This is a genomic window from Chitinophaga sancti, assembly GCF_034087045.1.
Taxonomy (GTDB): Bacteria; Bacteroidota; Bacteroidia; order Chitinophagales; family Chitinophagaceae; genus Chitinophaga; species Chitinophaga sancti_B.
The window spans coordinates 1,556,439-1,614,109 of sequence record NZ_CP139247.1 but is presented as its reverse complement, the minus strand read 5'-3'; the positions used below and the strand labels follow the sequence as shown (position 1 = coordinate 1,614,109).

Here is a 57,671-nt window from a genome sequence, read left to right as displayed (position 1 = left end):
AATTACCTACCGAACCAGCATTAATGGAGTCATTCGGAGTAGGTAGGTCTACTATCAGAGAAGCCGTACGCATACTGGCGAACAGTGGGGTACTCAGGGTACAACAGGGCCTTGGCACTTTTGTAGAAGAGCAGACAGGCATTGTAGAACCCCTCCCCCAACGGCTGAAACGCGCACAGTTCGAAGATCTGGACGAGGTAAGACAACTGCTGGAATTGAAAATAGCACAAAAAGCCGCCCTCAATAGAACGGAACAGGATATAGAGCGGATGACAGAGGCACTGAATAGGCGAAAAGAATATGGGGTGGCCAATGACGTAACAGCTTGTATACAGGCTGATATCGATTTTCACCTGGCCATTGCACAGGCTTCGGGCAATAGCATCCTTACAGATCTGTACAGAACTGTAGCCATGCACCTGAAAGCGAAGTTTATAGAACGGTTTAAAACAACTGAGACTTTTACAAATACACAGCAACTGCACAAAAGTCTTTTGAACAGTATTGTGGCGCAGGATGATCAGAAAGCATGGAAATGTGGGCAGCAGATCATCGACCACAACGATAGCAAGTAACTTTAAAATTTTCAACCAGTAAGTGGTACAGGATGATCAAAAGCTATAGCATTATGCCGGCAAAATCATCAACCACGATTTTAATTTTCTACCAGCAAGTGGTACAGGATGATCAAAAGCTATAGCAATATGTCTCCCAAATCATCAACCACGTTTATAATTTTCAACCAGTAATACCAATTTCTGCTGAAACCGCCTCCAATGCAGGGAAGCGTTACAGGGATTGTATTGCCTATTTTTTACTGATACATTTTATGGAAAAGATCGCCACTGCCAAAGCCCCTGTACAACAGGCCGCTGAGAGGACCGTATTCTCTGTATTATTGGCCCTCAGCTTCTCTCATCTGATCAATGATGCTATCCAGTCACTGATCCCCGCCATTTACCCGATTGTAAAAGATTCATTGAATCTTAATTTCAGCCAGGTAGGCTACATTACATTGACCTACCAGCTCACCGCCTCCCTGTTACAACCCCTGGTCGGTTTGTATACGGACAGGAAACCACAGCCTTATTCCCTGATTATAGGAATGGGCTTTACATTACTCGGACTCGTATGTTTATCACAGGCACATCACTTTTACTTCGTTCTTATCTCTGTAGGTCTGGTAGGTGTAGGTTCCTCTGTATTCCACCCTGAATCCAGCCGGCTGGCTCACATGGCTTCCGGCGGACAACATGGTTTGGCACAGTCCCTCTTCCAATTGGGTGGCAATGCAGGTAGTTCACTGGGCCCCCTGTTGGCAGCAATGATCATTGTACCTCATGGACAATCCAGTTTGAGCTGGTTCTCCATACTGGCTATTCTGGCCATCGTGGTGATGATCAATATCGGCTCCTGGTATAAGCAAAATACCCATCGCCTGAAACCTAAAAAGGTACAGGTGCATACAGACAATCACCTGTCTCAGGGAAAAGTGATTTTTGCCATGGGCATCCTGCTGGTACTGGTATTTTCTAAGTATTTTTACATGGCAGGCATGACCAGTTACTATACGTTCTATCTCATGCACAAGTTCAATGTAAGTGTACAGGCTTCGCAGATCTACCTGTTTGTATTTCTCTTTGCTGTGGCAGCAGGTACCTTCTTTGGCGGCCCCCTGGGCGACCGCATAGGCCGTAAGTATGTGATCTGGATCTCTATTCTTGGTGTGGCACCTTTCTCATTGTTACTGCCACATGCAAATCTGATGTGGACATGCATACTGAGTATATTCATAGGTGTTATACTCTCTTCAGCCTTCTCAGCAATATTAGTATATGCACAGGAGTTAGTACCGGGCAAGGTAGGCATGATAGCCGGCCTTTTCTTTGGTCTGGCCTTCGGTATGGGTGGTATAGGCTCCGCAGTATTGGGCAATATTGCGGATAGTAAGGGTATAGATTATGTGTTCCGGTTATGCGCCTATCTGCCATTGATAGGTTTATTAACAGGACTATTGCCGGATGTTGAGAAATCCCGAAAGTAGTTTGTGTAAAAACCAGCTCACCGGTCCTTGTTGATAAAGGATAAGTTTATCACCAGGGACTGGTGAGTGCATTATTAAACAAAACGCTCTGGGTTTCATCAATTAAATAACCATTAAGACACAATCTTTGAATATCGTTGCGTGTGATGAATCGTCAATAAGTTTGGGTGAATGCCGTGGAATGTCGTAATGCGCTGATCTGGTAGTTAAATATTGCTCGTAGTCTGTCTGTTAGGTTCTTAAAGCAAAATTAATCTATTCTGCTGAAATGATAATGCAGTAATTCCCCCCCCTCCGGATAATTCAGGAAAATTATCTATATTTAGATACGCGCCTATCTATTTAAACCACTAAACATATGGAAACTATACAACAACGGGATGAAAGGCTGTGGAAGATCGCAAAATCCAGAGCAGCTTTTAAGAATTCCCTGATTGTTTACCTCGTTATGAACCTCTTCTTCTGGGCGATCTGGTATATCACCACAGGTCGTTATTATGGAGGCACACCCTGGCCGGTATGGCCGGGTCTGGGATGGGGATTAGCCATCGCATTCCAGTACTTCAATGCTTTCCATCGCGACCCATTTGGGGATACACTAAGAGAATATGAGCGGTTACAAGCCGAGAAGGAACAAAGAGGCCTGTAATAAACTAAAAGCAACATGACTGATCAGCCACGGAGATTATTCGACATTATCGCATACCAGCTGGCCCACTTCCCAAAAGCTGACATGCTGGTAGGAAAAGAAAACAACGTCTGGAAACAATATAGCACACAGGATGTAGCCGATCTGACACTACGCTTCAGTGCAGGCTTGCTTAAATTAGGTATTGGCAACGGGGACCGCACCCCCGAAGGTGTAGATAAGATTGCGATCTTATCGCCCAACCGCCCTGAGTGGCTCATTACGGATCTGGCCTGCCAGCAGGCGGGCGCCGTACTTGCCCCCATTTACCCTACACTGAGCGAGCACGACCTGGAATACATTCTGAATGATGCTGCAGCCAGCATTCTCTTTGTCAGCGACAAAGACCTGTACGACAAGGTCTCGGCCTTCCGGAGCAAGCTGCCACACCTCAGGGAAGTGTTTACCTTTAACAAGGTCCCTGGTGCCAAACACTGGCTGGAAGTTCCAGCCATGGCCGATGAAGCGGACTTTCCAAAGATCGCCGCCATCAAAGACAGCATTGATCCGGAACAACTAGCTACTATAATTTATACCTCAGGAACAACGGGTACCCCCAAAGGTGTGATGCTCACCCACCACAATATCATGAGCAATGTACACGCCTGTACCCCCTGCCTGCCAGTAAACCCTACTGCCAAAGCACTTAGTTTCCTGCCCCTGAATCATATTTTCGAACGCACCGTATCGTATATCTATCTCACTGCCGGCGTACCTATTTACTACGCGGAAAGTCTGGATACGATTGCCGATAACCTGCGGGAGGTAAAACCCTCCATCTTCACGACCGTACCACGGTTGCTGGAAAAAGTGTATGAGCGGATCATGGGTAAGGGACTGGAACTAAAAGGCATCAAAAAAGGGCTTTTCTTCTGGGCAGTAGACCTGGGCAAAAAGTTCGATATCAATCAGGACCAGGGCTGGTGGTACAAAGTACAACTGGCCATTGCCAATAAACTTGTGTTCAGCAAATGGCGGGAAGCACTGGGTGGCAATATCGATGTGATTGTAACAGGCTCCGCCGCCTGCCAGGTAAGATTGCTGAAGATCTTTACAGCGGCCCAAATACCCATCCTGGAAGGCTATGGATTGACAGAAACCTCGCCTGTGATCAGCGTAAACCGCACGGAAGAAAAAGATCGCATGTTTGGCACTGTAGGCCCCCTGATCAATAATGTGGAAGTGAAGATTGCCGAAGATGGAGAGATCCTTGTAAAAGGACCCAACATCACTATCGGCTATTATAAACGTCCCGACCTCACGGCAGAAGCCATTAAAGATGGATGGTTCCATACCGGGGATATCGGGGTGCTGGTGAACAATAAATTCCTGAAGATCACAGATCGGAAGAAGGAGCTGTTCAAGACCTCAGGGGGTAAGTTTGTGGCCCCGCAGCCTATCGAAAACAAGTTCAAGGAATCCGTGTTTATTGAGCAGATGATGGTGGTAGGCGAAGACCGCAAATTCACCGGGGCATTGATAGTACCGTCTTTTCCTCAGCTGGAACGCTGGGCGCATAAAAAAGGAATACAGGTGAGTGACCATGCGGCATTGTGCAGGCTTCCGGAGATACAGATCCTGTTTCAGCAGATCGTGGAGAAGTACAATGCGTACTTTAGCCATATAGAGCAGGTGAAGAAGTTTGAGTTACTGCCACAAGAGTGGACAATTGCGAATGGGGAGCTGTCGGGAACGCTGAAAGTGAAGCGGAAAGTGATTGCCCAGAAATATGCTGAACAGATTGAGAAAATCTATAATTAATTAAATGTGTGAGGAATTTTGGAAAAATCCTTTACTTTTGCACTCCGCTAAAGGAGGATTTTTCCTAAAGTGACGGCCCGGTAGTTCAATGGATAGAATAGAAGTTTCCTAAACTTTAGATACAAGTTCGATTCTTGTCCGGGCTACAAAAAGTAAAAAGCCTTAAAATGTTTACATGTAGACATTTTAAGGCTTTTTACTTTTATATAATAGCAAAGTAATACAACATGATCTAAGGAATCGGATAAGTACTAAAAAATGCACGAAACATTCCGGCATACTGATGATCTTCATCTGTCTTTCTATCTCTCATTGCGTTTAACAAATCAATACTATCCCGAAGAACATCCCGGGGTAGTATGGCAGCCAAATCGGAAACGGTCAGGTACAATACCTCTATCGCGTCTAGCATTTCTGCTCTTGCTTGTGTTAATTCTGACCGATCAAGTTCTAAAAGTGCTATCGTCATTGTTCCCCTCTGATTGTTTCCAACCGCGTATATGTTTTCATGGTTAAAAGAGATGAAATCTTCAGGATTTTCATCAGCAGGATGTATAAATACGGGCTGCTCCAAGGCGATGTTATCACCATGAAAGAGGGCACGGTGACCAGGATTTAAAAGTGGGAAAAGACTTTTCTTATTCCGTTGGTTACATTTTGTACACGCCAGGAAAAGATTATTCCACTGATAGGCTGTCCAATAATAACCTGGATAAATATATGGAGTTCCGGCCGCCTGTTGTGATCGTTTTTTAGGGCGAAAATGTTCAACATCTCCATCATCTATATGACCAATTTTGGCTTCACAAAAACAGCATTTATAATTTTGGGCATCAATTAAAGCATTTTTCACCTCTTCATGAGCATAAATCGTAGCATCAAATGAAAACTCCCGTACGCCTGCATTATAATCTGCTTCTAATTGTGCCGTTGCAGTTGCACCAATGGTTTGCAATGCATTAGGCTCCGCTATAGTAGCCTTTTTAGAAATTTGAATCATTGCTGTAAGCCTTTATTATTGCTAAGATGAGCTGCAGCCCTCCTGATTATCTCTCTTGCTTTTCTATCCAGTTCGGATTCGGCATATGGCAATGAATCTGCAAATTTTTGAAGCTCGGCTAATTCCTGTTCTTCCGTCTGCGTTCTATCTGGCTTAGCCGTTAAAATCCGACGACGTTCCAATTTTGTTTCTACGTCCTTATTACGGATGGGAACATCAAATAATTCACTACTCAGAATTTGATCAATACGCCAATGCCGTACATTTTCGATATTTTGATCGATCAGTACACGATCTCCCTTACGTTTTAATAAGACCAGATTAGAATCTCCTGGAAGAGATTGAACTATAAGGGGGCTATGGGCAGTAACAATGAACTGTGTTTGAGGAAACGTAGCACTCAAATGTTCAAAAATCTGACGCTGCCACTTAGGATGCAGATGAAGATCGATTTCATCAATTAGCACGATAGCTGGTTCGGCTAAAGGATTGGCACTCTCAGCGTATCGTATGAACAACCTATACGCCAAGTCAACAGCCCATGTCACCATTGTTTTATATCCCAGACTTAAATCCTCTAATGAAACCCAGCCTGTGAAAGTTTTGAACTCGAGCCTGGGGGCATTATTCTCCTTGGTAGGAGCTACAAGTTGAATATCTTCAACATCTGGCAACAATTTAATCAATATGGTTTTAACCAGTTCTCTTCGACCCTCAAAAAAAGATCTATTATCTTCAGCCGATGCCTTTGCATTGTAATCTAATCTCATAAACCACTCTTCCGCGTTTATTAAGTATAGATAATCATAAAACAAAGTCGCAGAATTAATCGAAAGATCCTCTTCTGTCAGTGTAGGAGGCCCCATTATCCGGGAAGCACCATATCCATAACACTTAATCTCACCAAATATGGGGTCATCAAATACCGGTTGCCCAAATATATTAAAATTTGAAAATTGAAGTTTGATAGGTGGCAATAGCTCATGGTCATGCTGCATCAACTCAACCGTAACCTTGGCATTGGGTCCTGGCTTAGGATGACCATAGGAAAGGAAAGCCTCAGTAGAAGGCGAAAAATCGATTTTACCATCACTACGGTAGCTAATTATTTGCATTTCCATAGTAGCCAGGAGCTGCAATAATGTAGTCTTTCCTGTGCCGTTTTCACCCAGTATCACGGTCCATCTGGACCAATCACCTTGTTCGTTGATAAAAGATAATTGCTGTTGGGGATGGAAGCAGAAGGCATTATCGATGCTTACTTTTTTGAAGTAGATTCTCTGCATTGTATACGAAGAAAATAATGTTTATCAGCGCTCGGTTTGCTCTGAAATTGGTGCACCCGAACCAAATATCAGATATTTTGCACCCTCAAATTGGACAAAACGTCGCACTACAGGTAATTTAACCTTTTTTTTCAGTTTTGCTTTTGCGATAATCCTAAGCGCATCAATTTTTTTCAATTTTGAATGTGCGACCATATCCCAAATTTATACAAAAACAGCTAAGTGACCAATTTTAAGCATATCTGGCTTAGTTTGTTTCATTTTTTTAGACATCATCTAACACCTCTCCAGTCTCTACATTACTAATTTTAAATCCTCTCAGTCTGTTTATTAGGCATCTTCCCTCCACACCATCACCCGGGCTCCCCTATCATGCTATTTTAAATTCATATACGAACATTTCGTAAATAACCCGGTATCAAACCACTACAAGCGCCTGACAAATCAGCATCTTTCTATACAGAATATCGTCTCTCCTTTTAAAATAAAGAAATCAACCCCTTATATATCTCAATAAAGGCTTCAACCACCAGCACATCACAAATCAAAGTTCGATAACCCACCTGCTTTGGCTACAAAATGGAGTCAGCAGCGATGCTGGCTTTTTTATTTCCACCAACCATGAGTGGTATAATACGGTGAAACACTAAGTTCATTTTTCAGTTCGATAATATCTCCCCCCTGGGAATAATATGTTTTATTATCCCTGTTTTACCTCGGGAACCTGAATCTCACATAACGCTTAATACAGTAAGTGCCATTTCGTGTCGGTCTGAGAAATAGATATTTATCAAATCCAAGTCTTAGGTTAATTCCCGGAAATAGTAACACTATTCAACCAATTATACGCAAATAGACTATTACACGACCATACTTCCACAAGATCACCATAAGGTCATTAAAAGGGCACTTCAATATCCATTCGATATTGAAGTGCCCTTTTAATGACGTATTAGTACTCAATTAGCAGTATAGTAGCACTATGTAACCGAACTAATCCTTAATATTGACTTTATAACCCCAAAATCAATTTTTATGGCGCTTGTCAAAGACAATATCCTCCTGCAATGCATCCGCGGCTCCCTGGGCGATCAACTCACGATTTACGAACGAAACGGACAAATCATTATCGCCAAGAAACGCGGCCCATCAAAGAATAAGCCCACTATAAAACAGCTGGAAGCAAGGTATAAGATGAAAATAGCAGCAGCTTATGCACGGGCGATCATAGAGGATCCTGAGCTGAAAGCTTATTACAAATCCCTCGCAGGACCCGGCCAGAATGCCTATAATATGGCAGTAAAAGATGCTTACAAGTCACCAGAAGTGCAGAATATTCGTTTTGAAGAGGAGACTGTTATAGTAACCGCGAAAGACGAATTCAGGGTAGCAGCAGTGGAAATAAGAGTGGTAAATAAAGCAGGTAGCATTCAGGAAAGAGGTAATGCTGTGTTAAGCAGAAACGGCGTGGATTGGCATTATAAAGCTACCAGTTTGCCCCCAGGTGGTAAGGTAATAGTTGTCGCGGTCGATTTGCCAGGCAATGAAACGGTAAAAGAACTATCGATAGGCGAATAATAACGACGCTTTAACCTCCAATTTATATCTTTTCATTTCAGATCTGGCAGATTGCGCATCTGCCACACCGGCCTATTGTCATATATGTACGGTTGTGCAACCAAAGAAATATTCCATCAAAAGGAATTCCAAATCCGCTTATTAAAAAAGCAAGAGTTAGCGATACCGCTAGCTCTCGCCTAATTCCTTAAACTCACTGTTATCGATGACTGATCCGTCACCGTAAACTTTGTACTCGCATACGTCGGATAAGCCGGTACATTATTAGAAAGCCCATACGGCTCTACTGGCACTGACATCACCTTATCCAGCGTCTTGTTACTATTCAGATCCTGAAAGATAGTAACCGCATACTCCCCTGCCGGCAGTTTGGTAAAAATCACGCCATTCTTCACACGGCTGGCAGGCACTTTGATCTTTGAAAAAGGTACTTTCATAAAATCGCCTTCTTTGTTATAAAGCGCGAAATAGAAATCCCCTTTATTGATCAGTATATTTCTGACTTTGACCTTTATAGAACAATTTCTCTGGGCAAAACCCGCGAACGTTGTCAACAGCAACAAGGATGTAAATAATATTTTCATGATAGTTAGTTATGAATTAAGAATCTATTTTTATAAAGTAGGTGAACATCTGCCAATGGACGTTCTATAATTGCGTCCCGGTTTTTATTGTTAAACAAATGGAACACCTCTTCATCCAGTTCCATCAGTTTGTAATTTTCTTTATTCAATATATAGTACCTGCCATCGAGCATGAACAACCCAGCTTTATCATTGATCGCTATATTTGTAAGACTAGATGGAACACCCACATCAGGAGCTACTATAGTCAGGTACCGGTGTATAAACATCCACCCCTCCCACTGCATAGGATACGCTTGCACGGCATTTTCCAATATACTGTATAAGTAGCGGGTACTCTGTTCTACATAGGCCGCAGGATTCCTTTCTCCCTTAGGCGGTGCAATAGGATCATACACATTCCACCTGGGCTGTAAGCGCTCATCATAATATGACAACATCGGTATGATAGGCACTTTCAAATAGAATGACAATGTAGGCAAACCTGTTCTCACAAACATTTCCTGACCGAAGAATGGGATCTGCTGGCTGTTATCCCGGTTCAGATAACCATTAGATCCGGAATTGCCATCTAAATAAGCCAGTACCGAGTAGCCCTGTTTCATTTTCCCCATAATCTGCAAAGCGAGGTCTGCTCTATCAGCAGGAAATACGATGAATTCTGAAGTAGAATTGAATGCATCTTTCACCTGCTGAAACTGGTACATCATTTTCTCCAGGTTAAACTTGTACGCCAGCGGATCTGCTATCAGCACTACATTAATATTGTACTTCACCAAAAAAGCAATGGCTGATCTGTATGAACCTGTATGATAAGAAACAAACAGCGCTGGTAAATGCTTTTTAATTTCATCATAATTAAATTCATTAAAATCATCTATACCACTGAACTTTGAACTGAACTGTGTATCGATCCCTTGTAGCACCTTGTAAGACAGGATATCGAAATAGGCGCTTTTATGCTGGGATTCCGGCATTGCTGGCAGACACATGGAAAGGTTGGCAGACAGGAACTGAAACGTCTGCAGACTGTGGCTTTCCCACTTCTTTTCAAATGATACTTTCAACTCCTGCTTGCTTTCCTCGAATATTTCGAGCCTTAAATTTTTAGATTGCATATTCCTCTGTTTTTAGGAATTGATGAATGTGATGAAACATTTTCGTTGGATCAATGATGTGTGCTTCACCAATCAACTTTTTAAAACTCAGATTTTCTAAATATTCATGTAAACTATCCAATGTATCCATATCGATCATCTTATCTTCCGATCCATACAGCAGCATCGCCCTCGTAGACTGTGGCCGAATCTCGATCCGCGAGGTACGGATAATGTGATTCATCTGCTGGATAATAGGCACCTTATCAGGTATAGAGAGTTTCAGGTTTGAAAACTTCTGTAACCCGATCAATGGATTCTTGTTGAAGTCTTCGTAACCATGAGAGAAGAGACTCAGTACCCTACAGAAAAGATACATATCTACATCGCTCACTTTTTTCAGTACAGACAACAGCTCTTTATCTCTTGCCAGAATCCTGTTGGCACATGCTATCAGTACGGCAGACTTGATATTGTGACGGTTCAGGTTCAATAAGTGCTGTACCAGGAGACCTCCGTAACTATAACCGACCAGGTGAATGGGTTTATGTATGTGATCCAATACTTCTTTGTCGATATATTGGGCCAGTTCCTTAAAATTTTCCAGCTTGATAAATGGCCTGTTGTAGCCTGGATATTCATAAAAGATGACCTCAAAGCGCTCCAATAGATCCTTGGGAATATTGGTTGTCCAGAAGCGGCTGTCTGAACTCATGGGGTTAAAGAATATCAGGCATTCATCCGCATTTTTATTTATGCTCTGTACCATTTTACACGTTTTAATATGACGTTTGAAAATAGCTTCCTGTACTTCCGGGTAAACAGTGATATGATCACTATGGTCACTATGCGCTTGAGCACTTCAATGGCCGTCTCGAAATTAAAACTCAGGTAAGGTATATACCTGATCAGTGCAATTGTCTTCAATATGGAGGCATATATAAAGGCAAATGCCATAAAGGTGACGAATATGATAAACGATACGCGAATGATGGTATATACAACCAGTAAGATCTTTTTAAAGCTATAGTCACGGGGCTGCTCTTCTGCGAACGGGTCTTTCTTAGTGACCGCATTCAGGAGTAGTTCATTGGATGTCTTTATCAGGTTCGGTACACCGAGGAAGTCTGATAATACCCAATAGCCGTCGAGCTTTAAGAGTGGTACAAGGTTCGCCACCATGAGCACACTGTTGAACACATAGATCTTCCAGACAAAACTTTGCGCAAAATCGTTGCTAATAGTATGCAATGCTGCTACAAGACCCAGGTTGATGATCAATTGAATATAAATGCCTGCCAGGTTGATTTTTATCCTGTTGCTTTTGGACACCGTCCATACATCCGTCAGGTCAGTATACATGGCGGGCATAATGGTGTAGAATCCCAGGCCTATGCTTCTGGCATTGATACCTGATTTGTAGGCAGCGGCTGTGTGACCCAGTTCATGCACAAACATGATGAAGAAGAGGGAAAAGTAAGAGGCGACCCAGGTTAGTATCTCAGTTCCCAGTGGCAGGTCATCGTTGGCTACGATACTGTGTGTACGGGAATAGAGTGCAAAGTTTACACCTGTTAGTAACAGGAACAGGAAGTAGAATGATTTGCCAAACAGAAAAGACAATGGTTTGGCCAGTGTGGTGGATTGCCTGCTGGAAAGAACTTGCTTCTTATACCAGAATCCATCGTCGGACGCTTCACTGGCTTTGCTTTCTGTGGTTTTGAAGATGGGCAAAATCTTTGTGTCTATTATTTCTTTCAGGCCGGCCAGGCTGACGTTATCAAGTCGGGCTTGTAAGTCTTCCAGGTATTTGGCTTGCTGGCCTTCCCTTAAGATCTGATACATGAACTCGCCTATCTTAAAGTACTTGCCCTCGTAGGAAAGTACAAATTCATTGTTAGAAGCACTGGTGATTGAGTAATCATAGTTTAACAAGGAATTTTCTGTTTGTAGAGGATTCATATAAAATGATTTGAAGGGTTTTTAAATGATGGGCATTTGTATCAAATGCCCATCATTAGTGATCATATATTGCCGGGTAACATACACCAACACCAACTTTGGGTAATGACTTATAACAAGGATCTGATCTTTTCATGGGAATCGATTTTAGACTGTTATAAATTGGGGGTTCGCGTTCTCCTGCCGGTGGTTACAGGCTGCTGTGATTAGCAATTGATTGTGATAGAATCGATCACAGAAGCTGCTGCCAGTTCAACGCGAGATTCCAGTTCTACGATATTTAATTCCTGCATGTGATTATAATTTAATTGGTTTAAGAATATTTGTGAATTAGCAATTGATTGTGATGTCGATTGCTGCTGCAGCTGCCGCCAGTTCTACGCGGCTTTCCAGTTCTACGATGTTTAATTCCTGCATTTTGTTAAGTTTTAAAAGGTTTGAAAAAAGGTTGTTCAATGAGCTATTGCCTGAATAGCTGCTGAGCAATTAGCAATTGATGGTGATGTCGATTGCTGCCGCTGCTGCCGCCAGTTCTACGCGGTTTTCCAGTTCTACGATGTTTAATTCCTGCATTTTGTTAAGTTTTAAAAGGTTTGAAAAAAGGTTGTTCAATGAGCTATTGCCTGAATAGCTGCTGAGCAATTAGCAATTGATTGTGATGTCGATTGCTGCCGCTGCTGCCGCCAGTTCTACGCGGCTTTCCAGTTCTACGATGTTTAATTCCTGCATCTTGTTAAGTTTTAAAAGGTTTGAAAAAAGGTTGTTCAATGAGCTATTGCCTGAATAGCTGCTGAGCAATTAGCAATTGATTGTGATGTCGATTGCTGCTGCTGCTGCCGCCAGTTCTACGCGGCTTTCCAGTTCTACGATGTTTAATTCCTGCATCTTGTTAAGCTTTAAAAGGTTTGAAAAAAGGTTGTTCAATGAGCTATTGCCTGAATAGCTGCTGAGCAATTAGCAATTGATTGTGATGTCGATTGCTGCTGCTGCTGCCAGTTCTACGCGGCTTTCCAGTTCTACGATGTTTAATTCCTGCATCTTGTTAAGTTTTAAAAGGGTTGAAAAAAGGTTGTTCAATGAGCTATTGCCTGAATAGCTGCTGAGCAATTAGCAATTGATTGTGATGTCGATTGCTGCTGCTGCCGCCAGTTCTACGCGGTTTTCCAGTTCTACGATGTTTAATTCCTGCATTTTGTTAAGTTTTAAAAGGGTTGAAAAAAGGGGTTCAATAAGCTATTGCCTGAATAGCTGCTGAGCAATTAGCAATTGATTGTGATGTCGATTGCTGCTGCTGCTGCCGCCAGTTCTACGCGGTTTTCCAGTTCTACGATGTTTAATTCCTGCATTTTGTTAAGCTTTAAAAGGGTTGAAAAAAGGTTGTTCAATGAGCTATTGCCTGAATAGCTGCTGAGCAATTAGCAATTGATTGTGATGTCGATTGCTGCTGCTGCTGCCGCCAGTTCTACGCGGTTTTCCAGTTCTACGATGTTTAATTCCTGCATTTTGTTAAGCTTTAAAAGGGTTGAAAAAAGGTTGTTCAATGAGCTATTGCCTGAATAGCTGCTGAGCAATTAGCAATTGATTGTGATGTCGATTGCTGCTGCTGCTGCCGCCAGTTCTACGCGGCTTTCCAGTTCTACGATGTTTAACTCTTGCATTTTGTTAAGTTTTAAAAGGTTTAAGAATCTTAATTAGTCGCAATTGATAGTGATGTCAATTGCTGCTGCTGCCTGCTCTATGCGGCTTTCCAGTTCTACGATAGTTGTTTCCTGCATGTGTGTAAGTTTTAAATGGTTTATGAAAAAATGATTAACAGTTTACTTCGATAGAGTCGATCACAGTAGCACCAGCCAGTTCAAGACGGGTTTCCAGTTCTACTACGTTGAGTTCGAGCATGGACATGTTGATATAAATTTTGGTTGATGAGTGGGTTAAACCGGGGGTAGCTTACTTATTGATGCAAACCTGCCTGAAAGGCCTTCTGATGCTACGCACACCCTCCGGCGATACAATGTTAGAAAGACCGTTTTTGACTAGTTCTTTTTGCATGGATCTGGAATTATGGTTATACAACTGCCAGGTGCAATACATCGTAGATGCGCTGCGCAAGGGTACCCACTGTCTTGAAGCTTTCCTCGCCGAAGTCAGATGCTTCCAGTTCGAATTCTGCCATCAGTACAGAAGTCACTTCCAGTACTGCCAGGCTGTCGTCAAACAATCCCGGGTTTTCGTCATTGCCAAACAAGGCCTGATCGTTAGATAATTCATCAACTGATTTGTTCAGGTTCAGTACGCTGATGAGAACTTCTTTAGTTTTTTGTTCGATTACTTTGTGTTCCATAATTATAAGTTTTTAAAGGTTTTTAAATTTTTAGTTTTTATATTTTGTTAATAAAATGCTGGCCATGTTTCCGCCGAAGCCAAAGGAGTTGGACAATACTGTATCCAGCGGAATGTTATTTTTGTTTTGTGTGACGAATTCGATCTTTTCAGATTCAGGCAGATCGTCCGCCTCGTAGTTTGCATAGAGGGCATTGTGCTGCATGCTCAGGATGCTGATAATCGCCTCTATACTGCCTGCCGCACCCAGGGTATGCCCCGTGAGGCACTTGGTAGACCCTACATAGGTTTTACTGGTCTTTTCCTGTAGCAGGGCTTCACACCCTTTTAGTTCCGCACTATCATTCTTGCCTGTACCCGTACCGTGTGCATTGATGTAATCCACATCATCTGTACTCATACCACCATATGCAAGGGCACTCTTCATGCACTTCAATGCATAGATGCCATCCGGATGAGGCGCTGTAGCGTGATAGGCTTCGTTTAATATGTGATACCCTTTGATCTCTGCATAGATGGGTGCTCCCCTTTCTACCGCCGATTCCAGGCTTTCCAGGATCAGGATGGCACACCCATCACCCAGCGACATACCGTCTCTCGATTTGGTAAAGGGCTTACACTTCGTTTTGGAGATAGCCATCAGGCTATTGAACCCTGTATAGGTGAGCTCCGTAAAGATGTCCATTCCACCACTGATCATAATATCTGCCTTGCCGTTTTCGATCAGGTCAAAAGCCCTGCCTATCGAGTTTGTGCCGGATGCACAGGCGGTAGAGATGGCGGAAACGTATCCCTGTAGTTTGAATGCGCGGGCGATCTTGCCTAAGATCTTGGGAGTCGAATACAGCGCCAGCTCATAGTCATCCTCATTCTCCTGCACTGATTTCTTGATACGCTGCAGGATGGGAAAACTGGCTCCTACTGATGTACCGATGATAAGTCCTGCATTGTGCTCGTGCAGTTTTTCTTCTGACAGGTTTGCGCTATCTATCGCTTCCTGTATACACTTTACAGCTACTTCGCTCATGATGGATACATCTTTGTCCCAGGAGCTCTGATAGAGTTCATAATCCATCATAAATCCCCTGTTGTTGGCAAATAGCTTGTGGGCGGTGCTGAACCTGTCCGATGGAATTGCATTGTATTTGATGCGGCCATTTTCGAGGCTTTCTGTCATCTCAGCTATATTATTGCCTAGTGCTGATATGGCACCGATACCGGTAACAACGACTCTCTTTTTCATGTTACATAGTTTTTTTTAGTTCATACCACCATCGATCACGATTTCCTGGTTGATTAAAAATTCGGGACATTCAAGCGCCAGGTAAGAGATGAAGTTCGAAATTTCATCCGTGGTACCCATCCGCTTCAGCAGACTATTACCAACCCTGTTGCTTACATATTGATCAGGCAGATTGTCTACCATATCTGTTTCGATAAAACCAGGCGCCACACAGTTGATGATGATACCCATGCCCTTTACTTCCTTGCTCAATGACTTGGAGAAGCAATTGATGGCGGCTTTGGAGGCGGCATAAGCCGATTGCCCGGGGTTGCCTTTGATACCTGCCAGCGAGGTCACATTGATGATCCTGCCGTTCTTTCTTTTGATCATTGATGGCAGTACTGCACGACTGGTATTCATTACGCCATTGACGTTGTTGTGCATCACTTCCCACCACTCTGCGCTTGATGTCATGAGGAAAGGCTTGGGGTTTGCATTGAGCTTGCTGTCGCGGATACCTGCGTTGTTGATCAGTACATCCACATCTCTCAGGATCTCTTTGTTGGATTTGAACAGGGCTTTTACTTCTGCCTCATTGCCCATGTCGCACTTGAAGGTGTATACATTTGGGAAGCCTTCTGCATGGAGTTCATCCACTATTTTCTGTGCGCTTTCTGCTGAATACTGGTAAGTGAATACTACCTGATGACCCAGTCGGGCGAAGGTTTTTACCAGTTCTTTGCCGATTCCTTTGGAACCGCCTGTGATGAAAATATTCTTCATGATTAATGTGTTTTTCTAAGTAAGAGATGAGAACTACCGCCACCTTCGTGGCTTGTATTGACCAGGGCATAGCCGAACCCGGAAGGATATTCTCCCGCTGCATCCGGTTCAGGGAACCGGTCACTGTACAGGATCTGGCTGGCAATGCTTGCCCCCATAATGCTGCTGGCCGATTTCATATCACCAGTGTAGGCTTTGTGCCGCAGGCTGTATGTTTCGTGTTGTTTATTCAGGTCTTCTAACAGGTGCCGTTCGCTGTGTTCCAGTTGTTCGGCAGTGGTGTAGGCACTCAGGTAGACTAACTTACCACTGGCTGTTACGATAGGTTTGAGAGCATCGATCGCAGATTTCACGACTGCTGGTGAGCGACGGGTGGTATCTTCCACATTCTGGTAGTCAAAGCAGCTGTGGTATTCTACCAGTTCTGCATATCGTTTGGCTCCTCTACGTGCAGCGCTGGCTTCACTTTCCAGCACCAGGAAGGCGGCGCCATCTCCCAGTATATTGCGGCGGTCATCCGGCTCTTTTGTAGCAGCACTGAATGCATCCGTCCCTTCATTTACATTGACCAGGTGATTGCTTTCCTGCTCGCTCAGTACCCTGAACTCTGTGTAGTGATCCACTCCACCACAGATCACTATATCTGCAAGACCTTTTTTAATCAGGTCAAACCCATAGGTGATACTGTTGGAATTATAGATCAAAGAACTGGGACCATTTAGTTTGAAGACTCTTGATATGTCACCTAATACGGTATTGGCAACGGTCTTCGTAAACTTCACCGGGCTTATTTTTTGCAACCCGAACCGGTACAGGTCATACAGGTAATCTTCTACACTAGCCGTAGCACCGAGGCTGGTTTCTATGACCAAACCGATTTCGTTGTCAGCGGCTTCGAGTACGATGCCTGCATCATCGAGTGCTTTCTTACAGGCCAGCAGACCGAGTTTGGAGTATTGCTGGGGAGGGAACCGATCATCCCATTTTACTTCTCCGGCAAATTCTACTACAGGTGCTTCTCCATAATACTGGGGTTGAATACTTGTATTGGCCCAGTTGGTTTTTATTTTGATGCCATTCTCACCTGCGAGTATTTTCTCCCTTGCGGCGGCAGATCCATATCCCAGTGGGGAGATGCTGCCAAGGCCAGTGATCAGAATTTTGTTATTATTTTTCATATGCTTATAGATAAAGTGATTTCTGCTTTACATACTACTTCACCGTTTACTGTGGCTGTCGCCTTGTACTCGCTGAAGTTTAATATATTCTTGATGCGTTCAGATGTGATCACGAGCTTATCTCCGGGTAACACTTCCTTATAGAACACGGCAGATTTTACTTTCACCGCCTTGCCCAATTTCTTCTTCTGTTGTGCTTCACCATCTCTTTCCAGCGTAGCGACCCTGTTGAGTACACCAGAGGCCTGGAACATGGCTTCGATAATGATTACACCTGGTAGTAAGGGATAACCGGGGAAGTGTCCTTTCAGGAATATCATGTCCTCCCCTATTTCGGTTTCGGTGGTAATGGTATTTTTAAAATCTGTGTGCAGTACCTTATCCACCAGCAACATTGGCTCTCTGTGGGGTAGTAGCGCGGAAGGCTTCAGGGTATCAAATTCTGCCGTTGTCATATAGTCAATGTTTTTATTTGGTCAACAGTATCCAGGCATGTCAATGCAGACATGGATACGAGGTAATTGTGATTTAAAAGATATTGTCTGGTATAATGTTTTTCTGACAGCAGATTGCCGTAGAATATATCAGCAAGTCCCTTGTCGTCGTATAGCTTGGCGATCGATTCTATTTGGGTCCATAACATAAAGAAATCCATCTGGTCCTTTACCTTTCTGCCTGTCCACTTTTCCAGCAGGGTCATTGTTTTGCCAGTGGGAGGCGTACTTACGTCTTCTATGTCCACCCCTATTTTGTTTTCACTCACTACACATGCTACGATACTGTTGCTATAGGAGATAGATATATTGAGGCCCCCCTTATCCATCACTAACTTTCCATGCGGGTTGTAATGCAGTTCCCTGAGCAGCGTTGTGTCCAGTCCCAGTTCCTTGAAGATCTTTACAAGCATTAACCTGGAAGTCACCCTTTTTAACCAGTGTCCCGTACCCGGAGATTTCGTTAGCCTGTTTACTAATTCATCGCTGAAATGATGCCTGATCGTATCCATACAGCTGTCATCGGCAGCTGGTATTATTTCAGCAATGAATAGCCGGGTCATTTGTAATAGGTATTATTAAATTCTATCAATTTCAGGTCATAGTGATCCCCTGCGTGCAGGTCGTACTTATCTTTCAGCGCCTGTTCCACTTCGGGCACGTTGATCTTATTTCTGTGAAAGACGCCTATTTCCATTCTGTCTTCACTATCTTTCCGGATACTTACTTTCAGTACTTCGGGCGCATGATAGAGTTCATCGGAGAGACTATTGAACCAGATGATCCTGTCTTTGTATTCGATGAAATCTCCTTCCCTACCCAGTATGAAGTAGCGGTTATCTTTCTTCACCACAATATCTTTTGTCGTGAGTACCGCATTGGAAGAAGGTTTGTCCAGCACATTGCCCCTGATATAACCGAGGTAGATGGAAGGGCTTTCTATTTGCAGGTAGCCAATGGGCGTATCGTTGTACTTGTCCTGGTATTTTTCTGTGTGTGCTACCCGGAGGGTGATACCTGGATTGACAAGGCCAATGCAGGCTTCACTATCCTGTTCGGGTACCTCTGTATATTTGCAGGTTGCGACTCTGGGTCCCGCTTCAGCCAGGCCATAGGTGCTATAGATAGGGCAGCTGAACAGTCTGAATACATTCTGGAATGTAGGCAGGTGTGGCTTGTCTCCTCCCATGGTGATGAACCGCAGATTATTTTTGATCTTGGGTATCTTTTGATAATAGTACAAAATGAGTCTTGCCAACAGGGGCGTCATAAACACATTCGTGATCTGGTGTTTCTGAAAGAGCTGTGGTAGTTGTAAGATGCCCAGCAATCTTTCGCCCAGTACGATCTTTGCACCTGTAAAGAAGTGTGTAAGAAACTGTGCTATGAGGCCGTAGGAGTATGATACAGGTAGTAATACAAGCGTCACATCATCCTTTGTGATAGACATTGCTTCTCTGTTGGAGGCAATGTTTGCGATGGTTTGCTGTTTGCCCAGCAGTATCTTTTTAGGAGTGCCTGCGGTAGTGCCGGAACTGGATACTACCAGCAGATCATTTTCATCGCCTATATAAATATCATCGTGCAGGTTGTAATAAACGTATGCATCATTTACTTTTTGTGCAGTGGCGTTTTCTACGATACTATCTGTCACAGCTGCTTCTGCAATGAGCGCGTTGAACTTAAGATCTGTGATTTTACTCAATCCGCCAGTTTCTACCAGGAATGGGATCAGATCGCATTTCAGACAGGAGAAAAACAGCAGCAATGATTTGTATGCATTCTTGTAGCCATAGATCACTACGATAGAATGTTGTGCCAGTTGCAGCGCTTCGATGCCCGCAGCTATATCGTCAATCTGGTTATACACTTCTTCATAGGTATAACTCTTCGACTGTGTAGCATCTATTATGATCGAGTCGTGATGTTCTTTGAAAGGGATGAAAAATGAGTCCTTATACATTTGAAAGGGCTTTTAAGGTTACATGCTTTAAACAATCGTCCTGTATGGATTCGACATTGGTCGAGAGGAATGCTATATCTGTTTCTTTGTGACTTACAAAACCGACGTCAGACAATTTCTTTTCTACAATGAAACGCATCAGTCTTGCTTCGTAGCAGTCGTTGTTGATCACGATCGATTTGCCGATGAACTCACCGTACTGCTGAATATATTTTCCTTTCTGCAACATTCCGGAAGCTTCTCTCGCCATCATCGCATAACAGAACGCCTGGTACGCATACTTTTCAGATGCAGGCAGGCTGGTGGTTTTGATGGCTGTGATCAGTTCATCTATTTTTGCTCCGGCCTGCACCACCTTGTAGAAGGCATTCGATACTGTGCTGTAATTTTTAAGTTCCATGTTTTTATTTTCAGTTTTGATTGATGGTTTAAAATTGCTTCGAAACGTACACTTAGAAAATTTTTTTAGACAAGATGCTGTTTCTACACAACCAAAGTTCATTCTCTTCAAATCTTGTATCTGGTGGCGAACATTTTCGTTTTCATTTTGATCATGTTTGCTTCGATGATTCAAATGTCCAACAAAACGCTTCGCACAAAAACTCTTTTAGACGAAATTGAGAGTTTACCACACCAAATAAACCTTGGTTTAGATATCGTGCACAATGCGCTTAAATGCAGAAAGCCCGCTCCAACACTATGTTGAAGCGGGCTTTCCGCAATACTGGCGCGGGTTTAGCTATACTTTACCAGCTACATTCAATCGATCGATCAACATTTGTTTATGTTGTTTTGATATGATGATTGATTCATTATTTATCAATTCAATTGAATTTCCTACTACTGATTTAATAGCAGGCAGGTGGATAATATAAGACTTATGTATGCGTACAAACTGTGTTTCGGGCAGCACTTCTTCAATACTCTTCATACGCATGTAGGTCACTACATTCTTTTGTTTCGTGACTATTTTGATATAATCTTTCATGCCTTCGATATACAGGATATCTTCGAACAGGATCTTTGACAACTTGTGTCCGTCTTTTACAAACAGGTGTTGTGGCAGCTGTGTAGCGCTTGCAGGTGCAGGAGTGGATGCTGCTGCTTCTCCTGCTTTCTGATCAATATCTTTCTTTGCTTTATTGATCGCTTTTAAAAATCTTTCGAACGAAATAGGCTTTAATAAAAAGTCTACCGCATTCAGGTCATACCCTTCGATCGCATAGTTGGAATAGGCAGTGGCAAAGATCAGGAAGGGCGGATTAGACAATGATTTGATCAGTTCCAGGCCATTGATTCTCGGCATCTGGATATCTGTGATCAGGAGCTCAATGGTATCTGTCTGCAATATGTCTATCGCATCGAAAGCATCTGCGCAGGATTTGACAAGTTCTAAGAAGGGTATGCGCTCGATATGACTTTCTAACAATTCCCGGGATAACGGCTCATCATCTACGATGATACATTTGATTTTCTTCATGGCTAGATAAGAGTTATATTAAGGTTGATGCTATGGGAATCCGGACTATTGTTGATAGATAATGAGTACTTATTCTGATATAACAAGGATAGGCGCTTTTTCGTATTTGCAATCCCTATCCCCCCCGTTCCGGATTCTTTATGATGTTTAAATAATGATTCGTCCCCTTTACTATTTGCGATTTCAAAAAAGAGGGTATTGTCCGTCACCTCAAATGAAATCTTCAGCCATGGATTTTGGGTGGATGTATCCAGCCCGTGTTTAAATGAATTCTCGATAAACGGGAATGTCAGCAACGGTACGATCTTATATCCCTCCAGGGATTCAGCATCGTATACAAACTGAATATCTACATCCTTTCCATACCTGGCTTTTTCCAGTTGAACATAGTTATATAAAAAATCGGCTTCTTTTGACAACTCTACTTCTTCGCGGTTTGATTCGTACAGGGTATAACGCAGCATATCGGAGAGCTGCATAATTAATTCAGGTGCCCTGGGATTATTTCTGACAGACAGCGAATAGATATTATTGAGCGTGTTGAATAAAAAGTGTGGATTTAGCTGCGAACGTAGAAAACTCACTTCCAGGTTCAGGTTATCTCTTTCCAACCGGAGTGCCCTGTTCACTGACCGGGAGATCTCTTCCACAAGTTTAATGGTAATAGGCGGCGTTACGATCATGAGCACCCCGATGGAGGTCTGCAAAATGGTGTGCGGCGCCATGATCTGCCAGATAGATTTATCGGCGATCACCTTTACCGAAGCCAGTAGATCCCTGTCTGCTATTGTAAAATAGTTAATAAGCAGTGACATAAAAGAATAGTTGATCACTGCCCAGATCCAGAAGGGAACCAGGAGGCCTACAAAGAACAGGATCCGTTCCTTCCTGTTCAGGAAAACCGGTACCAGTACATAAAAGATGAAATAAAAGAAAAACATGGCCCCCAGCAGGTTCCTTAAACCAAACATGAGGGAAATAAGTCCGTTCGTCGAGTAAAGGAACATAATATTCAGGGTATACAGGATCAACATAATACACCAGAATACGATGTGCACATACTTTACATTCTCCGGGATAAGTAGTCGGGTAAAATCAAAGGGTTTTTTCATGTCCGCCTCTAAACAATTATAAATCAGTGCCTTCTCTTTGGGTCATTTTCTACAATACTTAATGAAGATATGTTTTTTTTGGCGGATTTCCTTATCTAAGGGGGTTTTACAGCCCAAATTTTGGTGAGTAATCTTCCAAAAACACCCCTTCTTCCCCCATTTTTCCTGTTTTTCAAAATCCTTGATGCCTACGGTGTGATCATTTCGTTGGGTAAGACATCACTTTGGTCTAAAAGAATTTTTGCCCGGCGGGAAAAGATGAAAGTTTGTATCGTAATCAACAACAAAAAACTACCACTATGAAACAAGTAAAAAACACTACCGGCAAACAATCAAATCTGAGCCTGAACAAAGAAATCATCAGCAAGCTCAACGCCTGCGGTTGCGGCAAAGGTGCTAATGGCCAGGGCAACAACTATTCTTCTATCAACACACTGCCTACCGGTGTATCCAGCTTAGCGACTGTAACCGCTTAATCCCTTTTTTCATTAATTATCTACCAGCAATGTATTTGACCTGCATTATAATAGACGAAGACCCGCTCAGTGTTGATATGCTGGAATACTATATCAGTCAGACGGATGGAATAAGGCTCATCGACAAATCGACCAAAGCCTCCGATATATTGACCACCATCAGAAAGTCCACTCCGGATATAGTTTTTATAGACGTCAGTATTTCAGGTATTGAGAACCTGGTGTTTGACGACATATTCCAGAAGAACATTGTATATGTTTTCGTCACCAAATATCCATATGACTATGTGCTGGATATATTGCCCAGACAATTAGCCAACGTAGGATATTTAAACAAACCCGTGAGTTTCCTGCTCTTTAAAAAAGAAATAGGGAGAATAAAGGACCTGCACGCATCCAAATTAAATTAACCCTTCATTGTATGCCTAAAAAGATACTTACCATCATGTTGTTCCTGCTTGTAACCACCGTGGCCTTTGGGCAGGCACAAATAACCGGTTCGGTTACTGACAACAAAAAGCAGGCAATACCTGGTGTATCTGTCGCTTTAAAAGACACCTACGATGGTGCCACCACTGACTCTACCGGGCGCTTCCGTATCAGTACCACAGAAAAAGGTACTTTCACGCTGATCGCCTCCGCCACAGGGTATGAGACCAAAGTACAAACCATCACCCTGGGTAGTGAACCTATACAAATAGACTTTGCCCTCAAGGAAAAGATAAGTGAACTCAATGCCGTCACGGTCACCGCCGGCGCATTTGGAGGAGGTATGGGCAAAAAAGGCCTTACCGTATTAAGTTCGCTGGACGTACAAACCACGGCCGGCGCCAACGCAGACATTTCCCGGGCGGTCAATACCCTACCCGGTGCACAACAGATCAGCAACCAGGAAGGCCTCTTTGTAAGAGGGGGTGATAGCTATGAAGCCAAACAGTTCATAGACGGATCGCTCGTGAACAGACCTTACTACCTGAGCGCCTCCAATATACCCAGCCGTGGCAGATACCCGGCTACCCTGTTCAAAGGCTTTGCTTTTAGTACCGGTGGCTATTCCGCACTGTATGGACAGGCCCTTAGCTCTGTATTGATCATGGAGACCATCGATCTGCCACAGCAATCAGAAGCCAATGCCTTCATCTCTCCTATCCAGAATAGCCTGGGTATACAAAAGCTTGCAAAGAACCAAAGATCTTCTTTTGGCTTTAACTATCAATATACCAACACCAGCCTGTATTATGCACTGGTGAAACAAACACCTGATTACTATATCCGTCCACGGTTTCATAATGCGGATGCTAACTTCCGCATCAGGACTAAGAACGGAATGATAAAATACTACACCACCTTTAGTTATAATAAACTGGGTGTACGCAATCCCAATATCGATTCGGTTAATATGAAAACGGCGATCACCCTTAGTAATTATAACTGGTTCAATGCCCTCAACTGGAAAGAAAACCTGGGAGACGGCTGGAAAATGACCCTCTCCGCCAGCTATAGCATTACCCACGACAGCATCAGCAGTCAGCTGCAGGATGCGAACAACGTACCTCAATACGTCTCTGAAAAATACTGGCTGGATACGGTGAATTTCAGGTTAGACAGAAGAGAAAGCCTGGTACAAGGCAAAGCTGTGATAGAGAAAAAATTCAGCAACCTGAATACCATTCGCTTTGGTAGTGAATACTGGTACTCTTCCTATAATTTCAAATATAATAAAATCAGTAAGGACCTTCCGGATCAACTGACCGCCGGCTTTGCTGAAACAGAACTATACTTTACGAATTCGCTCGTGGCTACTATCGGCATCAGGGCAGAATATTCTTCCATCCTCCAAAAGGCCAAAGTGGCACCCCGTGCCTCATTGGCCTATAGGATGGGCAATGGATCTACCTTCTCTGCAGCATACGGACAGTTCTGGCAAAAACCAGAAAATACATATCTGCAAGTGACCTCATCGCTCGGTTATACCAAAGCCACTCACTATATCGTCAACTATCAGCGACAGGTACGCGGTACCTTCCTGAGAGTGGAAGCATTCTACAAGCAATACGAAGACCTGATTAAAACAATGCCTACGTACAACAACAGCGGCAGTGGTTATGCCAAAGGAATCGAACTGTACTTCCGTGACAAGACCTCGTTCAAACACCTGGATTACAGCATCAGCTATTCCTACCTGGATACCAAACGTGATTACCTGAATTATCCAACGGCACTCATGCCTAATATTGCAGCCAATCACACCGCTACCGCTTCTGTAAAACGCTTCATTACTCAAATAGGAACCGGTGCCAGTCTGACGTACACATTTGCTACAGGAAGGCCTTATTATGCCATCATACCAGATAGTACAGGCAAAGCATACTACATCAAAGATCAGGGCAAAACAAATGGCTATCAAACACTGGACATGAGCGTTTATCACCTGACCACGATCGGCAAAGCATCGGCTATTTTATATGCTTCTGCTACCAATCTGCTTGGGCGTACGAACATCTCAGGATACAATTACTCTTATAATGCCCTGGTAAAACAACCTATTCTCCCCCCGGCACAACGCACCTTCTTTGTAGGTCTGATATTGAACTGGGGCATAGATAGAAGACAGGATACTATTGATAACCTTTAAAATATAAACATGAAAAAAATCATCTTCGCCCTTGCATTACTGGTCACCATTGGTGCCCAGGCACAGAGCACAAAGTATGTGGCAGCTATGCAGCATAACCTCGAATTGCTTGATTCTGCTAAAACCATCGAACAACTCGCTACCGTATCACAGGCATTTGAACGTATAGGAGATGCGGAAAAAACACAGTGGCTGCCTTACTACTATGCAGCGCTGGCACAGACCCGCATTGGGTTTGGCGATCCTAAAGCAGATAAAGACGCCATCGGTCAGAAAGCCAATGACCTGGCAGCAAAAGGAGAAGCAATTCAGAAAAATGCAGAGTTCTGCACCATCCGCAATATGGCAGCGACTATACAGATGCTGGTGAATCCCATGGAACGCTTTAAAACCTTTGGCATCAAAGCGTATACTTACCTGCAGGAAGGATACAAACTGGATCCGAACAACCCACGCCTGTACTTCCTGGATGGTGCTTCTACCTTTGGTAAACCTGAATACATTGGAGGTGGAAAAGAGAAAGCTAAACCGCTATTTGTAAAAGCAGAACAACTCTTTAAGGCAGAGAAACCAGCAGAGTTATATCCACACTGGGGACTGGCAGAGACTGAAAGATACCTGGCCAAATGTAATTAACCATTAATTGTTATTACCATGGAAACGCTCGTAAAAGTTCTTATTTATATACATGCCTTATGTGGTGGGCTGGGCCTTGTCAGTGGCATTGCCAGCATAGGTGTAAAAAAGGGCAGCAAGCTGCATAAAAACTGTGGCAAAACTTTTTCTTATTCAATGGTCATCAGCTCACTGGTATCGTTGGTGATCGCGCGAATGCCTGGCCATGAGAACCTGTTCTTATTCCTGATCGGGGTATTTACCATTTATCTGGTACTGGCAGGCAATCGCGCGCTCACATTCAGGTATGATACTAAAAGCAGTGCTGATACGATTGATAAAACGATATCGGGTACTATGCTGGGCGCTTCTGTTATCATGCTGCTGATCGGCATTTACCAGATCACTACGCACAAAGGTGGGAATGCCGTATTGTTTGCTTTCTTTGGTGGGTTTGGGTTGTATATGACATTAAAGGATTTTTACACTTTCAGGGTTTTTAAAGAGAAGAAAAATGCGTGGCTGAGTAGTCATATAGGCAGGATGGTGGCGGCGCTGATCGCTTCTATTACAGCTTTTATGGTGGCGGGTTTGCATATACAAACACTGGTTACGTGGATAATGCCTTCGATTATAGGGACTTTTTATATTACTTATTGGAATACGAAGATCAAAGGGTCTGCATTGTCATTAACGAAATAAAACATTCACGAAAGAGGAGAATTCATCAACGGGGAATGAAAACTATTTTCAAAAAACGAGGCCGTATCTTACTTAAGATACGGCCTCGTTTTATTCGGATACCTAATGGAGATAGGTAGTCCTTCCTTTAAGCACTTCTGAGGAGGTTTATTTATTTTTTATACACGCTCTTTATGATAGTGTTTTTCTTAGTTAAATAAATATCTGATACCAAACTGCATCTGCCATCTTGAAGTAATAGCGGTGTTATTGGCATAGCTATTCACATAAGACACCTGATTTTTTGAATCAGCATAAGGGAATGAGAATAAAGGCGTTTTACCATCAGCAGCCAACCCTTCAAACTTCAGGAAGTTATTGACTGTAGCGGCTTGCACAATACCCCAGTTCCTGTTCAGGAAGTTACCCACATTGATAATATCGAGAGACAATCTCAATGTATGCCTGTCTTTTCCTGTTTTTACTGAGATATCTTCTGTGATATTTACATCCAGTTTTTTGTAGTAAGGTAATACAGCAGCATTTGCTTTTGCTGTTTCGCCACGGTGGAAATTGAGGTATTTGTTCTGACCAATGAAGTTGTCCAGCTGTGTATAGATCTGTGAAGCAGTTCTTGGATCAGCAGCAGTACCTGTAGTAGAACCTGTATGTGTGGTAGCATTGTAAGAACCCACATTGATCAGGTTGATATCGGTCGCACTCTTTGGAATATAGATCAGGTCATTGTTAAAGCCATCGCCATTCAGGTCACCATTGTAAATATAAGAAACGGCACCAGCGGGTGCTGCTTCGAAAATAGCACCGAATGAAGTAGCGAAGTACTTTGCATAAGACACTTTGTAAGATGCCATTGCAATGACACGGTTAGGCAGTCTGTAAGAAGCATATGCCAGGTTAGCACCATTTGGATCACCACTTACTGCGCGTGCACTCCACATAGAAGATGCGGTGCTACCTGTTTCAGAAGTATTTCTTGCATCACCATGTGCGTAAGCCACGCTGGTGTACAGGTTACCAAAAGTACGCTCTATTCTTGCTGTAATATTGTATGTATAACCCTTGTTGGTATTCTTCATCAGAATAGCATTACCGATATTAGGGTTTTCAAGTGTGGTACCTGAATAATACTTATTGCTTGTATTCAGAGAAGTAGTCAGCGATGTGTTATATCGCATACGGTTATCACCACCATTATTCAATGCATAGCCATTCGTCTCATTCAGGTTGATGTTGGAGAAGTAAACTGCATTGATATCTTTGGAATACGTACCCTCTACTGTGAATACCCAGTCATTGATCTTTTTATCAACCGCCAGACTTGATTTCAGTACGGAAGGGTATTTGAAATTCTTGTCTGTCAGTGCTACACTGTAAGAAGTGTTAGCTGATGCACTTGTAGGACGGTATGCATTTGGATCTGCACTAAAGGCCACACCGGAAGTATTCGTGAAGGAACCCCACTGAATACCGTTGTTACTAGCCTGGTTGCTCAACCATACAAACGGAGGAGGACCTGAGAAGATACCGAAACCACCTCTTAACTGCAGGGTTCTGTCGCCCATTACATCATAGTTGAAACCGATGCGTGGAGAGATCAGCACTGCATTGCCCGGCGCTTTACCAATGTTGTAAGACTGGCCATCTTTGAAAATCAGTTTGTCGAAATTAGGGTTGTCAGTGAAGGATTGCTTGTAGATCGTCATGTCAAACCTTACACCATAGGTGAAGGTAAAACGATCAGAGACTCTCCATTTATCCTGTGCAAACACACCCAGTTCTGTAGAACCTGCATATGCCCATGGAAAGGAACCATCTTTCAGTGCAGAGTACTGCAGGTAATAGCTTTTTGCATTGGCAGTGCCATTGGTTACACTGTTGTAGAAGTCTGTCAGACTATTGAACTGGTAAGCGCCCTGATAGCCGGGAGCAAAAGCGTTCTGGTACTTCCTGTAATAGTCCTGTGTACCCACTGTGATCTCGTGTGCACTGGCATAGTACGTGAAGATGTCTGAGATCTGGAATACGTCTGTATTCAGTACGTTGTTGTAAGTGTATGGTTCGTATCCGAAGGTGGTATAAATATTACCGTTGTTCAGGATATCTACCAGCGGGAAGGTATTTGAAGTAGAGTTAGGTGTACGATAGTCGCGCAGTGCGGTATAGCCCACCTGGAATTTATTGGACACCTTATTGCTGAAGCGTGAATTCAACTCAGCGATAAAGATGTTGAAGTTGTTATTGATCACATAACCGCTACCAAAAAAAGGCATGGAGTTCGTGCCTGGCTGGCCCGTGGTAACACCGGCAGGACGGCTGTTGCTCGCAAACTGGTCAGTGAATGATTTCAGGTAGTTGTACTTCACCGTCAATGAATGTTTTTCATTGATGTTCCAGTCGAATTTAAGGGTAGCCTTATCACTGTTTGTTCTGAAAGAATAACCGGTGAATGCACCTGGGTCATAGCCGAAGTTAGACTTCAGGAAAGCGGCGAGTGCATTGAGTGTATCGGCATTGGCCTGTGACACGCCAGCACTGGCATTAGCAGGGTGATTAGCATCAGAAGGTACCCAGCTGGTAGCAGGCGCCGTTTGACGGGAAGACTCTAAGCTCAGGAAGAAGAACACTTTGTTCTTAATGATCGGCCCACCGATAGAGAGACCACGGATATTGAAGGACAGCGGTGTTTTGTTCACCTGGCTGTTGCCTACTTTATACCCTTGTGTACCTGCACCTTTGATGTAGGTGTATACAGATGCTTTCAGGGTATTGGTACCACTCCTGGTTACAGCATTTACACCGGCACCGGAGAAACCACCCTGACGTACATCGTAAGGCGATACGTTTACCTGTACCTGCTCAATCGCATCCAGGCTGATAGGTTGTGCACTTGTTTGACCACCCAGGGTACCGGACAGGCCAAAAGAGTTGTTGAAGTTTGCACCATCTACAGTAAAGTTGTTGTACTGGGGGCTTCTACCACCAAAGCTCTGACCAGCGGCTACAGTACTGCTGGTAGGTTCAAGACGGGTAAAATCCTGTGCAGAGCGGCTGATGGTTGGCAGTTTTTCCAACTGATCCCTGCTGATGATCTCCTGGGAACCGGTGCGGCTGTTGTTGAAGGTTTTATCCTGCTTTCCTTTCACCACTATTTCGCCCAGTTGTTTGGTACTCGGGGCGAGGGTGAAGTTGCCGGTAAATTCCTGGCCCAGTGACAGATTGATATTGTCCAGGTGCTGATCACCATACCCGATAAAGGTCACGGAAATGGTGTAAGGACCACCTACACGTACGTTGGCAAAATTGTAGCGACCATCCGCACGGCTGGTGGTTATATAGCGGGTGCCGGTAGGGGTGTGTACAGCTGTGATAACGGCGCCTGGTACTCCAGTCTGGCCGTCGGTAACTATACCGTGAATTTCTGAGGTTGTTTCCTGCGCCAGGAGGAACATAGGTAAATTAAGTATTAACACGAGTGTTAATAGACAATTTCGGATCGACATGATTTGCCTGATTTTGATTTTGGTTGTTAAATTATATGAATTACAAGCTACTTATTATGAGATGTGTGTTAAGTGATGGTTACATTTCCAGTTTGTGTTTTACAGCATCCTGATACAATTCCAGTACATACTTATAGGCCAATCTTTCTTTAGTGCAAACAGAGAATCTATTTCGTATTGCCAATTTCTACATTACTTATCTCATCTGCCCCTTCTTTTGTTGTACCTGTTATCGTTCTTGTTGTGTCGTTGGTTGATTTTGCCTGTTTAGGATACTGATGGCACGAGAAAAAATACAGGTATAAAGAAAAATACGAACTATTTAACACTCACAATATACAACTTCTATCATTTTGCTTTTTCGCTGATTATCATCTACCTTTCCCGCTATTCGATAATTATGCCATCGGGAGTCGCCAATCATTTCAGTCCTATACTATTACTGTTCGTTACGTTGGGGGTACGCGCACAATCTAAAATACACTATCTGAACAATGAACCGGTACTGGAAATCAGCACTGATTCTGCTCAGTTTATAGTGGGGAACCCCTATCCCAACAAAGAAAAATACCGGTTCTCGCTCTCCGAGCCCCTGAACTATACATTATATATAGACGGAAAAGCATACAAGGCAGGCCCTGCCATTCCTTCACGCCAGCGGAAAAGAGGGGAAATACACCTTACTTTCAATGGCAATGCGACTACTACCCTGTACCTGCGACCAGATTTTGCCGAAATACAGCGCTATGGATACAAGGTTCATCCCGTGATCCGGCTTGAAAAAGAGATCGCCGCCGCCAGTCGGGATCACCTCATGTATATTTCCTGGATCGTCACCATTTCCCTGTTGGCCTGTTTTGCAGCTTATAATTTATATACCTGGTTTCAACTGCACGACCGTGTAAATATCTGGTACCTGCTGGTACAGCTGGGGGCGATGATATTTGTTACCTCCTTCAAGCATTTCACCACCCGGTTACTTCCCCTTTCTTACTATCATCTCAGGGTCATGCCGGATGGTACGGTGTATATGTATGACCTGAACTCGCTCTTTTTACATGTTGGTTGCACCATCATCTTTACAGGGTTCATTCAGCTAACCCGCTCCTACCTGCGAACCAAAGAGCTGTTACCAACATACGACAGGATGCTTCGTTATCTGCTGGTCGGGTACATAATTTTTGAGGTAGTTCCGTGTATCACCACGATTTCAGGCTGGTTTTACATGGACAATTATACCCTGGTATATGATGACATCTTCATCTGTATACTTTCTCTAAGTTTATTGATTACCAGCGTAGTAGCTTACAAGAAACGCATACGGGGCGCCAGTGTGTTCATGCTGGCGAATCTGCTGCCGATTATTTTTTCCACCGGACTGGCCGTGTCTTTCATAATTAATTCTACTCCTGATTATAGTAAAAATAGCTCTCTGCTGCCGGAAATCGCCATCATTTCCCAGATCATTACCTTCACGATGGTCCTGGTGAGCCGGATCAAGACCATTCATGAGGAACTGGATGCCAAAGGATATGAAATAGCGAAACTTGAAACGGACATTGCTCAAAGTAAACACCATCACTGGCTCATAGAAAAGGAAAATGAACAGATCTCCCTGGCCATGCAGGCAGAAAAAGACAGAAACGATCTATTGCAGCAAAAACTGGATAACAATAACCGGGAGTTGGTTAGTAATAGTCTTTACATCTATCAGAAAAATAAACTGCTGGATGACCTGAAGAAACAAATCCACGACATCGACGAATTATACCCGGGTATAAAATCAATCAAATCGTCATTGCGGGAACATAAATTCCTGGATGCCGAATGGGATAAATTCAGGTTGCATTTTGAACAGGTACACCCTGGTTTCTTCGAAAAACTGAAGTCTCAACACCCCAATCTCACCAATAATGAGTTGAGATTATATGCTTATTTCCACATCAATTTGTCAACAAAAGAGATTGCTACCCTGCTAAACATTGAAGCTGCGAGTGTGCGGCAGGCAAAGGCAAGATTGAATAAGAAATTGAAAACCAATTAATAAAACATACTACACAACTACAAATTAATACCTTGTATACACTTTGTAGACGCTCATTTTATACAGGTTTGCGTGTTTTATCCTTTCTTTACCCTGCAATAGCATATCAGCATAACGGCCTATTAGTCCTGTAGTGAAATTAATCCCCTTTCTTCACTGCGAAGAAAGAATTGTTCGTAAGCGCATTCATACTTGTGGCCCCAACAATACTTCGAGATAAGCCCTCTTTTAAATTTCTATCAAAGCGTGATGAATGGATAACGCTATTAGCCCCATCCCAACCCCTGGTGACTGGCTGGAAAAGGAATCTTTTCTGGTCAGTCAGGGGATTGATCACCGATCACAATGTAATGTTTTCATCCCCCGGCTCATATGGCACATAGATCATCATAAGGGTAAACATTTCCTCATTGGCCCGCATATCTCCACTTGACATCACCAGCTTAGGCGGATGATTTGGGTTCACAGGGTTGCCCGTCGTATTATCATAAATTCCAATCATATGAATGATAGCACCTGCAGGTATTTTCACCAGGTGCTGCATACGATACAATTCCTGCCAGCGGAAATCCCAGGCAGGGATATGTACCAATGGAATGGTATCACGATCCGGCGTCACTGCGTAAGCCACAAACTCCTTACCTAACAAATGCATATGTGGCCATACATACATAACAGACTGCGTCTCCTGTGTTTTTACCTTCAGGGTATAGGTACTAACCTGATTGGGAAAGATTACAAACCTGGGTTGAATGTCTCTTTCGGCTATACCACCGGATCCAAGGCTGATGATCTGGACCTTACGCTGTACAGGTCCTTTCTTATAAAATAACTTTACCCCTACTGTAGATACTTCATCTGCTGCTATTGCCGCATAGTGTACAGTTAATAATACGACACCGCGCTTAGGCAGTACCCATCCGAACTGCTTAGGGTAAAATTCTTCGGTCGTGCCGGGTATCCACCCGGAATAGTACACCATATTTTGCTTTAATGGTCCGAACCTTTTTACTTCCAGGCCGGCGGTATCAATATCTGCTTCAACAAAGGAAGGAGCTACAGAGATGTCTTTGCCGGCATCTGCCACGGCATAAAAACCATAATTGATATGGTGAATGACTTTCTTGTTATTTGTGTATAATTCGAGTCGCTCAATATTGGCAGTATCTTTCAGTTCAAAAGGCACTTTGAATATCACAAATCTCTCCTGGTTATCGCCTTTTACGATATAGGGTTTATCTGCTTTCAGGATCAGGTCAGGAGCTGTGGCATTCACATCTACAACTTTTGCCGGCGCCACTGTTTTCCCTTTTGGCGCATTATTACTAATCCAGTTCAGAATAGTATTCTTTTCTTCCGGTGTCAGGATACGGTTATTGGCATAATCCCGATAGTGCACATCTGCTTTGAATGGGGGCATGTAACCGGTATTGATCACTTCTTTGATAAACGAAATTCTTCTCTTTACCTCTTCATAAGTGGCTAATGAAAACGGTGCTGAACCACCTGTATGGTGACACCCCACACACCTTGTTGCAAAAACAGGTTGTACATCTGTATATGTCTGTGCCAGCAACAGGCGTGCGGGCAATAATATCACCATCAATAAAATTAGTGCTCTCATCATTTATCATTAATAAAACATCCCACTGGTTTGGTAACCGTTGGATATACGGTTTTCCCGGCAATAGTATTTGTAATTGCATCTTCAAGGTAATGTTCTGTTGCAGTGCTGGTTTTTGTTTGTCCCAAACCAGTTGCCCAGTTGTCAATTGCTCCCTGATACAACACTTTCCCCTTTTTATTCAGGAGACATACTTCCGGTGTTACAGATGCATGCAGATGCTTACCCAATTTGTTTTTTCTATCGGTTAACAATGGAAAAAAGACCTTATATTTCTTTTGAAATGCAGTGTAATCCTTTTGGGTATACCAATGGCCTGGAAAGACGCCGACCACAGTAACTGTGTTGGCATATTTCCGGCTCAGTTCATTCAATGGTTTAGTATAATTCCTGCACAACGGGCATTCTGGCGATAGCCATACAATGGCCACCATAGGTGTATGTACCTGTTTTAGAAATTGCTGCACACGCTGCGCTACTGCAAAATTACAGATCAATAAAAGGAAAACTAACACCCTCATACATCACTTAATTTAAAAAAACCGGTGGCTATGAATGTAGCCACCGGTAGCATTATTAATTAGCAGTATCCCACCATACCCGACCTGTAATGTCATCTGGTGTACTGAAACCAGCATCTTTCGTCATCTCCTCGATTGCATTTAACCTGTTAGTATAGTTCAGATCAGATATTGAAGGATAACTAACAATAAAGCGTCTTGGCATTGTCTTCGTATCACCATCTACTACTACAGTCTCTCTATTAAGTATACTGCTTGTCATAGAAGGATAACCAGTACGTTTGATGGTTGCCCATGCTTCGTTCTGATTTTTGAAACAGTTCAGATATTCCTGAATGCAGATTTGTTCCAATGCATTGGCAGCATCATATGCCACGCCAGTTTGAGAAAGATATGTTGCAATCTCAGTAGCACTCAGGGTAGTATAGTCGCTCAGGGAAGCATTACTCCCCATTTCATCATACGCCTTGATAGACGCTTCTATACCTGCAGTATACAGGCTTGACGCATCTTCACTGGTGATCCCTCTTACCGCCAGCTCTGCGCGCATAAAGCAAACATCAGCATAAGTAACAACAGGGAATGTAATATGCGCCTTGGTTTCAGGATTGTAAAATAATCTATCCTGGACATTAGACACCCATCTATCTGCGGTGGTTACGCCTTTATAGCTATAAGAAATGTCTGAAAAATAATAGCTGTAAGCAGATACTGAAGAAGCAGATGGATTTGCAAACTGCCCTCTATACAGCTGTCCATCCCATGTCAATGTAGCAGGCAGTTTACCCTGGGCCTTTGCAGAATCAAATTTATCTTTTGTAAAATCAGATTTCTGGAAGAAAATCCTGATACGAGGATCTGATGTAGCAGACATAAAATCAATCAGGTTTTTAGAACCAGATACATCTCCATTACTTTGAGGGTTGTAATTGCCACCAGATGCGAAGTTAATACCCCCTACAAACTGCCAGTTCTCTTCATTAGAGCTGATCAATCCCCCATCATCTGAAAGGATATCAGCCACCAGGGTCTTCATTTTATCAGCATCCCTGTTTAAAAGGCGCATGGCTAATCTTAAACGCAAGCTGTTTGCCGCTCTGATCCATTTCTTTTCATCACCACCATATACCACATCAGCCGTACCCAGATTTACCTGCTCAACAGAAGGAGTGGATTTTAATACCTGCACAACACTATCCAGTTTTACCTGCAGGTTAGAAAACAATTCCTCCTGTGTATCATAAGCAGGTGTGAGTAACCCGGTATACCTTGCCTGGAATGCCTGGGAGTATGCAATGCTACCCTGTACATCAGATACATAAGCTGCATAATAAGCCAGCGGAATGTAGGTTATGGCATGCAGATAGGTATACTTCTCACGCTGCTCACCTGTCATTTTTTCGATCAGTTTTTGCACATCCACCAGCTGATTTCCTACATTATTATAAAAATTGCTATACCGCTGATTCAGGTTACCAGAACCATCATATACTGTAGAAGAGGCTCCATTTAATGTTACAAAGGACTGTGTCCAGTAGTACATTGCCCTGTTATGATCGTAATAATACTCGAAACTACTATTATTGATGGCTAATAAAGCAGAAGTAAATTCTGTCTCTGGATTTATACTTAACAGATCATCCGGATCAGTATTCATTTCTGCAAACTTTTCGCGGCTGCATCCGATATACAAAGCCGGTACAAGCAGCAACAGGAATATATATTTTAGTTTATTCGTCATGTTCATCTTTAACAAGTTTACTTTTAAAATTAGAAGCTACCCCAGATCTGAAAACCTATATTTCGGATATAAGGCATAGCAGATACTTCCTGGAATGCATCAGATCCGCTGCTGTTCAGGTTGTCCGGATTGATATGGTCTTTGGCACTGTTATACAGGTACATCAGGTTGTTGCCAATAATGGAAAGACGCATTCCATTCATTTTAAACTTACTGGCTACCTTAGCCGGCATATCGTAAGTAAGACTTACCTGCTGCAGAGATACCCAGGAAGAAGTAAACATTGAAGATTCACGGATACCATTCCCCCAGCTATGCGTGTTCTGATAATAGGCGAAAGCACTTGTTGGATTGATCCATCCATTGGCATATACGTCTTTCATCGTCATTCCGGAGATGTCATGTGAGTTACCATCCAGGCCGGTGATCACAGTACCATCTTTGTACACACCATCGATGATCATACCATTCTCCTGATCCACACCAGACGAGTTGGTATATTTTAAACCACCCAGTTTAGCATTTCTGTTGGGAATAGTGCTCTTCATACTACCCAGCCAGCTACCCAGATCGTGTGTAAAGGAATATACCTTACCACCGAACTTGCTGTCAAGTACAAAACCTAACTGCCAGTTTTTGTAGTTAAAGTTATTGCGCCAGTTACCCAGGAAATCAGGGGTGATATTACCTACTGCCGGGCTTTTGGAGGTGCCATCAGCATAGTTTTGTGCTCTTACATAGTAAGAAGAACTCTTAGCACCGGAAGTAGTAATTACATGTTTCCCATTGTTTTCACTATGTTTCCCATCAGGGCTGTTGTACAGTGCATATCCATAGTTAGCGATGATGGTACCATAGTCGCCACCTTTTTTAGCTATCACAGAGAATCCATCTCCGCTACCCAGTGTTACATAGTCTAATCCATATGGCAAGGTCAATACTTTATTTCTGTTGCGGGTATAGTTAAAGTAGGTATCCCATGAGAAATTCTTTGTCTTAACAGGTGTAGCATTAATTCGTACTTCCCATCCACGGTTACGTACCTTTCCACCATTGATCAGGGTAGCGTTTACACCTGATTCAACAGGGGCAGAGAAACTAATGATCTGTGCTTTGCTGTCCTGGTTGTAAAAAGTAATATCAGCACCCAGTCTGTTTTTGAAAAGTTTCAGTTCAAGGCCTGTTTCAAACTTGTTAGAGCGGGTAGGTAATAATGTCTGGTTAGGCAATGTATTGGAAGAATAACTATAGTTTGCCACGTTATCACCTACTGCATTTACATAGGGTGTATTAGCAGAATAAGCACCGGTATTCGCTTTATAGTTAGATGTACCTCCACCTACGCTTGCATAAGACACACGAAACTTTCCATAATCGAATGCTGCCGGCAGCTTGAACATATCTGTGAAGATCCAGGAGATATCAGCACCAGGATAGAAGTAGGAATAGTTACCATGGCCATCATTGTAAACCAGTGTTGAATTCCAGTCATTCCTGCCGTAGAGGTTTAAGTAAAGATATTGTTTATAGCCGAGTGTAGCCTGTGCAAATGCAGAGCTGGTCTGATATTGGTTAGGTGCACCTTCCGTAACATTTGGTGTGCCTGAAGAGTTGGAAAGGCGATAGATATCAGGCAGGATATAACCATTCATTTCAGCATACATATATTTCTGAATACCTCTATCTATTTCACCACCAGCCTGTGCGACCAGGCTCAGAGAGGATGTCAGGTCATTGGTATAAGTCAGATTAGACATGTAACGCTCTACTCTCTTGTTGGTACTGCTGGTAGAATATCCTGGATTGCCGAAGCCTTCATCTTTACCTCTTACTTTATTATCATATTCAGTACCAATGTAGTTCACATTTGCAAGGGCCTCCCATCTCAGATGGCTGGCTAAATCTGCTTTCAGATTCAGGCTTCCCCTGAAGTTATTTTCTACCTGCGTCATTCTGTTCTGGTAAATAGGATACCATACATACCATGTCAATCCACTTACGTCATTGTTATTTACACCACCGTTCGTTTTATCAATATAGTTATTCATCCAGTACTTCGTATCGTAGTTACGTGTACCGCCATATACAAAGTTCTTCATAGTACCATAGGTGCTACCCGTGTTAGCAGGGTTCAGGGCAGTGCTCTGTACATAAGTCATGTTTGCATCTACTGTCAGTACATTGGCAATCTTGGTAGTACCCCGGAAGGTGAGGTTATTTCTTTTCAAATCATTGTTGGGTGTCACACCTTCTGAATGCAGATTGGAATAAGATACTCTATACGTACCGAGTTCACTACCATTTGATAATCCTACGTTAAAGTTCCTGGTTATACCGGTGCGAAATGCATCCAGAATATTATGAGGACGTGGATTATTTTTAATGGTTTTACCGGTGATATCAATTACAGTCTGGCCTGTCATTTCAGGACCAAAATTGTAACCATAAGTATTAGGATTCACATTCAGATTGCCATCAGCGTCAGTAACGAAGTCACTCAGGCCATAACCTGACCCGAATTTATCCTGGAAATCTACGGTTTTATAGGGTGTGCTCGCATAGATATCAGCACTCACATTCACGCCCAGACCTTTTTGCTTAAACCCTTTTTTTGTTTTGATGAGAATCACGCCATTGGAAGCACGGCTACCATACAGTGCGGTAACAGCACCACCTTTCAGTACGGTGATAGATTCAATATCGTCCGGGTTGATGTCTTTCAGTATGTTACCCATATCCTGATCACTGCCTTTGTTAGGCATAATTACATCCTGGTCCATGATAATGTCATCCACTACTACCAGTGGCTGGTTGCCATAAGGGTCAAGAGAAGCACTTCCCCTGATCAGGAAACGTGTAGTACCCTGGGGGCCACCGGTACCTGATTGTACCTGTAACCCGGGCACCATACCCTGCAGCGCTGCGATCGGGTTGATGGGAGTTGCTTTCTGCACATCCAAACCAGATACGGTTACTGCACTATAACCCAGTTCACCTTTGTTACGGTCACCAAACCCGGTTACAACTACTTCATTCAGGGCACCTGTTTTGGACACCAGCACTATCTTGAGCGGTACGCCTGAATTTGCGACCACCTCCTTCTGCTCCATACCAACAAAAGAAAATACGAGGGTAGCTCCAGCTGGTGCATCCAGCTCAAAGCTACCATCAGGTTTGGTTGAAGTTCCTTTTTGTGCACCTTTTACACGTACAGATACACCTGGTAAAGGCGTACCTTTTTCATCCTTTACGATACCTGTGATTACCTGCCGGAATAGTATAACGGGATCAATTATTTTTTTAGGACTTAATACAATTGTATTGTCCTCAATTTTGTAAGTAATTGGCTGATCTTTCAAACAGACATACATTGCCTCATCAATGGAGGCATCCTTCAAGGAGACATTCACAAGATGTGCATTTTCAATTAAACGGGCATCGTACCAGAAGAGGTAACCTGTTTGTTCTTTAATAGTGTTCAACACATGTGTTAATGATACATTCCTGCCGGAAAAAGTAACCTTCTGAGAAAACCCTTTTGCATGAATCTGCAGGCAACTGGCCAATATCAGATAAATAGCAAGGCGCATAATTTTTAAGATTTCGGAAGACATAAAACGGCTGCCAGGCCAGGCTTTGCCGTGCATGGATAAATTCATACCTTGAGTCGGTTTTGGTTAAGAAAAATGACGATACATTAAGGCTATATGCATATAGCCAAACCAGGACTACCTGCCGGGATTGTTGTAGCAATCCCGGCTCACTAAATAGTAAGCTTACAAGAGTTTAGATAATAAGTTAATTCTTCATTTGATTACTGCTCATAATGATTTAGTTTTTGGTTTGATATTTAATAGATATAGACCGCTACGGAGTAATTGTTAGCGTATTTCTTTCAATTTTAAAATTTACCTGACTATAACTCAGGATTTTTAAATTGGTCGATAAACTAGCTCCCTTCTTAAGTTCACCTACGAATCGAAAATCAGGTATAGGACCTTCAAAATTGACGTCGATATCATACCAACGGGCCAATTGTCTCATAACATCTGGCAAATCTGCCTGGTTGAATTTAAAATAACCGTTTTTCCATGCAATTACGCTCTCAGTGTCTGTGGTGGATATCACATCAAGCTTGCCATCTTTTTGTAATTGTGTTTGTTGTCCAGGCTGTAATAATCTGGTTTGTCCTGTGGCTGAGACTTTTACTGCGCCAGTCATTAAAGTTGTCTGAACGCTCGTTTCATCTGGATAGGCCATCACATTGAAACTTGTGCCCAGTACTTCTATTTTCATGTCTGCAACCTTTACTATGAATGGTTTGGCTACATTTTGCTGTACATCAAAATAGGCTTCACCGGTTAGTTCCACTGTTCTGTTGTCCGAGTTAAACGCTGTCGGAAAGCGGAGTGACGATAGGGCATTGAGCCATACCTGTGACCCATCCGGCAATGTTATCTGGAACTGACCTCCACGTGGCGTGCTGATTTTATTATATAAAACTTCATTGCTATTGCCCTCAGGATTATAGGCTAATGTGCCACCTGCTACTTTTAAAATAGAAGTTCCGCCTTGTTTTGCAATCTGCTGGTTTCCCATACTATCCAATGCGATAGTAGAGCCATCTGCCAATGTCAGGATTGCCTTATCTCCGCCGGGCATGATATCATCTACCTGTTGCGTCAAGACCGCCTGTTTAGACTTGTAGAATGACCGCCATACATACCCTCCTCCTACTGCCAGTAGCAGAATAATCGCAGCAGCATGCCGTATCCAGCGCAAATTACTTTTCTTTACCACTAACAGCTGTTGCTTTTCTTCAGCCTGGAATATGGCAGTTGTAATGGATGCAATAGTGCTCATTGGCAACTCCATTTCTGGCACTGTCAGGTGAGCATGCTCTATTAACTGCCTGGCTTTCTCCTCATTTTCAGGTAGTCGCAACAGGTCGGTGAGTTCTTCTACTTCTTCTTTCGTAGCTTGCTCACTCATGCATCTTTGAAATAATTCTTCCAGGCGGTTAAATGAATCCATTATTAATAATGACGCTTTAAAAATAGGTTTGGGGGTATGACTTAAGAAAAAAATTTTACAGGATCAGCCAGATTATAATCATCAGAATGTCCAGGTTAGCCAGGCAAAATGCCCGGATGTTCTTCATTGCCTGTTCCAGGTTAGATTTCACTGTTTCCGGAGAGATGTTCATAGCTGCAGCGGCTGCATCTCTTTTCATCCCTTCTTTTTTAATAAGTATATAGGTTTGCTGCTGCCGCTCTGGTAACCGGCGGATAGCCTTCTCCAGTAAGCCGGCATATTCCCGGTCCTGTACGATGTCTTCTGTTGCATTCACCGCAGGTTGATGCGCTTCTATATCTGTTGCATGGATGCTTAAAACATCCCTTTGTTGTTGCCGGAGTGTGCTATAAATTATATTTGTTGAAACAGTATACAGAAAAGCCGGAAAGTTCACGACATCTACAAGCATTGCCCTTTTCAGCCAGATCTTCAAAAATACATCCTGCACAATCTCTTCCGAAAGGGGAACAGACCTTGTAAGCCTGTATGCTACGCTATACACAACTTTAGAGTATTGGGATACCAAAACTGCAAATGCAGTCTGATCACCTGCTGCGATGCGCTGGAAGAAGACAGTATCCAAATGTGTCCTCGTCTTGTCTTGGTTGAAACTGGTATCTGCCCCACCCATGCGATTAAATAATGTTAGTAACCGAATAAAAATACAAAAATCCGGTTATCATCAAAGAAATACCATTCGTCATTATTATAAAACGGGCAAAGCCCTTAGAAAAATGTTGAAGCATTTTTCTAAGGGCTTTGCAATCTTCTGTTATCAGAAAACGGCCTTAGTACAATTTCGGTGCTGCATTCAGCATTGGAAACTCCCGCTGGTGCCAGTAAGGATACACAGGTGGTACCTCGCTTACTTTATCCAGCCGCTTTACCTGATCTACGGTCAGGTTCCAGCCTACTGCTCCGAAATTCTGTTTCAGTTGTTCTTCATTCCTTGCACCAATGATGATATTGGAAACAGTCGGTCTTTGCAGCAACCAGTTGATGGCTACCTGCGCCACAGTTTTCTCTACTTCTTTTGCAATGGCTTCCAGCTCGTCGATGATGTTGTAAAACACTTCGTCAGTGATGGCGGATGCCGGAATGGGGCTACCCCCCTGCGCTACCCTTGAATCAGCAGGGGCAGGCTGGTTACGGCGGTATTTACCACTTAATCTGCCAGCTGCCAGCGGGCTCCATACGATGGTACCCACGTTCTGGTCGATACCCAGTGGCATCAGTTCCCACTCAAAATCCCTGTTTACCAGTGAATAGTAGGCCTGGTGTGCAATGTACTTAGACCAGCCATATCTTTCAGATATTGACAGTGATTTCATCAGGTGCCAGCCGGAGAAGTTAGAGCAGGCTATGTAACGCACCTTACCACTCTGTACCAGCGTATTCAGGGCATTCAGCGTTTCCTCTACCGGCGTATTGGCATCAAAGCCATGCAGGTGATACACATCGATATAATCTGTACCCAGTCTCTTCAAACTCGCTTCAGCGCTCTTGATTAGATTAAAACGGGAAGAACCATAATCATTCACCCCTTCACCCAACGGGAAAGTGGATTTTGTAGAAATCAGGACCTGATCGCGCAGGCCTTTCAGGGCTTTGCCCAGGATCTCTTCAGAGGTTCCTGCTGAATATACATTGGCAGTGTCAAAAAAATTGACACCCGCTTCTAAACAGATATCTACCAGGCGACGCGCTTCTTCTACCTGCGTGCTACCCCATGCTTTAAAAAACTCGTTGCCACCACCAAACGTCGCTGTCCCAAAACTCAATACGGGTACTCTTAATCCTGATCCTCCTAATTGTCTGTATTCCATAGTTTCAAAACTTTTATCTATACATAAAAGTAACTCCCTTGCATAGAAAAACCTGTTTACTATCTAGTTAAATAGTATCATAAAGAAATGAAATTCCTAAGCATTTCATAGCAACCCTGCACCATTAGGTATCAGCATAAAAAGAGCGTGTATCTTACTTTTGATACACGCTCTTTTACTGAATAATTATTGCTGACTATTCTTCGTCGTCTTCATCTTCATCACCCAATTCATCTTCATCCAGCCATTCCAGGTATGCATAATACCAGCTTTCCAGTTCATCCAGTAATTCTTCTTTTTTAGCCGGATCGTTCTTGAAGAAGTCTTCTACATTGTCTATTTCGTGAACGATATCAATGTATGCACTTTCTTCATCTTCTTCCACACGTTTAGCGAAGAAACGAGGCTGCTCTGTATGAAAGATATATTCGTTATCAGGATCCGTCACTGGATCATCAGCGATCATAAACTTGGGTAACTTAGCCATAGTGATTTTATTTTTTGATGATGTAAAACAAATGTATTGTAAATATATCATTCAACGAAAAGGCTTCCGTCACTACCAATCTAATCTATTATAGCCCAGCTCATCTGCTCATGTACTGGCACTAAAATTGGATTATAAGGTGTATAAAAATCTGATATTATGAAACTGAAAACCATACGTGCAGGTTTAGTGGCTATGACCATTACTGCCGCAGCATTACTTGGTAGCCATGTAACTATGGCCCAGGGTATAGACAGTACTGCAAAAAAAGTGGGGCACAAGACTGCTTCCATCGCTGTAAAAGGCGCCAGCAAGGTAACTGACAAAACATATAAAGGCAAAGAAGGTCCAGGCGGACAAACTGTGTTTATCGATAAAAAAGACAAGAAATACTATGTAGATGAAAAGGGTAAAAAAGTATACCTGAAACCATCTGAAATCAGGGACAAGAAAGATTAATTCGTACATATACAAAAAGGGCTGACCTCTGATTGTCAGCCCTTTTTATTTTTAGCTCAGTTTACTCAATTATTTATCAGCTTAGTTCACTCAATTCTAACCACCGCAGTCCTTTTTCATCCAGCAGACCGATCACTTCTCCCACACGGCGGGCCATCGGTTCCAGTTCTGCATAGGGTATATCGCCTGCCGCCATCTTTGCATCCAGGGTTGCTTTCTCCTTTTCCAGGTCCGCAATTTCCTTTTCCAGCAGTTCCAGTTCACGCTTTTCTTTGAAAGACATTTTACGTGCGGGTGCAGCCGGTGCTGTTACAGCAGCAGTTACAGGTTCTGCCACTGGTGCTGGTACCGCTTTCTGCTCAGCCGCTTCTTTTTCTCTTTCAGGCTTGTCCTTTTCCCACTCACGGTATTGGGTATAGTTGCCCGGGAAGTCCCGTACCTCTCCCTGTCCTTCAAATACAAACAGGTGATCTACCAGTTTATCCATGAAATAACGGTCGTGGCTCACGATGATCAGACATCCCTGGAAATCCAGCAGGAAGTCTTCCAGGATGCTCAGCGTAGGCAGATCCAGGTCGTTCGTAGGCTCATCCAGTACCAGGAAGTTCGGGTTACGGAAGAGTATGCTCAATAAGTGTAATCTTCTTTTTTCACCACCACTGAGTTTGGAGATGTAGGTATACTGCTTCTCAGGCGGGAACAGGAATAACTGTAAGAACTGGGCGGCACTTACTTTGGTACCATCTGCCAGCGGGAAGTTTTCGGCGATATTCTTTACGAATTCGATCACCCGCATATCTTCCTTTATAATCAGGCCACGCTGATCGTAGTTACCGAATACAATGGTTTCCCCTGTATTGATCTTTCCGGAATCAGGTTGTTCCAGGCCCAGCAACATGTTGAGGAATGTGGATTTCCCCACACCGTTCTTACCCACCACGCCTACGCGTTCCCCTCTCTTAAATGTATAGTCAAAGCCTTTCAGGATCTGTAAATCGCCATAGGCCTTGTACACTTTTTTCATTTCGATGATCTTGCCTCCCAGTCGGGTCATCTTCACATTTAGCTCCAGCTGCTGTTTTTCCAGTTTTACACTGGCTTTTTCCTTTACATCAGTAAATGCATCTATACGTGATTTAGATTTTGTGGTACGTGCCTTGGGCTGTTTGCGCATCCATTCCAGCTCTTTACGGAATACATTGCGGGCCTTTTCCACACTGGCTTTATTCATTTCCTCACGGGTCGCTTTCTTTTCGAGATAGTTCTCGTAATCTCCTTTATAGATATACAGCTGTTGCTGATCGATTTCCATGATCTCATTACACACGCTATCGAGGAAGTAACGGTCGTGCGTTACGAGCAGCAGGGTCACTCTTTCCTGGTCCAGGTAGTTTTCCAGCCACTCGATCATGCTTACGTCCAGGTGGTTGGTCGGTTCATCCATGATGAGCAGGGTATGTCTATGCTCAAAGCCGATATCGATCAGCACCTTGGCCAGCGCTACTCTTTTTACCTGGCCACCGGACAGGCTGCCCATCAGCTGTTCCATGTGGTGAATATTCAGCTTGCCCAGGATCTGTTTTACCTTGGAATCAAAGTGCCATGCGTTCAGCTCATCCATACGTTCGATGGCTTTGGTGAGCTTATCCAGGTCCGGCTCCTCGCCTTCTTCAGTCAGCATTTCATAATCCCTGATAGCGGACAGTACAGGGTGCCCCTGTGAGAATATGTGGCGGGAGATGGTTTCTCCGGGATTGAAAGCATTTTGCTGTTCCAGCATTACTACTGTTACATCTTTGTGTATCCATACCGTGCCGGCATCGGGGGTTTCCTGGCCGCAAAGAATGCGGAGCAGGGTGGACTTACCGGTACCATTCAGCGCCACCAGGGCGATTTTGTCACCTTCTTCGATATGGAAAGAAATATCTTTAAACAAGGGGCCTGCGCCGTAGGACTTTGTAAGCCCTTCTACTGTAACATAATGCATGAGGCGAAGTTATAAAAAAACCCCGGGCGCGCGGCCCGGGGTTCATAAAAGATATTACTGTTATAACTTAAAAATCATAGTAAAGTTGCCTGAAGCTGGCCCTTAGTCCCAGATTAAATATCAGCTCATTTTTCTTCCACTGGTCATTCTTTTCCTGACGGGCAGTTAGAGATGCTTCCAATCGCAGGTTATACTTTGGATTAAGCAGATAAGCAACTGACCCCTGAATATTGGTGAGGGTTGTTTTCAGCCCCTGCCCGATGTGGTTACCAAAGTCTTCTGCACGGGTATTATAAGACTCGAAAATGTTATTCCCATAATTGATCCCGGCAGAATCCAAACCATACTTTGCATAGGTAATCTGTCCACGGAGGAAGAAGCGCCTGTACCGGTAATCTGCAATATTGACCCACTCCACAAAGTTTGCTCCCAGCGGGTGTGCCAATGGCTGATTGTAGTGACCATAGTTATTGAGCGTAGTACGCTGAGAGTAAGTATATGGACGGGCAGCATTCACTTCTGTCAATGCATTCAGGTTAGGTACCTTGAAAAGACTGTTGGAACGGAAACCCAGCTGACCGCCAAATTTATTGGCCCACCAACCGCTACCACTGGTCATTTCCTTCAGTACAAATTCATCCAGGATAAACTGGCCATAAATAGTACTGTTCACAGAAGGAGCATACTTTAGGTTTAGCCCCAATAGTGCATTATCAGGAGAACCTACTGAGAATTCGACCGGGCGAAGGAAAACGATGGGGTTCAGATAACTCACATCAAACCCTCTTTTACCTGTAGAGTCAGAGTCCTGCCATATTACAGCTTCAAACAATCCGATGGAAAACTTCTTGCTGACATTCCAGTCCAGGTAATTAAATACGCCCCATTTCTTTCGATAACCATTATCATAAGAAGATTTGGGATATTGCATATCTACGAACTGCGCCCACATAGTGGTATACTGTACACGCCCCAGGTTAGCTATAATTTTCAGGAAAGGATAGTTGAACGAAGCATCCGACAACAACATAGAGCGATAGCCATCGCCTATAAAGTTCTTGTCATAACCCAGCTGAAAATCAAAATGACGCCCCGCTTTGTAATTTATGAGTGCAGATGAATATGCGAAGTCAAATGCATTTGTATTAAATGCCTTCCATTGTCCCTGTCCGGGCACAATGGCATTTTTCCGGCTATATTCATCGATATAGGATGCAAATTTTCCCTGATTCTCGTAGAACTCTGTTCTAAACGTGAGATTATGTCCAATAGTACCACCAGCTATTACGCCCCGGGTATTCAGCCATGTTCTACCATTTACATTGCTATGCCCAATCTGAAAATCCGGAAGTATACTTGCATAAAAAGTAAAATCATCCTCTTTTACTTCCAACAGGTGTTCTCTAAACAATTTACGATACAACCAGCTCTGTTTGCGGGTTGTATCTCCTTTTGGAAGATCAAACGATGGTTCCAGACTGTAGTCCCGCTGGGAAGAATGGTACCCCAGACTATCAGTTGAGTTTTGATAAAAGCCAAGTGAATATTGTCGGCCTGTACTTTGTGCATTCACAGACATTGATACCACTATGCTACAACCTAGCAGGAGTATTGATGAGGTAAAACATGATTTGAACATAGAAAAGAATTAGCTTGCCAGCCACAAATATATTTCCTTTTACAGGAATATCGGACTAACGTGAATTAAAAGACCATTATAAATGGCTGATCTTATTCTGTATCCGAAGCTGTTCTGTCACTCGTTTAATTTCCTGTTCTGCTGTTTTAGGATAGATCAGCAATACATTTCCATCATCTACAACAATGAAATCTTTCAGGCCACGAATCACTGCCAGTTTATCTTTGGGTATATGAATGATACAATCAGAGGTATCTTCCAGCTTCCCATCACCACCAGAAAAAACGTTGTTACTGTCATCCTGCTTTTCAGCTACCATGAACAGGGATGCCCAGGTACCAAGATCACTCCAGCCAAACTCAACAGGCATAGTATATACATTTTCCGCCTTTTCCATTACTGCATAATCTATGGAAATATTGGGTGACTGTGGATAATGCTGATCTATAAATACCTGTTCCTGAGCGGTATTATAGAGACCCTCACCTTTACTGAAAAGGTCATATAATTCAGGGGTCAGCTGCTTTATTGCATTGAGTATAGATTGTGCCTTCCAGATGAAGATACCTGCATTCCATACATAATCGCCACTATTTAAAAATTCAAGCGCCTTGGACAGAACTGGTTTTTCAGTGAACTTTATCACCTTATGAATATCCTCTACACCCTTCTCTGCAAACTTGATATAACCATAACCAGTATCAGGTCTGGTAGGTGTAATACCAAGGGTTAATAATATATCCTTTTCAGCTACGATATTTAATGCCTGCTGAATTTTTCCAAGGAAAATTTCTTCCCTGAGAATAAAATGATCAGAAGGAGCAATAACCATAGAGGCATTCGCATCTTTTGCCAAAATTTTAAATGCAGCATATGCAATACCTGGTGCAGTGTTATTCCGGGAAGGTTCGCAAAGGATATTGTCAGCTAACACTTCGGGCAATTGTTCCTGGATGAGTCCTTTATAGGCAGTATTGGTTACAATATAGATATTCTCTGAAGGACAAATCTTTTTAAACCGTTCGTAAGTCAGTTGTAATAGTGACTTGCCTATGCCCAGTATGTCTATGAACTGTTTGGGATAGTTATTACGGCTCTTAGGCCAGAAGCGACTGCCTACGCCGCCGGCCATGATAAAAACGTGGTTGTGGATATTCATCATATTTTCTGCTTCCATAGGCTGGTCTTTAGTTGCTTATAAACCTCATTAATACCCTCTTTGAGTTCAATTTTTGCATCCCAGCCCAGACCGTGCAGTTTGCCTACATCCATGAGTTTTCTGGGAGTACCATCAGGCTTGGTGGCATCAAATACCAGCTGACCTTCATATTCTACAATGTCTTTAATCATCAGCGCCAGATCTTTAATGCTGATATCTTTCCCAACACCAATATTCACCAATCCCTCTTCATTATAATGTTGCATTAGATAAAAACAGGCATCAGCCATATCATCAGCATGCAGAAATTCACGCAGTGGGGTACCTGTCCCCCATACTACCACCTCTGGGATATTATTAATTTTTGCTTCATGAAATTTCCGCAATAAAGCAGGTAATACGTGAGAATTATTCAGATCATAATTATCATTAGGACCATACAGGTTAGTAGGCATTACAGAAATATAATTGCACCCATATTGTGCCCTATATGCATCACACATCTTGATACCGGCTATCTTGGCAATTGCATAGGGTTCATTGGTTGGTTCCAGCAGCCCTGTCAGCAGATAATCCTCCTTCAATGGCTGTGGAGCCATTTTAGGATAAATACAGGAAGACCCCAGAAACATGAGTTTCTTTACATTATTCACATAAGCATGATGAATAACATTGTTCTGTATCATCATGTTCTCATAAATAAATTGCGCTCTGTAAGTATTATTGGCAATAATGCCACCCACTTTAGCTGCTGCAAGGAATACGTAATCAGGTTTTTCCTCAGCAAAGAACTTGCTTACTTGCTGCTGATCACGCAGATCCAGGTCTTTTGAAGACCTGGTTACAATATTATTAAACCCGTCATCCTGAAGCCTTCTAACAATGGCAGATCCTACCATTCCCCTGTGACCGGCTACAAAAATTTTATCCTGCTGTTGCATTCTTTTCTATTCAAACTGGTTTAATACTTTAAATCCAGCATTCTTCAGTAACTGTTCTTTTCTAAACAGCTCCACATCTGCTGCCATCATTTCTCTTACCAATGTCTGTAAATTATATTTAGGCATCCACCCTAGTTTTGTCTGAGCTTTAGTGGGATCTCCTATAAGGAGATCTACCTCTGTCGGACGGAAATAGCGCGGATCAATGGCCAATACTTCCTGCCCTGGTTTTACGTGCAGATTTTCTGCACTTACGCTTTTCACAATCCCTTTTTCATCTATCCCTTTCCCTGTAAATTCCAGTTCAATGCCCACTTCGAAAAAGGCCATCTTAATGAATTCTCTTACTGGGGTTGTAATACCAGTAGCTATGACATAGTCCTCCGGCTTTTCCTGCTGAAGAATCAGGTACATTGCTTCTACATAATCCTTTGCATGCCCCCAGTCACGTTGTGCATCTATATTCCCCATATACAGTTTCTCCTGCATCCCTAAGAATATTTTAGATACACCACGGGTGATTTTGCGGGTAACAAATGTTTCGCCTCTCAGGGGGCTTTCATGGTTAAACAGAATACCATTGCAGGCGAACATTTTGTAAGCTTCCCTGTAATTCACGGTTATCCAGTAAGCATACATCTTAGCCACAGCATATGGAGAGCGAGGGTAAAAAGGAGTTCTTTCAGATTGAGGCACTTCCTGCACCAATCCATATAATTCAGAAGTAGATGCCTGGTATATTTTTGTTTTATTAACCAAGCCAAGTAACCTTACTGCTTCTAATATTCTTAGCGTACCAATGCCATCAGCATTTGCAGTATACTCAGGAGTTTCAAAACTGACCTGAACGTGACTCATAGCACCCAGATTATAAATTTCATCCGGCTGAACCTGCTGAATGATCCTGATAAGATTTGTAGAATCACTGAGATCACCATAATGGAGATTCAGATGTACTCCCTGCTCATGAGGATCCTGATATAAATGATCTATCCTATCTGTATTAAATAGTGAGGAGCGACGTTTGATGCCATGAACTTCATAGTTCTTGGATAACAACAATTCGGTCAGGTAGGCACCGTCCTGCCCTGTAATACCAGTAATTAATGCTTTCTTCATGATACTATTTGGAATTATCAAGTTCTAGCCTGACTTTTTTCAAAGCATGAGCTATAATATGATGCATATCGTAATACTTATATTCTGCCAACCTGCCGCCAAAGACCACATTCATCTCCTTATCCGCCAGTTCCCTATATTTTTTATATAAATCACTATTCCTATCGTCATTAATTGGATAATAAGGTTCCATTCTTTCCGACCAATCGGCAGGATATTCTTTTGTCACTACAGTTCCAGGTTGGGTACCAAATTCAAAATGTTTGTGCTCAATGATCCTTGTATATGGAGTTTCCTTATCCGTATAATTGACTACCGCATTACCCTGATAGTTAGGAGTATTCCTTTGTTCATGCTCAAAATGCAGACTTCTGTATTCTAATTTTCCATAACAGTAGTTAAAATACTGATCAATCATACCGGTGTATACAATTTTGCGTGCCACCTTTGACAGGGCCTCCCTTTCTGCAAAGAAGTCCACATTTAAGCAAATATCTGAATTTGCCAGCATTTTATCAATTATTACGTTATACCCCCCCTCTGGAATTCCTTGATACTTATCATCAAAATAGTTATTATCATAGGTAAAGCGCAACGGCAAACGCTTTATAATGAATGCTGGCAATTCAGTAGCCGGCCGGCCCCATTGCTTTTCTGTATAGCCTTTGATCAGCTTATTATAAATATCCGGCCCTACCAGAGATAATGCCTGCTCTTCCAAATTCTTAGGCTCCTTAATATTCAGCTTTTCTACCTGCTCCCTGATTTTCTTCTGTGCGGCTTCAGGTGTAAGCACCTTCCACAACTGATAAAAAGTATTCATATTGAAGGGAAGGTTATATAACTCCCCTTTAAAATTAGCCAAAGGAGAATTGGTGTACCGGTTAAATACAGCAAACTGGTTTACATAATCCCAGATTTCCTTGTTGCTGGTATGAAAAATATGCGCACCATATTTATGTACATTGATGCCATCTATGTTTTCACAATATACGTTACCTCCCGTATGGGAACGTTTATCTACTACCAGACATTTCTTACCCGCTTTATTTGCTTCATATGCAAATACAGACCCAAATAAACCGGCACCAATTATTAGATAATCATACTTAATATCCGTCATGCACTATATTTTGAATAACCTTTTATTGCCCATCTCATTAAGTAATACATACTCCTGATCAGGCCCAACTTCTCAACTTTGTAATACACCATAAACTGAGGCTTAATTACCTTCTTTTTATTCCTGGAAGTGGAATTATTCAATACTCGATAGCTGGCAATTACATCGGTATTACCATAAGCGACCTTGCAATTCTTAATAATCTCCAACCAGTATATATAATCATCACGCAGGCTTTTAAACTCCTCGCGCAGATAAATCTTACCAAAACGTTCCGTATCATACAGCCCCGTCAAACAGGAAATTGAACAGGTGCACAACATGCTATTATAGTCGACCTTCTCCGGAACAATAAAAGGTTTCATACATTCTTTTGAGAATTCATCAATCCTTTTGTGTGAGGCATAAACAAGCGTTGCATTCTTCTCCTTCATAAGCGCCAGCTGTCTTTCCAGAAAGGTCGGTTCCCATAGGTCATCTGCATCCAACAATGCAATATATTGCCCGTTCGCCCGTCTGATACCGTTGTTTCTTGCAGCAGCAGACCCACCGTTCTGCTGGGAAAACAGCTTTATTCTGTTGTCTCTTTGCACATATTCACTAATTACTTTCGCACTGTCGTCCTTTGATCCATCATCAATAATCAACATCTCCCAATTAACATAGGTCTGTGCTAACACTGTCTCAATCGTTTCCGGGATGAAACGCTGCGCATTGTAAACAGGTGTAATTATAGATACTAAACCTTTTTGCATATTTTATACTTCAGGTAATATTTAATAACTTCTTTCATCATTATCATCCGTCCTTTCAACTTTGTAATCAAACCTCGTTTGCTTTTCCCCGTTCCCGCTGACGTAAAGGTTTCTCCATGCCTTCTGTATTTTATCAGGGCTTCCGGATAAAAACAAACAGTGCCTGTCATCTCTGCAACTAATCCTATCCACAGGTCATGCCCTATTTCCCGGGTGGCAGGGAAAGGCAGTGCGCCATCCAGCAAGCTTTTTCGGAACGCCATACATGAACCATAATACGTACTCCTCGCCATGTTCTTCAGCAAGCCCTTACCAGATCCAAAATAAGCGAAAAATGAAGCATGCAACAGTTGCAACTGCTCATCGACAACTTCCGAATCACTGATCACCAAATCATATTTTTGCAACAAATCTATCATCTTTGCTACTTTGCCCGGTAACCATACATCATCCTGATCTGCCAAAAAAATATGGTCTCCTTCTGCCTTACTCAGGGCATGCTGAAAGTTTCTGATCACATCCCGAAAATTGCCATGATATAATCGGATCCTGTCATCTGCTATTTCGCTTAAAATATCGAGAGTACCGTCAGTAGAGCCATCGTCAGAAATAATCAATTCATCTTCAGACTTCAACTGCGTTAGAATAGAATTAATCTGCTCCTTTACAAATGCAGCTCCGTTATAGGTGGCCATACATACTGATACCATTCTGATTATTCCATTTTTAATACTTTGATAAAATCAGCCACTGCACGATCCCAGGTAAATTGCTGTATAAAAGCATGTCCCTGTTTAGCCAGCTTCTTCCTTTTCTCATCATCCAAAAGCAATTCCTGCAATACTGTCGCCATCGATTCCACATCTCCAACCGGAAAACAACATGCAGTCTGCCCATCCTTTACAAAATCCTTAAACCCACCAATATCAGAAGTTACTGCTAAACATCCACACTGCATCGCTTCTGAAACAGGCAAACCCCAACCCTCTGAGTGCGATGGTGATAAAAATATCGTCGCTTCATTATATAGCCGGCGCAATTCGTTCCTTTCAGGCATTTGGTAATACCTCATCCATTCTTCGAGGCCGTCAGGTGCTGCTGGCATACCATACAATATCACCTGCAGGTCCTTCACCCTGCTTTTTAAAAGACGTAATGCTGCCATACCTTCTGCACTCCCTTTATGAGGAGAATGATGATGCAACATCATTACTGTATTTTCATTCTTTTGCACGCCCCGTTCTATAAAAAACTCTTCAAAGTTCAGCCCATTAAAAATTACGGTGCTATCCTGTCCGGAATAATCCTTTATTGCCACCTGCAACCATGTACAAATAGCAATCTTATGCATGGGCAATTTCCACGTTTCCAACGAAGCCTTCTCTAAGCCCTTATTTGAAACATAAGTAAATTCCGATTCATTAGCTTGTATTAAATACAACTTACGGCCTTTCCGCGCTGGGAACTCAGCTACATGCTCTGCAGTTTCCCAGGAAGTAGCTACTACAAAATCTGCATCCGGCAAAAGAAAATTGTACAGCGCGAAGATCCATTTATTTTTAACACCTTTCTCCAGCGCAAACCATGGCTTAATGAACCTGTAAAAGAAAAGACAATACAAATACCTGATTACCCCACCCACAAATGGGTTTCTTTTGAACAACCAGGCCGTATGTACCAGTTGTACTTCAAACCCTGCCGCCGATAAACGGTTGGCATACTCATACACCACCCTGAAACCTCCCACCGGTTTCGTTCCCCTCCCAGGTAAAATGAATGATATTCTAATCTTTCTTTCCCTCATTCTCTGCTTGTTTTATCGTCATCATCTTCTCATACCGCATTCTGATCTCCAGTTCATCCGACTCATCCATAAAAAAATAATTTCTGTAAGGTGTCTGACCATATACAATTGCCTCTTGTCTGAAATGCAAAAGCAACCGCATCAGAATAAATAGCATTGGTACTATCAACAATACTTTATTCCTAGCTCTGAATGTAATCAAACTGCTTAGCAAGGCAAACATAAAGGCAATGCCAATATTGTAATAATAGGAAAACCTGTCAGCCACTTCCTGAACTTCCTTTAACGTGGAGATCAGCAGAATATAAAAGAGGAACATTTTTACCAGGGTTGATTCTGTTACTGTCAACGTCAGTTTCTCCCAACGCATATAGAGCAGGCAGAGGAATGCCAGGTTCAGTATAGATGTAAAACTGATATTTCTTGTAAGCTCGAAGTTAGCTACAAGATTGCTGCCTTTCTCAATTACCGCAGATAGTACCCCTCCGGCCAATGGCTTCAATGCCAGTAATATTGAGGTAATAATAGGGATAGTAACAAAGAGGGATATAACATATACAATTGTAAGAAAAAGAATCTTCTTACGTGTCAGTTTCATTCGCTGAAATACATAAAATAATAAAAATATTATAGCAGTGTAATGAAACATCATAGCCAACACCACCAGTAAAATAAACTTTACCGGCTTAATTCTGTCTCCAATAAATCCAAACAAAACGATATGAAAAGCTATAGACTGACGCAGAATATCAAACTCAAGAAAAACCGTTAAAATTAGAATGATAGCAAGAAATACCAACTTATTCCGGAAGTCATTTCTGTATATAAAATAATAAAGTGAAAATGTATTAAATACGGTGATCAGGAATACAAACATAAAAAAGTTCATTCCCAGATAACTACAGAGGGAAGACACAATTTTAAATCCTGGCTCGGTAAAGTCGTCTGAAAAATTGAGGTTCTTCCCTCCTAATAATTGGCCAAGAGGCACAACTTCATTATACCCTTGCAGATATACGGCCCAATCACTTCCAATCTTATATCTGAACCCTACAAAAAAAAGTATAATAAACAAACCAACAGTAATCATAAGTCTTTTCAATAGCTGTACCTTATGATCATCCTTCCTGACATATTCAAGAGATGCACCAAGCCCAAAAAACATAAAAAAAAGATAGTACGGTATCATCCTTTCATCTTTTTTAATTGTTTGTAAACACCAGGCAGATAAGTTTTCATTAAATCAATAGCCTTGCCTATTCCCGTGATATACACATAAAAAAGATACACCTTACAGCTAAGCAATAAATTTCCTTTGTATTTAAACGCAATGACCCTATCTTCTGAAAACCCTCTGTAACGATTATCATGAGAAAAACCTACCAGATCAAAGCTGGATACAACTACATCTACATGCAGGGTTTTATGCTTATATAAAAAGACTTTGAACATGAAATCAAAATCTGCTGATACTTTGAATGTGGTATCAAATTTATACTTCCTGTTCAGAGAAGTACGACTAAAAGTGCTCTGATGAATCATGAGCCTTTTATAGAAATTGCTGGCATCGCCAGGTATATATATTTCGCTTTTATCACCACGCCTTTTCTCAGTATTGCCATACACCAAATCATACCCATTCAGATTTTCACCTCCAAATATATCATTGACCGAATCAGCACTATAAAACCAGTCACCCACATTCATAAAATTAATCCATTCTCCACTGGCCTGGTCAATACCTTTGTTCATTGCATAATAAATACCCTTATCTGGCTCACTTACCCAATATGCCAACCGGTCAGCATACTTTTTAATAATATCCACGCTTCCATCTGTCGATCCGCCATCAATGATGATATATTCGATATTTTGGAAGGACTGACCCAATACACTCAGTATTGTCTTTTCCAATGATATAATACCATTATATACCACTGTTATTATCGATACTAACGGCTGATATTCTTTCATTCCAATTATTTCTTCCGGTTTTACCTGAGTCCGTATAACTTTAAAATTGCATGCAATATTTTTTCTTTCCACCATCTTGCCTTTCCCACAGTATACGATTCTCCTGTACTTCCTGAAACTCCCACAAACCTTGGCAAATGCCAATAGCTTTTATAAACCACTCGTCCTTGCTTAAGATGGTCGTAATAAGCATTCTCCAGGTAATAAGTAGCTGTATCATTTACTGCTTTGTAAGCATAGAGCAGATTTTTGTTGAATACATCCTTTGTACAATGATAAAAGCGTGTATCTACTTTTTTCTGATTGACAAAAGGATTAAAATTCATTTTCTGGAAATAAGGATAAGTTGGGTTGATTTCCTTTAACAGTTTATCAATATTCAGGATGCGAATTCTCCCTGTCACTTTGCAAAATGACCTGGCATTAAGCAATAACAGGCTGTTTTTTTGCACATATTCCATTATTTCGCCTTCTCCATACCCCTTTCCTTTCGCTTCCATATTTAGTTTATCTCCTAAAAAATAAAGTATCTCCAGTCTCTTTCCCTGTTCATCAGCCAACTGCTTCAGCTCTGGATGTTTGGAATAATCGTAACCACTATTGTCACATACTATCACATCTTTCAATATCGATGAACGCAGGTAAAACTGAATACTATCTAAATATTGTTCTGTACGCAAAATAGGATCTGTTAGTACGGTAAAACAGCTACTCACATATACAGTAGAGGTAATAATCAATAGCTCCATTATTATTCTTATTTTAAACCAAGTTTTCTTAGTATACGGTTAAATATAGAATCCTGTCTTACACTCTCTATAAAATGATGTTTCAACGGGACTACCGTCGTACTAAGGTCATTTAAAGCCAGCCAGACAGCGTAATATCT

52 protein-coding genes and 1 tRNA gene (2 of these 53 cut by a window edge) are annotated in these 57,671 nt (G+C 42.5%); 13 read left to right on the top strand and 40 right to left on the bottom strand.

The features are described from left to right. From SIO70_RS06815 to SIO70_RS06795, 5 genes are all read left to right on the top strand, one after another. Positions 1–575 carry the 3' portion of a FadR/GntR family transcriptional regulator gene (locus SIO70_RS06815; RefSeq protein ID WP_320580192.1) on the top strand. 106 nt of this gene lie to the left of the window's left edge, so only the last 575 of its 681 coding nucleotides appear in the window; its start codon lies beyond the left edge, outside the window; the stop codon is at positions 573–575. A 254-nt stretch (positions 576–829) separates the two neighbouring features. Then, on the top strand, positions 830–2,044 hold the full coding sequence (locus tag SIO70_RS06810; protein ID WP_320580191.1) for an MFS transporter: 1,215 nt from the start codon (positions 830–832) through the stop codon (positions 2,042–2,044). A 358-nt stretch (positions 2,045–2,402) separates the two neighbouring features. Continuing rightward, positions 2,403–2,693, top strand: a complete 291-nt coding sequence (locus SIO70_RS06805; protein ID WP_083723485.1) for a 2TM domain-containing protein — start codon at positions 2,403–2,405, stop codon at positions 2,691–2,693. 15 nt (positions 2,694–2,708) lie between these two features. Beyond that, positions 2,709–4,493, top strand: a complete 1,785-nt coding sequence (locus SIO70_RS06800) for a long-chain fatty acid--CoA ligase (protein WP_320580190.1) — start codon at positions 2,709–2,711, stop codon at positions 4,491–4,493. A 74-nt stretch (positions 4,494–4,567) separates the two neighbouring features. Then, positions 4,568–4,639: transfer RNA gene (locus SIO70_RS06795), tRNA-Arg, on the top strand. 86 nt (positions 4,640–4,725) lie between these two features. Here SIO70_RS06795 and SIO70_RS06790 read toward each other — a convergent pair. The 3 genes from SIO70_RS06790 to SIO70_RS06780 are packed head-to-tail and all read right to left on the bottom strand — an operon-like array spanning position 4,726 to position 6,974. Beyond that, entirely contained in the window at positions 4,726–5,493 is a 768-nt protein-coding gene (locus SIO70_RS06790) for a hypothetical protein (RefSeq protein WP_320580189.1), read from the bottom strand. Beyond that, a complete protein-coding gene (locus tag SIO70_RS06785; RefSeq protein ID WP_320580188.1) occupies positions 5,490–6,779 on the bottom strand; it encodes an AAA family ATPase in 1,290 nt (429 codons plus the stop codon). The genes SIO70_RS06790 and SIO70_RS06785 overlap by 4 nt, the downstream gene beginning before the upstream one ends. Positions 6,780–6,803: 24 nt before the next feature. Beyond that, positions 6,804–6,974, bottom strand: a complete 171-nt coding sequence (locus SIO70_RS06780; protein WP_320580187.1) for a hypothetical protein — start codon at positions 6,972–6,974, stop codon at positions 6,804–6,806. Between the two features lie 840 nt (positions 6,975–7,814). Here SIO70_RS06780 and SIO70_RS06775 point away from each other — a divergent pair. Beyond that, on the top strand, positions 7,815–8,357 hold the full coding sequence (locus tag SIO70_RS06775; RefSeq protein WP_320580186.1) for a hypothetical protein: 543 nt from the start codon (positions 7,815–7,817) through the stop codon (positions 8,355–8,357). A 179-nt stretch (positions 8,358–8,536) separates the two neighbouring features. Here SIO70_RS06775 and SIO70_RS06770 read toward each other — a convergent pair whose 3' ends face one another. From SIO70_RS06770 to SIO70_RS06700, 15 genes are all read right to left on the bottom strand, one after another. Beyond that, on the bottom strand, positions 8,537–8,941 hold the full coding sequence (locus SIO70_RS06770) for a DUF2141 domain-containing protein (RefSeq protein WP_320580185.1): 405 nt from the start codon (positions 8,939–8,941) through the stop codon (positions 8,537–8,539). 5 nt (positions 8,942–8,946) lie between these two features. Then, positions 8,947–10,059: a hypothetical protein gene (locus SIO70_RS06765; protein WP_320580184.1), complete on the bottom strand. Its 1,113-nt coding sequence runs from the start codon at positions 10,057–10,059 to the stop codon at positions 8,947–8,949. Then, a complete protein-coding gene (locus SIO70_RS06760) occupies positions 10,049–10,807 on the bottom strand; it encodes an alpha/beta fold hydrolase (protein ID WP_083723495.1) in 759 nt (252 codons plus the stop codon). The genes SIO70_RS06765 and SIO70_RS06760 overlap by 11 nt, the downstream gene beginning before the upstream one ends. Further along, positions 10,792–12,000, bottom strand: a complete 1,209-nt coding sequence (locus SIO70_RS06755; RefSeq protein WP_320580183.1) for a hypothetical protein — start codon at positions 11,998–12,000, stop codon at positions 10,792–10,794. Before SIO70_RS06755 ends, SIO70_RS06760 begins: the two co-directional genes overlap by 16 nt. Before the next feature lie 486 nt (positions 12,001–12,486). Further along, complete coding sequence (locus SIO70_RS06750) at positions 12,487–12,612, bottom strand: hypothetical protein (protein WP_320580182.1); 126 nt, start codon at positions 12,610–12,612, stop codon at positions 12,487–12,489. Positions 12,613–14,065: 1,453 nt separating this feature from the next. Beyond that, positions 14,066–14,341, bottom strand: a complete 276-nt coding sequence (locus SIO70_RS06745) for a hypothetical protein (protein ID WP_083723499.1) — start codon at positions 14,339–14,341, stop codon at positions 14,066–14,068. A gap of 30 nt (positions 14,342–14,371) precedes the next feature. Then, entirely contained in the window at positions 14,372–15,583 is a 1,212-nt protein-coding gene (locus tag SIO70_RS06740; RefSeq protein ID WP_320580181.1) for a beta-ketoacyl-[acyl-carrier-protein] synthase family protein, read from the bottom strand. Between the two features lie 15 nt (positions 15,584–15,598). After that, complete coding sequence (locus SIO70_RS06735) at positions 15,599–16,348, bottom strand: SDR family NAD(P)-dependent oxidoreductase (RefSeq protein WP_320580180.1); 750 nt, start codon at positions 16,346–16,348, stop codon at positions 15,599–15,601. Between the two features lie 2 nt (positions 16,349–16,350). Then, positions 16,351–17,526 (bottom strand): beta-ketoacyl synthase N-terminal-like domain-containing protein, encoded by a 1,176-nt coding sequence (locus SIO70_RS06730; RefSeq protein WP_320580179.1) that lies wholly within the window; start codon positions 17,524–17,526, stop codon positions 16,351–16,353. Continuing rightward, on the bottom strand, positions 17,523–17,981 hold the full coding sequence (gene fabZ, locus SIO70_RS06725; protein ID WP_320580178.1) for a 3-hydroxyacyl-ACP dehydratase FabZ: 459 nt from the start codon (positions 17,979–17,981) through the stop codon (positions 17,523–17,525). Before fabZ ends, SIO70_RS06730 begins: the two co-directional genes overlap by 4 nt. Next, entirely contained in the window at positions 17,978–18,583 is a 606-nt protein-coding gene (locus SIO70_RS06720; RefSeq protein WP_320580177.1) for a hypothetical protein, read from the bottom strand. Before SIO70_RS06720 ends, fabZ begins: the two co-directional genes overlap by 4 nt. After that, the gene (locus tag SIO70_RS06715) at positions 18,580–19,983 is read right to left on the bottom strand and encodes a class I adenylate-forming enzyme family protein (protein WP_320580176.1); all 1,404 of its coding nucleotides are present in this window, start codon (positions 19,981–19,983) and stop codon (positions 18,580–18,582) included. The genes SIO70_RS06720 and SIO70_RS06715 overlap by 4 nt, the downstream gene beginning before the upstream one ends. After that, on the bottom strand, positions 19,976–20,383 hold the full coding sequence (locus SIO70_RS06710; protein ID WP_320580175.1) for a hypothetical protein: 408 nt from the start codon (positions 20,381–20,383) through the stop codon (positions 19,976–19,978). The genes SIO70_RS06715 and SIO70_RS06710 overlap by 8 nt, the downstream gene beginning before the upstream one ends. Before the next feature lie 339 nt (positions 20,384–20,722). Further along, positions 20,723–21,463: a LytTR family DNA-binding domain-containing protein gene (locus SIO70_RS06705; protein WP_320580174.1), complete on the bottom strand. Its 741-nt coding sequence runs from the start codon at positions 21,461–21,463 to the stop codon at positions 20,723–20,725. A 2-nt stretch (positions 21,464–21,465) separates the two neighbouring features. Further along, entirely contained in the window at positions 21,466–22,575 is a 1,110-nt protein-coding gene (locus tag SIO70_RS06700) for a sensor histidine kinase (protein WP_320580173.1), read from the bottom strand. Between the two features lie 299 nt (positions 22,576–22,874). Between SIO70_RS06700 and SIO70_RS06695 the strand changes: the two genes are divergently transcribed. The 5 genes from SIO70_RS06695 to SIO70_RS06675 are packed head-to-tail and all read left to right on the top strand — an operon-like array spanning position 22,875 to position 27,003. Continuing rightward, entirely contained in the window at positions 22,875–23,051 is a 177-nt protein-coding gene (locus tag SIO70_RS06695) for a hypothetical protein (RefSeq protein ID WP_179091147.1), read from the top strand. Positions 23,052–23,086: 35 nt separating this feature from the next. Next, the gene (locus SIO70_RS06690) at positions 23,087–23,461 is read left to right on the top strand and encodes a hypothetical protein (protein WP_320580172.1); all 375 of its coding nucleotides are present in this window, start codon (positions 23,087–23,089) and stop codon (positions 23,459–23,461) included. A gap of 11 nt (positions 23,462–23,472) precedes the next feature. Next, complete coding sequence (locus tag SIO70_RS06685; protein WP_320580171.1) at positions 23,473–25,686, top strand: TonB-dependent receptor; 2,214 nt, start codon at positions 23,473–23,475, stop codon at positions 25,684–25,686. 9 nt (positions 25,687–25,695) lie between these two features. Further along, on the top strand, positions 25,696–26,322 hold the full coding sequence (locus SIO70_RS06680) for a hypothetical protein (protein WP_320580170.1): 627 nt from the start codon (positions 25,696–25,698) through the stop codon (positions 26,320–26,322). A gap of 18 nt (positions 26,323–26,340) precedes the next feature. Continuing rightward, positions 26,341–27,003 carry a hypothetical protein gene (locus tag SIO70_RS06675; protein WP_320580169.1) on the top strand — a complete coding sequence of 221 codons (663 nt, stop codon included), beginning with the start codon at positions 26,341–26,343 and terminating at the stop codon, positions 27,001–27,003. 188 nt (positions 27,004–27,191) lie between these two features. Here the strand turns inward: SIO70_RS06675 and SIO70_RS06670 are convergent, their stop codons facing one another. Beyond that, the gene (locus SIO70_RS06670) at positions 27,192–30,503 is read right to left on the bottom strand and encodes a carboxypeptidase regulatory-like domain-containing protein (protein ID WP_320580168.1); all 3,312 of its coding nucleotides are present in this window, start codon (positions 30,501–30,503) and stop codon (positions 27,192–27,194) included. A 400-nt stretch (positions 30,504–30,903) separates the two neighbouring features. On the opposite strand from SIO70_RS06670, the gene SIO70_RS06665 reads away from it, so the two are divergent. Next, a complete protein-coding gene (locus tag SIO70_RS06665; RefSeq protein ID WP_320580167.1) occupies positions 30,904–32,547 on the top strand; it encodes a 7TM diverse intracellular signaling domain-containing protein in 1,644 nt (547 codons plus the stop codon). 340 nt (positions 32,548–32,887) lie between these two features. On the opposite strand, the gene SIO70_RS06660 is transcribed toward SIO70_RS06665, so the two are convergent. From SIO70_RS06660 to SIO70_RS06625, 8 genes are all read right to left on the bottom strand, one after another. Next, positions 32,888–34,174 carry a cytochrome c gene (locus SIO70_RS06660; RefSeq protein ID WP_320580165.1) on the bottom strand — a complete coding sequence of 429 codons (1,287 nt, stop codon included), beginning with the start codon at positions 34,172–34,174 and terminating at the stop codon, positions 32,888–32,890. Beyond that, positions 34,171–34,692 carry a redoxin family protein gene (locus SIO70_RS06655; protein WP_320580164.1) on the bottom strand — a complete coding sequence of 174 codons (522 nt, stop codon included), beginning with the start codon at positions 34,690–34,692 and terminating at the stop codon, positions 34,171–34,173. The genes SIO70_RS06660 and SIO70_RS06655 overlap by 4 nt, the downstream gene beginning before the upstream one ends. 55 nt (positions 34,693–34,747) lie before the next feature. Beyond that, the gene (locus SIO70_RS06650) at positions 34,748–36,439 is read right to left on the bottom strand and encodes a SusD/RagB family nutrient-binding outer membrane lipoprotein (RefSeq protein ID WP_320580163.1); all 1,692 of its coding nucleotides are present in this window, start codon (positions 36,437–36,439) and stop codon (positions 34,748–34,750) included. Between the two features lie 23 nt (positions 36,440–36,462). Continuing rightward, positions 36,463–40,092 carry a SusC/RagA family TonB-linked outer membrane protein gene (locus SIO70_RS06645; protein ID WP_320580162.1) on the bottom strand — a complete coding sequence of 1,210 codons (3,630 nt, stop codon included), beginning with the start codon at positions 40,090–40,092 and terminating at the stop codon, positions 36,463–36,465. Between the two features lie 208 nt (positions 40,093–40,300). Beyond that, the gene (locus SIO70_RS06640; RefSeq protein WP_320580161.1) at positions 40,301–41,425 is read right to left on the bottom strand and encodes a FecR family protein; all 1,125 of its coding nucleotides are present in this window, start codon (positions 41,423–41,425) and stop codon (positions 40,301–40,303) included. 97 nt (positions 41,426–41,522) lie between these two features. After that, complete coding sequence (locus SIO70_RS06635; protein WP_320580160.1) at positions 41,523–42,140, bottom strand: RNA polymerase sigma factor; 618 nt, start codon at positions 42,138–42,140, stop codon at positions 41,523–41,525. A gap of 157 nt (positions 42,141–42,297) precedes the next feature. Next, a complete protein-coding gene (locus tag SIO70_RS06630) occupies positions 42,298–43,335 on the bottom strand; it encodes an aldo/keto reductase (protein WP_320580159.1) in 1,038 nt (345 codons plus the stop codon). A 196-nt stretch (positions 43,336–43,531) separates the two neighbouring features. Further along, the gene (locus tag SIO70_RS06625) at positions 43,532–43,822 is read right to left on the bottom strand and encodes a hypothetical protein (RefSeq protein WP_143708894.1); all 291 of its coding nucleotides are present in this window, start codon (positions 43,820–43,822) and stop codon (positions 43,532–43,534) included. Positions 43,823–43,981: 159 nt separating this feature from the next. On the opposite strand from SIO70_RS06625, the gene SIO70_RS06620 reads away from it, so the two are divergent. Next, entirely contained in the window at positions 43,982–44,281 is a 300-nt protein-coding gene (locus tag SIO70_RS06620) for a hypothetical protein (RefSeq protein ID WP_320580158.1), read from the top strand. Positions 44,282–44,357: 76 nt separating this feature from the next. On the opposite strand, the gene SIO70_RS06615 is transcribed toward SIO70_RS06620, so the two are convergent. The 13 genes from SIO70_RS06615 to SIO70_RS06555 form a co-directional block, all read right to left on the bottom strand. Beyond that, positions 44,358–46,268 (bottom strand): ABC-F family ATP-binding cassette domain-containing protein, encoded by a 1,911-nt coding sequence (locus SIO70_RS06615; protein ID WP_320580157.1) that lies wholly within the window; start codon positions 46,266–46,268, stop codon positions 44,358–44,360. A 67-nt stretch (positions 46,269–46,335) separates the two neighbouring features. Continuing rightward, the gene (locus SIO70_RS06610; RefSeq protein ID WP_320580156.1) at positions 46,336–47,907 is read right to left on the bottom strand and encodes a hypothetical protein; all 1,572 of its coding nucleotides are present in this window, start codon (positions 47,905–47,907) and stop codon (positions 46,336–46,338) included. Between the two features lie 76 nt (positions 47,908–47,983). After that, positions 47,984–49,084, bottom strand: coding sequence for a mannose-1-phosphate guanylyltransferase (locus SIO70_RS06605; RefSeq protein ID WP_320580155.1), 1,101 nt, complete (start codon positions 49,082–49,084; stop codon positions 47,984–47,986). Then, positions 49,066–50,007 carry a GDP-L-fucose synthase gene (fcl, locus tag SIO70_RS06600; RefSeq protein WP_320580154.1) on the bottom strand — a complete coding sequence of 314 codons (942 nt, stop codon included), beginning with the start codon at positions 50,005–50,007 and terminating at the stop codon, positions 49,066–49,068. The genes SIO70_RS06605 and fcl overlap by 19 nt, the downstream gene beginning before the upstream one ends. A gap of 6 nt (positions 50,008–50,013) precedes the next feature. Continuing rightward, positions 50,014–51,126 carry a GDP-mannose 4,6-dehydratase gene (gene gmd, locus SIO70_RS06595; RefSeq protein WP_320580153.1) on the bottom strand — a complete coding sequence of 371 codons (1,113 nt, stop codon included), beginning with the start codon at positions 51,124–51,126 and terminating at the stop codon, positions 50,014–50,016. A 4-nt stretch (positions 51,127–51,130) separates the two neighbouring features. Then, a complete protein-coding gene (gene glf / locus SIO70_RS06590; RefSeq protein ID WP_320580152.1) occupies positions 51,131–52,249 on the bottom strand; it encodes a UDP-galactopyranose mutase in 1,119 nt (372 codons plus the stop codon). Beyond that, positions 52,246–53,004, bottom strand: a complete 759-nt coding sequence (locus SIO70_RS06585) for a glycosyltransferase family 2 protein (RefSeq protein WP_320580151.1) — start codon at positions 53,002–53,004, stop codon at positions 52,246–52,248. The genes glf and SIO70_RS06585 overlap by 4 nt, the downstream gene beginning before the upstream one ends. Continuing rightward, a complete protein-coding gene (locus tag SIO70_RS06580; RefSeq protein WP_320580150.1) occupies positions 52,989–53,714 on the bottom strand; it encodes a glycosyltransferase family 2 protein in 726 nt (241 codons plus the stop codon). The genes SIO70_RS06585 and SIO70_RS06580 overlap by 16 nt, the downstream gene beginning before the upstream one ends. Before the next feature lie 5 nt (positions 53,715–53,719). After that, positions 53,720–54,808 carry a glycosyltransferase family 4 protein gene (locus tag SIO70_RS06575; protein ID WP_320580149.1) on the bottom strand — a complete coding sequence of 363 codons (1,089 nt, stop codon included), beginning with the start codon at positions 54,806–54,808 and terminating at the stop codon, positions 53,720–53,722. Further along, complete coding sequence (locus SIO70_RS06570) at positions 54,789–55,973, bottom strand: EpsG family protein (RefSeq protein ID WP_320580148.1); 1,185 nt, start codon at positions 55,971–55,973, stop codon at positions 54,789–54,791. Before SIO70_RS06570 ends, SIO70_RS06575 begins: the two co-directional genes overlap by 20 nt. A 20-nt stretch (positions 55,974–55,993) precedes the next feature. Next, a complete protein-coding gene (locus tag SIO70_RS06565) occupies positions 55,994–56,782 on the bottom strand; it encodes a glycosyltransferase family 2 protein (protein WP_320580147.1) in 789 nt (262 codons plus the stop codon). A gap of 20 nt (positions 56,783–56,802) precedes the next feature. Beyond that, positions 56,803–57,531 carry a hypothetical protein gene (locus tag SIO70_RS06560; protein ID WP_320580146.1) on the bottom strand — a complete coding sequence of 243 codons (729 nt, stop codon included), beginning with the start codon at positions 57,529–57,531 and terminating at the stop codon, positions 56,803–56,805. Positions 57,532–57,539: 8 nt separating this feature from the next. Beyond that, positions 57,540–57,671, bottom strand: partial view of a hypothetical protein gene (locus SIO70_RS06555; RefSeq protein ID WP_320580145.1) — the end only. 648 nt of this gene lie beyond the right edge of the window; only the last 132 of its 780 coding nucleotides appear in the window; its start codon lies beyond the right edge, outside the window — the gene reads right to left on this strand; the stop codon is at positions 57,540–57,542.

Coding starts and splice junctions, on each gene's coding strand:
- SIO70_RS06810 (WP_320580191.1), top strand. CDS start 830: ATGGAAAAGATCGCCACTGCCAAAGCCCCTGTACAACAGGCCGCTGAG.
- SIO70_RS06805 (WP_083723485.1), top strand. CDS start 2,403: ATGGAAACTATACAACAACGGGATGAAAGGCTGTGGAAGATCGCAAAA.
- SIO70_RS06800 (WP_320580190.1), top strand. CDS start 2,709: ATGACTGATCAGCCACGGAGATTATTCGACATTATCGCATACCAGCTG.
- SIO70_RS06790 (WP_320580189.1), bottom strand. CDS start 5,493: ATGATTCAAATTTCTAAAAAGGCTACTATAGCGGAGCCTAATGCATTG.
- SIO70_RS06785 (WP_320580188.1), bottom strand. CDS start 6,779: ATGCAGAGAATCTACTTCAAAAAAGTAAGCATCGATAATGCCTTCTGC.
- SIO70_RS06780 (WP_320580187.1), bottom strand. CDS start 6,974: ATGGTCGCACATTCAAAATTGAAAAAAATTGATGCGCTTAGGATTATC.
- SIO70_RS06775 (WP_320580186.1), top strand. CDS start 7,815: ATGGCGCTTGTCAAAGACAATATCCTCCTGCAATGCATCCGCGGCTCC.
- SIO70_RS06770 (WP_320580185.1), bottom strand. CDS start 8,941: ATGAAAATATTATTTACATCCTTGTTGCTGTTGACAACGTTCGCGGGT.
- SIO70_RS06765 (WP_320580184.1), bottom strand. CDS start 10,059: ATGCAATCTAAAAATTTAAGGCTCGAAATATTCGAGGAAAGCAAGCAG.
- SIO70_RS06760 (WP_083723495.1), bottom strand. CDS start 10,807: ATGGTACAGAGCATAAATAAAAATGCGGATGAATGCCTGATATTCTTT.
- SIO70_RS06755 (WP_320580183.1), bottom strand. CDS start 12,000: ATGAATCCTCTACAAACAGAAAATTCCTTGTTAAACTATGATTACTCA.
- SIO70_RS06745 (WP_083723499.1), bottom strand. CDS start 14,341: ATGGAACACAAAGTAATCGAACAAAAAACTAAAGAAGTTCTCATCAGC.
- SIO70_RS06740 (WP_320580181.1), bottom strand. CDS start 15,583: ATGAAAAAGAGAGTCGTTGTTACCGGTATCGGTGCCATATCAGCACTA.
- SIO70_RS06735 (WP_320580180.1), bottom strand. CDS start 16,348: ATGAAGAATATTTTCATCACAGGCGGTTCCAAAGGAATCGGCAAAGAA.
- SIO70_RS06730 (WP_320580179.1), bottom strand. CDS start 17,526: ATGAAAAATAATAACAAAATTCTGATCACTGGCCTTGGCAGCATCTCC.
- fabZ (WP_320580178.1), bottom strand. CDS start 17,981: ATGACAACGGCAGAATTTGATACCCTGAAGCCTTCCGCGCTACTACCC.
- SIO70_RS06720 (WP_320580177.1), bottom strand. CDS start 18,583: ATGACCCGGCTATTCATTGCTGAAATAATACCAGCTGCCGATGACAGC.
- SIO70_RS06715 (WP_320580176.1), bottom strand. CDS start 19,983: ATGTATAAGGACTCATTTTTCATCCCTTTCAAAGAACATCACGACTCG.
- SIO70_RS06710 (WP_320580175.1), bottom strand. CDS start 20,383: ATGGAACTTAAAAATTACAGCACAGTATCGAATGCCTTCTACAAGGTG.
- SIO70_RS06705 (WP_320580174.1), bottom strand. CDS start 21,463: ATGAAGAAAATCAAATGTATCATCGTAGATGATGAGCCGTTATCCCGG.
- SIO70_RS06700 (WP_320580173.1), bottom strand. CDS start 22,575: ATGAAAAAACCCTTTGATTTTACCCGACTACTTATCCCGGAGAATGTA.
- SIO70_RS06695 (WP_179091147.1), top strand. CDS start 22,875: ATGAAACAAGTAAAAAACACTACCGGCAAACAATCAAATCTGAGCCTG.
- SIO70_RS06685 (WP_320580171.1), top strand. CDS start 23,473: ATGCCTAAAAAGATACTTACCATCATGTTGTTCCTGCTTGTAACCACC.
- SIO70_RS06680 (WP_320580170.1), top strand. CDS start 25,696: ATGAAAAAAATCATCTTCGCCCTTGCATTACTGGTCACCATTGGTGCC.
- SIO70_RS06675 (WP_320580169.1), top strand. CDS start 26,341: ATGGAAACGCTCGTAAAAGTTCTTATTTATATACATGCCTTATGTGGT.
- SIO70_RS06670 (WP_320580168.1), bottom strand. CDS start 30,503: ATGTCGATCCGAAATTGTCTATTAACACTCGTGTTAATACTTAATTTA.
- SIO70_RS06665 (WP_320580167.1), top strand. CDS start 30,904: ATGCCATCGGGAGTCGCCAATCATTTCAGTCCTATACTATTACTGTTC.
- SIO70_RS06660 (WP_320580165.1), bottom strand. CDS start 34,174: ATGATGAGAGCACTAATTTTATTGATGGTGATATTATTGCCCGCACGC.
- SIO70_RS06655 (WP_320580164.1), bottom strand. CDS start 34,692: ATGAGGGTGTTAGTTTTCCTTTTATTGATCTGTAATTTTGCAGTAGCG.
- SIO70_RS06650 (WP_320580163.1), bottom strand. CDS start 36,439: ATGAACATGACGAATAAACTAAAATATATATTCCTGTTGCTGCTTGTA.
- SIO70_RS06645 (WP_320580162.1), bottom strand. CDS start 40,092: ATGAATTTATCCATGCACGGCAAAGCCTGGCCTGGCAGCCGTTTTATG.
- SIO70_RS06640 (WP_320580161.1), bottom strand. CDS start 41,425: ATGAGTGAGCAAGCTACGAAAGAAGAAGTAGAAGAACTCACCGACCTG.
- SIO70_RS06635 (WP_320580160.1), bottom strand. CDS start 42,140: ATGGGTGGGGCAGATACCAGTTTCAACCAAGACAAGACGAGGACACAT.
- SIO70_RS06630 (WP_320580159.1), bottom strand. CDS start 43,335: ATGGAATACAGACAATTAGGAGGATCAGGATTAAGAGTACCCGTATTG.
- SIO70_RS06625 (WP_143708894.1), bottom strand. CDS start 43,822: ATGGCTAAGTTACCCAAGTTTATGATCGCTGATGATCCAGTGACGGAT.
- SIO70_RS06620 (WP_320580158.1), top strand. CDS start 43,982: ATGAAACTGAAAACCATACGTGCAGGTTTAGTGGCTATGACCATTACT.
- SIO70_RS06615 (WP_320580157.1), bottom strand. CDS start 46,268: ATGCATTATGTTACAGTAGAAGGGCTTACAAAGTCCTACGGCGCAGGC.
- SIO70_RS06610 (WP_320580156.1), bottom strand. CDS start 47,907: ATGTTCAAATCATGTTTTACCTCATCAATACTCCTGCTAGGTTGTAGC.
- SIO70_RS06605 (WP_320580155.1), bottom strand. CDS start 49,084: ATGGAAGCAGAAAATATGATGAATATCCACAACCACGTTTTTATCATG.
- fcl (WP_320580154.1), bottom strand. CDS start 50,007: ATGCAACAGCAGGATAAAATTTTTGTAGCCGGTCACAGGGGAATGGTA.
- gmd (WP_320580153.1), bottom strand. CDS start 51,126: ATGAAGAAAGCATTAATTACTGGTATTACAGGGCAGGACGGTGCCTAC.
- glf (WP_320580152.1), bottom strand. CDS start 52,249: ATGACGGATATTAAGTATGATTATCTAATAATTGGTGCCGGTTTATTT.
- SIO70_RS06585 (WP_320580151.1), bottom strand. CDS start 53,004: ATGCAAAAAGGTTTAGTATCTATAATTACACCTGTTTACAATGCGCAG.
- SIO70_RS06580 (WP_320580150.1), bottom strand. CDS start 53,714: ATGGTATCAGTATGTATGGCCACCTATAACGGAGCTGCATTTGTAAAG.
- SIO70_RS06575 (WP_320580149.1), bottom strand. CDS start 54,808: ATGAGGGAAAGAAAGATTAGAATATCATTCATTTTACCTGGGAGGGGA.
- SIO70_RS06570 (WP_320580148.1), bottom strand. CDS start 55,973: ATGTTTTTTGGGCTTGGTGCATCTCTTGAATATGTCAGGAAGGATGAT.
- SIO70_RS06565 (WP_320580147.1), bottom strand. CDS start 56,782: ATGAAAGAATATCAGCCGTTAGTATCGATAATAACAGTGGTATATAAT.
- SIO70_RS06560 (WP_320580146.1), bottom strand. CDS start 57,531: ATGGAGCTATTGATTATTACCTCTACTGTATATGTGAGTAGCTGTTTT.